We start from the raw sequence: 57,671 nt of genomic DNA on the forward strand, positions 1-57,671 counted from the left end.
GAAGAAAAACAGTTAACTAATCCTGCAATAATTATTATCGGAGAAGTTGTAAACCAACGTGTAGATCTTTCAGATATATATTCTAGAGCAGATTTAGCGCAACATAATGCAAGAAAAAGTGCTTAATTAAGCCATAAAGAATAAACAAATTCGAAAAGAATTAGTCGAAAAAAAAAAGATTATGATTAAAACAGATATACTAATAATAGGAGCAGGACCAACAGGTTTATTTACAGTATTTGAAGCCGGTTTGTTAAAATTAAAGTGCCATTTAATTGATGCATTACCACAACCTGGTGGTCAATGTTCTGAATTATATCCCAAAAAACCAATTTATGATATACCTGGATTTCCAGAGATATTGGCTGGTGATTTAACTTCAAATTTATTAGAGCAAGGAAAACAATTTCAACCAGGTTTTACCTTGGGAGAACGAGCAGAAACTATTGATAAGCAAGAGGATGGTAGTTTTATAGTAACAACGAATAAAGGTACACAACACCATGCGCCAATTATTGCTATTGCAGGTGGATTAGGTAGTTTTGAGCCGAGAAAACCTAAGTTAGAAGGCATTGAAAAATACGAAGATAAAGGTGTTGCTTATTTCATTAAAGATCCAGAAGTGTATCGTGATAAAAAAGTAGTCATTGCAGGTGGAGGTGATTCTGCTTTAGATTGGAGTATATTTTTAGCAGACGTTGCATCAGAAGTTACTTTAGTTCATAGACGAAATGAGTTTAGAGGTGCATTAGATTCTGTAGAAAAAGTACAAGAATTAAAATTGCTAAATAAAATAAATTTAATCACACCAGCAGAAATTACAGATTTACATGGAGAGGATTATTTAACTGGTGTCTCTGTAACTAAAGATGGCGAAACAGAATTTTTAGAAGCAGATGAATTTATTCCATTATTTGGGTTGTCTCCTAAATTAGGTCCAATAGGAGATTGGGGACTTGAGATAGAAAAAAATGCCATAAAAGTAGACACTTTAGATTACCAAACGAACATTCCTGGTATATATGCTATTGGTGATGTAAATACATATGAAGGAAAACTAAAGTTAATTCTATGTGGTTTTCATGAAGCAACTTTAATGTGCCAATCGGCTTATAAGCTGTTGAATCCTGGAAAGAAATTTGTCCTTAAATACACTACAGTAAGCGGAATAAATGGTTTTGATGGAACAAGAAAGGAATCGCCTAAAGCGGTTGTGAAAGCCATAGTGTAATGCAAGATGTAACGATTCATATTACAGATAGGAAAGGCGAAAAACATACCGTTTTAGCACCAACAGATATGGCCATGAATCTCATGGAAGTTGTTAGGTCTTATGAGTTAGCACCAGAAGGAACTATTGGTGTCTGTGGCGGAATGGCAATGTGCGCATCATGTCAGTGTTACGTCAATTCAGATAATGATATAAATGCTATGGAAGATGAAGAAGATGCCATGTTATCTGAGGCATTTAATGTAAAAGAAAACAGCAGACTAAGTTGTCAAATTCCTATTACCGAAGCTCTAAATGAGTTAGAAATAGAATTGGCTCCAGACGTTTAAGTTCATATAAATTAATTTAAATTTGCCAGTTGTCATATCTAAGTGAATAACTGGCTTTTTTAGTTTTACGGCATTACATTAATGATGAATCAGATAAAACTAAATTTTGTACAGTAATGTATGTTGCTAGATAGCGACAGAGTTAGCAAAACTTATTAAATTCAAGATTATAAAGTATGGATGTTTCTATGCATATACCAAATGGTTTTAAAGAACAGGTTGAGGAATTAGCTAAGGCATTATTCTATTGTGTTGTAGAAACTTCGGTTGATGAAGATGAACAATTAGAGTTATTAAAAGCTTCTTTTTTTGAAATTTCTAAGGGACTGCAATGTGGTGTTTGCGATACTAAATGGGCACAGTTTAAGGAAGGGCTAAAAACATTAAGACCAATTTTAAGGTTAGATGCGGAAGCTGCTTTTAATAATGATCCAGCAGCAAAAAGTTTAAGAGAAATTTACTTAGCATATCCTGGATTTTATGCCATCACAATGTATAGAATTAGCCATGTGTTATGGCATCTAAATATTCCTATTTTACCTAGAATGATTAGCGAGTATGCACATGGTGTTACAGGTACAGATATTCATCCAGGAGCTAAAATAGGGACATCCTTTTTTATTGATCATGCTACAGGTGTTGTTATTGGTGAGACTGCAATAATTCACAATAATGTTATTATTTATCAAGGTGTAACGTTAGGAGGAATTAAGGTTGAAAAAGAAATGAAAGGCGAAAAACGACATCCTACAATCATGGATAATGTTACCATTTATGCAAACGCAACAATTTTAGGTGGCGACGTGGTAATTGGGAAAAATAGTACGATAGGTGCCAACGTTTGGATTACGCAATCTATTCCGGAAGAATCATTAGTGACCTACAAATCAGATATACGAATTTCTAATAAATAAAAGTAATGAGCATTTTAAACCAAATAGGTAATACACCTTTAGTTGAGACTATTAATTTAGTGGCTAAACCCAATGTAAAATTACTTTTAAAGTTAGAAGGAAATAATCCTGGAGGAAGCGTAAAAGATAGACCAGCATATAATATGATATCTGAGGCCATAAAAAGAGGAGATATTAAAAAAGGTGATCGTTTAGTCGAGGCTACAAGCGGTAATACTGGGATTGCTTTAGCTTATGTTGCACAATCTTTTGGTTTAAAAATGTCATTGGTAATGCCAGAGAATTCAACAGAAGAGCGAGTAAAAACAATCCGAGCTTATGGCGCAGAAGTAATTTTAACGTCAGCAGATTTAGGTATTGAAGGCTCAAGAGATGTTGCATTTAATATGAGAGATAACGAAGGTTATACTTTGCTTAATCAATTTGAAAATAATGACAACTGGATGGCACATTATAAAACCACAGGACCAGAAATTTGGAGAGACACTGACGGTAAAATAACTCATTTTGTCTCTGCTATGGGAACGACAGGAACGATTATGGGAACCTCTACATTTTTAAAAGAACAGAACAAGGATATTCAGATTATTGGTGCTCAGCCAGAAGATGGATCTCGAATTCCTGGAATAAGAAAATGGTCTCCAGAATATGTGCCTAGTATTTTTAATAAATCTAAAGTAGATCGGGTTATAGAAGTTAGTGAACAAATTGCAAAAGCTACTACGAAAAGACTCGCCAAAGAAGAAGGCATTTTTGCAGGTATGAGTAGTGGAGGTTCTGTGGCAACAGCTTTAAAGTTGATAGAAACAATAGATGAAGGTATTGTTGTTGCTATTGTTTGTGATAGAGGTGATCGTTATTTGTCATCCACACTTTTTGATGACTAACTTTTAATAACAATTTGATTGATTTTACTTAACAATGAAGTCATTTTATAGTAAGTAATTTGCATCATAATTAAAACCCCAAAAAAATGAGATTGCTTAGAAAAAACAATAAAGAATTTAAATTTTTTGTTCAAATTTTAATGTTAGCAGTTGTATCTTTAATTGTAGCCTATTTTGTAAAATAGACTTCTTTTGTCTAAGTGCAATTAATTGTAATTATTGATTATTTTTACTCATCAATAATTACCAATGCAAAAACTAATTGTTTCATTTGTTATACTCTCATCTTTAGTGTTGAGTGCCCAACAAGAAGCAAACAACACATATATAGATTTCAATTATTTTGGAGGCAATATTGCCCTTCACAACAACGATATTCTACATTTAATAAAAGGCCATCCAGAAGGTTTTATCTTTAGTTGGAACAAGAAAACATTTGGTAACCAAGATTGGGAACAACGTTATGGCTATCCAGACTATGGTGTTTCTTTTTCATATCAAGATTTTAAAAATGAAGTTTTAGGCAACAATTACGCCTTATACGCTCATTATAATTTTTACTTTTTTAAACGTAATGTAATGTTACGGATAGCTCAAGGTTTAGCGTATAGCACTAATCCTTATGATAAGTATCAAAATCCAAAAAATATTGCATTTGGCTCAGATGTATTAAGTGCGACTTATTTAATGCTTAATTACAAAAAAGAGCGAATTTTTAATCGTTTTGGTTTACAGGTAGGCTTGTCCTTAACGCATTATTCTAATGCCAATACAAAAGCGCCAAATACTAGTGTTAACACTACTGTTTTTAATGCAGGTATAACCTATAATCTTGATACAGAAGAACCAGAATTTATAAAGGATTTGGATACTGATAAATTCAGTGAAAAAGTAAAATTTAATTTTGCATTTAGATCTGGCATAAATCAGAGTGATGTTATAGATACTAAACAATATCCGTTTTACATATTTTCTGGTTATGCAGATAAAAGATTAAGCCACATAAGTGCAATACAGTTTGGTACAGATGTCTTTTTCTCTAATTTTTTAAAAGAATTAATATATTATAAATCCATAGCGTTTCCAGAAGATAATATCTCTGGAGATGAAGATTATAAGCGTGTAGGTGTCTTTCTCGGTCATGAATTATTTATAAATAAGCTCTCTGTTATTTCCCAATTAGGCTACTATGTGTATTATCCTTACGATTTTGAAGGACGATCATATATCAGAGTAGGTTTAAAGCGCTATTTTGGTAAAAAATTATTTGGCGCTGTAACCTTAAAATCACATGGAGCTAAGGCTGAGGCTGTAGAATTAGGACTAGGCGTTAGACTTTAATTATGAAAAAAATAGTTTACATATTTCTTTTTACACTTTTTGCTTGTAATAGTGAAGATGGTAATGATTGTTTTCAAACGACTGGCACTATTGTTCAAGAAGAAATTTTAGTATCAAATTTTGAACGCATTTTAGTAAACAGAAATATTGAATTAGTTATTACTGAGGCTTCAGAATATAAAGTAATTATAGAAACTGGTGAGAATTTATTAAATGATATAAACGTTGAGGTTATAGCGAATCAATTAGTATTAAGCGATAATAACTCCTGTAATTTTGTGAGAGAATATGGTATCACAAAAATTTACGTAGATGCCCCTAATCTCAATGAAATAAGAACATCTTCACAATATGAAATCTCTTCTAACGGAGTCCTTAATTATAGTACGCTATCATTATTTTCTGAAGATTTTAATGAAGGTAGTGAGTTTACAGTAGGTGATTTTAGATTAAACGTCAACTCAAATAGTTTAAACATTGTATCTAATAATATTTCATTCTTTTATCTTGAAGGTGCAGTACAAAATTTATCTGTTGGTTTTTATTCTGGAGTAGGACGCGTTGAAGGGGAAAACCTAATTGCAGAAAATGTTTCAGTATATCATCGTGGTAGTAATGATATGGTTGTAAATCCGCAACAATCGTTGTCAGGTCAACTATTAGGAACAGGAGATTTAATTTCTGTAAACCAACCACCAAATATAGATGTAGAACAGATATACACGGGCGAGCTAATTTTTAATTGAATCATTTTCCCTTAAATTTGCTTAAAGAGGCACAAATTATTAATTTGCTTTTATTCAAACTTTATCAAAACGGAATAGTCTGAAATAGATTTATGAAGAAGAATTTAAAATATATTGACTTATTTTCTGGAGCAGGAGGATTCTCTCTAGGCTTTGATAATTTGGGTTTTCAGAATGTTTTTTCAGTTGATATAGAACCTAATTTTTGTAAAACCTACAAGCATAATTTTGCAGATCATCAACTCATAGAAAAAGATATTTGTGAAGTGTCTAATGCTGAAATAGAATACCTTAAAGAGGACAATGATATTGATGTCATTATAGGTGGACCACCTTGTCAAGGCTTTAGCATGGCAGGTAATATCGGTCGAAAGTTTATAGATGATCCTAGAAATAGATTATTCAAAGAGTTTGTTAGAGTTGTTAAAGTCGTAAAGCCAAAGTTCTTTGTGATGGAAAACGTCGCAAGATTATACACCTATAATAAAGGAACTATTAGAGAAGAGATTATCAATGATTTTGAAAAATTAGGTTACACTGTAGATTGTAAGATTCTTAATTCTGCAGATTATGGCGTGCCACAGGTTAGAAACCGAGTTATTTTTATTGGTTCAATAAAAAAGCAAGACATTCAATTTCCGCCTGCAGAAGTAGAAACATATATTTCGGTAAAAGAAGCACTATCCGTATATCCTAAATTGGCTTCTGGTGAGGAATCATCTAAAGTACCAAATCACATTGCGATGTCACATTCAGAACAAATGCTCACTAAAATGAGTTATGTTACTGATGGAGGTGATCGCAATGAAATACCAGAACATATTAGACCTAAGTCTGGTGATATTAGAAAATACATTAAATATGCTAGTGATAAACCTTCGGTTTGTGTCACTGGTGATATGCGTAAAATCTTTCATTACGATCAAAATAGAGCATTAACCGTTAGAGAGCTTGCTAAACTGCAGTCTTTCCCAGACGATTTTGTTTTTAAAGGCACAAGAATATCGCAACAACAACAAGTAGGAAATTCAGTGCCTCCAAAAATGGCGGAAGCCATTGCAAGAACCATTATTAAAATGAGCGATAAGGTTTAGTAAATGGATTAGAGTATTTTATACATTTTTTTAGCGTTCTATCTATGATAAAAATACAAGTAACAGAAAAGGACAAGGAATTTGCGAAACAGCAAATAGAAGCTTTTAAGAAAATAAAAGCAGGCAGTTGGCGCTATAAAAATGTTGAAGCTTGGCGAGGAATTGTTTGCGAAATGTTAGCAAGCAAATGGTTCGCAGAAAAATTTAGAATAGACAAGTTAGCAAAAGGACTTGATGATTCAGGTATTATTGATGATTGCGATATGATCATCAATTCTAAAAAGGTTGAAATAAAATCGGCAACTAAAAACTACTTTAAATACCTAATGCCAAAAATTCATGATGTTAGAGATCAGCCAAAAGACATTTATATTGGAGTAAAATACAATGAAACCGTTGAGCCTAATGAAATTCAAATTTTAGGTTCTATAAAACGATCAGAGATTTTAAATTTTCCTGTAAAACAAAACAAAGGAGCACCATATTATGAAGTGCCTTTAGCTAAATTATTACCAATAAGACCAAGCACATTTAATTAGCTAGTCATTTCTCTAAACAAGCTTTCTAAACTAGCGTTTTTCTGATTCAGTTGTAAAATCTTCAATTCGTTGTCATGTGCAAAATCAAAAACATGAGAACGCATATCTTCTTTAGTAGAGAAAGTAATTTCATATACAAAACTATGCGTGTTTTTTACAGTAACGACTTTTGGTAATTTTAAAAGAAAAGCATCTTCAACTCTGTAGTCAAACTCAACGATAACAATTTGTTCTTGTCCAGCTCTTAAATCTTTTAAATATTTATCGGCAACTACTTCTCCTTTGTTAATTATGATTACACGGTCGCACATAGCTTCAACCTCTTGCATAATGTGTGTAGATAGAAAAACCGTTTTTTCTTTACCAATAGTTTTAATAAGATTTCTAATATCAACTAATTGATTTGGGTCTAAACCTGTGGTTGGTTCATCTAATATTAAAACCTCAGGATTGTGCAACATAGCATTAGCTAAACCAACACGTTGTCTATACCCTTTAGAAAGTTGATTAATTTTTTTGTGAGCTTCAGGTGTTAAGCCTGTTAATTCTATTACTTCTTCAATACGAGATTTTGGCGTGCCATAAACATTAGCATTAAAATTTAAATACTCTTTTACATACAAATCTGTGTAAAGCGGATTGTGCTCTGGTAAATAACCAACACTACTTTGTACATTTTTTTTATCGGAAGCGACATCAAAACCATTGACTATAGCAGACCCTTCAGAGGCATCAACGTAAGTTGTTAAGATTTTCATCATCGTAGATTTTCCAGCACCATTTGGACCTAAAAAACCAACAATCTCAGCATCTTTTACTTTAAAGGACACGTCGTTAAGTGCCTTTTGATCTTTGTATATTTTTGTAATGTTTTGAACTTCAATAGCCATGTTAGAAGAGTTTTGTTCAAAAATAGGTAAATCAGAATATTGAACCACTTTTTTTGACAATTCTTTAAAATTTTAAAATATTCTTTAAAAAATCAATTCAACTATTTTGATTTGTAAAAATAATAATTACATTAGCGATATAATTACAATAATGAACATATCTAAAGCATATTATAACTGGTTTTATTTCTTTTTTAGCTAAAGGAACGAGACTGAATATGTATTATTTAAATATAAATTATAAAGTCTCGATTTAATCGAGACTTTTTTTTGTTTAACCATTAACAATGATTGTATTTTGAATTGATTCGAGATTTAAAAACAATTAAGATTATAAAATTTGAAAAAGCCAATTGCCATACAAGGAATAAAGGGATCATTTCATCATTTGGTGGTTCAGAATTATTTTAATGTAGATTCTGAAGTAGTAGAATGCATGTCTTTTGATAGTGTTGTAGACTCATTATTAGAAAAGAAAACTGATGAGGTTGTAATGGCATTAGAAAATTCTATTGCAGGTTCAATAATTCCTAATTATGCGCTTATTGATAGTCATAACTTAAGTATTGTTGGTGAATATTATTTGGGTATAGAACATTGTTTAATGGCTTTAAATGGTCAAACAATAGAAGATATAAAGGAAGTACATTCTCACCCAATGGCATTATTGCAATGCAAGGCATTTTTTAGAACGTATCCGCATATTAAATTGGTAGAAGCTAAAGATACAGCAGATGTTGCCAAGCAGATTTCGGAACAAAATATAAAAGGAATTGCAGCTATTGCGAGTAAAAACGCTGCTGAATTATATGGTATTAACTTATTAGCAGAAAGTATTCAAACTATAAAACATAACGAAACACGGTTTGTAATTGTTAGACGAGAGGATGAGCAAAAGGCTACAACTGTTATAAATAAAGCATCTTTAAAATTTGAATTAGATCACAAAAGAGGGAGTTTAGCTACAATATTAAATGTTCTAAGTGATTGCAAATTGAACCTTACAAAAATACAGTCGTTACCTAAAATTGAAACACCTTGGAAATATGCCTTTTTTGTAGACGTTACATTTGATGTGTATACAGACTATGAAAAAGCCGTTTCTATTTTAAAATTGATGGCAGAAAATTTTAAAACTTTAGGAGAATATAAAAACGCAAGACGATGATAGAAGTTGCAAAACGTTTACAAAATGTAGAAGAATACTACTTTTCTAAAAAGTTGAGGGAAGTTGCGCTTTTAAAAGCACAGGGAAAACCAATTATTAGTTTAGCAATTGGTAGTCCAGATTTAGAACCGCCATTTAAAGCATCTATGACGCTTCAAGATAGTTTAGCAGATGAAAAAGCGCATCAATATCAAAGCTATCAAGGTTTGCCAGAATTGCGTCAGGAAATTGCGAATTTTTATAAAAAACAATACAAGGTAGATTTAAGTGCACAAACCGAAGTTTTACCATTAATGGGAAGCAAGGAAGGTATTATGCATATCTCTATGGCTTTTTTAAACAAAGGAGATAAAGTTTTAGTGCCTAATCCAGGTTATCCAACCTATGCTGCAGTAACTAAATTATTAGAGGCAAAGCCCGTTTTTTATGACTTAACTGAAAAGAATAATTGGCAACCAGATTTTAGTGCGTTAGAGCGTTTAGATTTAAAACGTGTAAAAATAATGTGGATTAATTATCCTCATATGCCAACAGGTAGTAATGCAGATAATAAATTTTATGATAAGGTCATTGCCTTTGGTAAACGACACGATATTTTAATTGTAAACGACAATCCCTACAGTTTTATTTTAAATGAAAAACCAATTAGTATTTTAAGATACAAGGACGCCAAAAATGTTTGTTTAGAGTTAAATTCATTGAGTAAAACCTTTAATATGGCAGGTTGGCGTGTTGGTATGCTAGCTGGTAACTACGATTTTGTAAGCGCTGTGTTACGTGTAAAAAGCAATATGGACTCTGGTATGTTTTATGGCATTCAAAAAGGAGCTATTGAAGCGTTAAAGTGTTCAGATATGTGGTTTCAAAGTTTAAATAGTGTGTACCAAACACGACGAGATTTAATATGGGAATTAGCAGATAATCTTAATTGTACCTATGATAAAGATGCCACAGGCTTATTTGTTTGGGCAAAATTACCACCTCATTATAAGTCCGAAGAATTTACAGATATGGTATTAAAAGAGCATTCTATATTTATTACACCAGGAACAGTTTTTGGAAGTAATGGGGAAGGCTATGTGCGTTTTTCACTGTGTGCATCAGAAGAGATTATTAAAGAAGCAATAGCAAGAGTTTAGTTAAAATGAATAATATTTTTATCATAGGAGTCGGGTTAATTGGCGGAAGCTTTGCTTTGGATATCAAGAAATTGAATCCCGAAAGTACCATATACGGAATTGACAAAAGTGAAGCGCATTTAGAAGAAGCAATGGCACTTAAAGTAATTGATAAAACGGCTCAATTTGAAGATTTGCAGCATGCCGATTTGGTAATATTATCAATACCAGTTGATGCAGCTATTAATGTTTTACCAAAAGTGTTAGATCATGTCTCTGATAACGCTATTGTGTTTGATGTCGGATCTACCAAAGAAGATATTTGTGCTAAAGTAAAAAACCATCCGAAAAGAAGAAATTATCTAGCAGTGCATCCTATTGCTGGTACAGAGCATTCTGGTCCAAAAGCAGCACTGCATGGCTTGTATAAAAACAAAACGAATATTATTTGTGAGGTTGAAGACACCGCGTTTAAGCTTCAAGAAAAAGCATTAAAGTTGTTTTTAGATTTAGGTATGAGAATACGCTATATGAATCCTAAAGCACACGATAAACATATTGCTTACGTCTCTCATTTATCTCACATAAGTGCCTTTATGCTTGGTAAAACAGTTATTGATAAAGAGAAAAACGAACGCGATATTTTTGATATGGCTGGCAGTGGGTTTGAAAGCACAGTACGTTTGGCAAAAAGTTCGCCAGCCATGTGGACACCAATTTTTCAGCAGAATAAGGCTAATGTTATTGAAACATTAGAGGAGTTTATTTCAAATTTAAACCACTTTAAAAAATTGATGCAAGACGATGATTTTGAGTCAGTTTATAACGAAATGGAATCTACAAATTATATAAAAGACATATTAAACGGAATTAAATAATTAAAAAAACACTAATTGATTATTAGGCTAAAAAAGTAAAACCTGATAAAAAAAGCAATTAAAACTTAGTAAAAACTAATAGCAAAATGGAAAACAAGAAAGAAATGAGAACATGGTTGGATGATATGAAATTAGATCATCCACTAGTAATAGCAGGACCATGTAGTGCAGAGACAGAAGAGCAAGTATTAAAAATAGCACACCAGCTAAAAGATACAGACGTTAATTATTATAGAGCAGGTATTTGGAAACCAAGAACAAGACCAGGAAATTTTGAAGGTGTTGGTGTTTTAGGTTTAAAATGGTTACAAAAAGTAAAGGAAGAAACAGGAATGAAAACCTGTACGGAAGTTGCCAATGCTGCCCACGTAAAATTAGCTTTAGAGCACGACGTAGATTTATTATGGATTGGTGCACGTTCTACTGTAAGTCCATTTATAATGCAAGAAATTGCAGATGCTTTGCAAGGTACTGATAAAATTGTATTGGTTAAAAATCCGGTAAATCCAGATTTATCTTTATGGTTAGGTGGTATTGAGAGATTGTACACTGCTGGTATCAAAAACTTAGGAGCTATCCACAGAGGATTCTCAACGTACGAGAAAACGAAATATAGAAATATTCCAGAATGGCAATTAGCTATTGAGTTTCAAAACAAGTTTCCAGATCTACCATTAATCAACGATCCTTCTCATATTACAGGAAATAGAGATATGATTTTTGATGTATCTCAAACAGCATTAGATCTTAATTTTGATGGTTTAATGATTGAAACACATTTTGATCCAGAAAATGCTTGGAGTGATGCTGCGCAGCAAGTGACGCCAAGTAGCTTAGTGCAGATTATGAATGATTTAAAAATCAGAAAAGAAACAGATTCTGAAGCTGCTTATAATTCTGAATTAAATAATTTGAGAGCTCAGATTGATGTTGTAGATAACCAGGTTTTAGATCTATTAGGTAAGCGGATGAAAGTTGCTGAAGGTATAGGCGCTCTTAAAAAGCAAAAGAATGTTGCCGTGTTACAAAGTAAACGCTGGAACGAGATTTTAGGTAAAATGGTTTTAGAAGGTGAAGAAAGAGGTTTGAGCGAAGAATTTATTTTACGCATGTTTAAAGCTGTGCATCAAGAATCAATTAACCGTCAAGAAAAGATTATAAACGGCTAATTAAATTTAGTGATTATTTATAAAGGCTCGCCATTGGCGAGCCTTTTTTATGAGGAGCGTTTACTCACTGAAAAGGAGCATTCACGTATTGTTGGTTTTTAAAAATAGAGTTTCAAGCTAAGTTTGAGGTATGAACCAAAACCAATAACCATGAAAAAAATGACTTTATTTACCGTTGTGCTTTGTTTTAACTTAGTAGCCATGGCGCAAATTTCAATTACAGGAATTGTAACTAATGATTCTATTCCACTTGAATCCGCTAACATTTTTATTAAAAGTTCTCTCAAAGGCATTGCAACTGATAGTATTGGCGAATTTAAACTCCAAGCTAAAAAAGGAGATACCTTATCTATTTCATATTTAGGCTACAAAACCAAAGAGGTGGTTTTAGATAAAACTCATAACTTAGATATAAAACTTGAAGAGGATAGTTTTGATGAGGTTGTAGTGATAGCTTATGGAAATCAAACGTGTACAACATTATGCTGTGGAGGTATAAGAATATGTGAGACTCATATAGAAAGTAAATCAAATAATAAAAACAAATTCTTTCCAAATCCGTCATCTAACGGTATATTTCAATTGCAATTAAATGAAAATTATGATAACGTTGAGATTTCAATAGCAAATATGTCTGGAAGAATTATTCAAAATTCAATTCATCAAAAATTAGATAAAAATGTTGAGATAGACTTGTCACAATACCAATCAGGAATCTACATTATAAATATTATTGCAGATGGAAATCGTTTAGAACCGATTAAAGCGGTTAGAGGATAAAAAGTAGACCTAATTATTCGGCCTTTTTTGTTCCATTAAACAATAATGACCATCTTTGTAGTAATGACAGGAACAGTATATAAATCTACAGGAAGTTGGTACACCGTAAAAACCATGAATGGAAAATTCTATGAATGTAGAATAAAAGGCCGTTTTAGGTTAGAAGGAATTAAAAGTACAAATCCTATTGCTGTAGGCGATGTTGTAGAGTTTCAGCTCGAAACTAAAAACAATACTGAAACAGGTGTCATTAACCGCATTGAAGAACGTAAAAATTACATTGTACGTAAGTCTGTAAATTTATCTAAGCAAACCCATATTATTGCTTCTAATATTGACCAAGTGTTTTTGTTGGTCACTATAGATAATCCACCAACATTTACAACCTTTATAGACCGGTTTTTAGTTACAGCAGAGGCATACTCTATTAACACCGTTTTGTTATTTAATAAGGTAGATACTTATGATGAAGAAACAATGTTAGAGGTAAAGTATCTGGCAAGTATCTACAGAAAAATAGGCTATGAGTGTATTGGTATTTCAGCAGCCACAGGGAAAAATATAGATAAGGTAAAAACCATTATGGAAGGCAAAGTAAGCATGTTTGCAGGCCATTCTGGTGTGGGTAAATCTACTTTAGTCAATGCTATAGAACCATCTTTAGATTTAAAGACAAAAGCAATTTCTACGCAACATAGTCAAGGGCAACATACCACTACTTTTGCAGAAATGTTCGATTTAAGTTTCGATGCTAAAATTATAGATACACCTGGTATTAAGGGTTTTGGTGTTGTAGATATGGAAAAAGAAGAAGTTGGTGATTATTTCCCTGAATTTTTTGCTCTAAAACAAGATTGTAAGTTTAACAATTGTATTCACTTTAACGAGCCAAAATGCGCCGTAAAAGATGCTTTAGAAGCTAATGAAATTTCGTATTCGAGATACAAGAGTTATGTTCAGATTTTAGAAGGCGAAGATGAACATTACAGAACAGATAATTATGATAACGAATGAAATGTATTGTTACATTAGTTATAGGAATGTTTTTAATTTCATGTGGATTAGATGAGCCTTATTTCATGTCGGTAAAAATCACAAATTGTGACATAGTTGTAATAAATGAATCTTTTATGGAATTGTCTGCTCAAGCATTACAGTCTGAGATTTATAGGAAAACTAAGGGTTTGGATTCATTACAACTCTCTAAGTTTTTCGTAAAGTTAAGTATATCGCCTAATACACCAATGGAAAAAGTATCACTAGTTAAAAGTGAACTTCAAAAAGCGAATATTTTAAAAATTAGGTTCTACGAGATTGAAAATGTAATTTGTGGAGGATTATAGATAATATGAAAATAGTTATTCAAAGAGTATCAGAAGCTAGTGTTACTATTGAAGGTAATAAAGTCGCAGAAATAGGTAAAGGGCTTTTAGTTCTGCTTGGTATTGTAAATGAAGATACACAAGAAGATATCAGTTGGCTTTGTAATAAAATAATAAACCTGCGTATTTTTCCAGATGAAAATGGTGTGATGAATACATCACTTAAAGCGTCTCATGGCGATGTTATTTTGGTAAGCCAGTTTACACTGCATGCAAGTACAAAAAAAGGAAATCGTCCAAGTTATATTAAAGCGGCCAAACCAGATGTTGCCATTCCTCTCTACGAAAAATTTAAAGAGACGCTTCAACTTGCTTTAGAAAAACCAATACAAACTGGTGTGTTTGGTGCAGATATGAAAGTGAGGTTGCTCAATGATGGTCCCGTAACCATAATAATTGATTCTAAAAATAAAGAATAATGGCCTCAGTTTTTGGTCATGGTTTTCTAGCCTTTACAATTGCAAAAGTTTTAGATTCAAAATCTAATAAATTACTTTTATTTTTAGCAATAGGTTCTGCTGTGTTGCCAGATTTAGATGTTTTAACGTTCAGTTTTAATATTAGCTATGCAGATCCATTTGGCCATAGAGGTTTTACACATTCTGTCTTATTTGCTCTAATTTGGAGTCTAATTTTGGCGTTCATATTTGGGAAATCTAGAAAGCTGATATTTACAATAGTCTTATTTTTAGCTACTATTTCTCATGGTGTTTTAGATGCTATGACAACAGGAGGTAAAGGTGTTGGTTTTTTTATTCCTTTTGATAATACAAGATATTTCTTTCCATTTAGGCCTATAAAAGTTTCTCCTATTGGTGTAGAAAAGTTTTTATCTGAATGGGGAATTAATGTTATTTTAAGCGAGTTTAAATATATTGCGTTACCATGTTTGGTTGTCTTAATTGTAATTTCCGCGAGTAGAAAAATAAATTTTTAGTTTACGTTTCAAAATCAATTCTGTAGATCGTCGAAAAAAAAATATTTCGTAGGAATTTTATGATAAAAATTATTGCTAGAAATAAATTAACTTTCTATATTGTAGCACCTAACAAATTTATTATCAAGTATGCCGCAATTAAAATCTACGCTTTTATTCTCTTTTTTAATTCTTTCATTTTTTAGTTTTTCTCAATCAGCCGACGTTTATAATGCGCTTTTAGTTCCTACGGAGTTAAAAGAAAAGGCTAATGCTGTTGTAAGATTTGAGAAGAAAACAGTTGAAATCTTAAGTTTAGATAGAATAAAAGTGACTACCAAACGTATTACAACAGTTTACAATAAATACGGGAAAAAACACATAAATGCAGTAGAATATTATGATAGCCATAGAGATGTACAGGCAATGGAAGCACGTGTTTATGATGCTTTAGGAGAAGAAATAAAAAAAATAAAAAAGAGAGATTTTGTAGATGTTAGTGCAGTAAGTGATTTTTCTATTTATGAAGATGATCGCGTAAAATATCTAGAGTATATTCCTCTAAACTATCCATATACAGTAGAGTATACTTCGGAGGTGGTACATAAGAGTTCAGCCTTTTTTCCAGGCTGGTATCCTATAGATGGTTATTATGTAAGTGTTCAACATTCTGATTATGAAATTATTAATTCAGCAGGTATAGATTTGAAATCCAAACAAATAAAATTTGGTGATTATAAAATAAAAGAAATTTCAGAAAATCATTTTGTTGCTGAAGATATCAACGGCATTAAGTACGAAGCCTACACGCCAGATTTTCAAAATATGATTCCCCATTATAAAGTGGCTCTTAAAAATTTTGAGATGGTTGGTGTTGAAGGGTCCAATGAAAATTGGAGTGATTTTGGTAAATGGATGTATGATAAACTATTAACTGGTACAGATTACATTCCTGAAGAAACCAAAGCACATGCAAAAAAAATAACGGAAGGTGTAGACGATAAAATAGAGCGTGCAAAAATTATCTACAAGTACATGCAAGATAAAACACGTTACATTAGTATACAAGTTGGTATTGGTGGATGGAAACCAATGTTGGCAAATGATGTAGATAAGTTAGGTTATGCAGATTGTAAAGGTTTAACCAATTATACTAAAGCATTGTTAGAGGCTGTAGATGTTCCGTCTTATTACACGGTCGTTTATGGTGGGCGAAGCCTTAGAGATATTGATAGTAAATTTTCTTCAGTTGAAGGGAACCATGTTATTCTTTGTGTGCCTAATGAAGACGAAAACATTTTTTTAGAGTGCACCAGTCAAACTAATCCATTTGGCTTTACTGCAGGTTTTACAGATGATAGAGATGTTTTATTGGTTAAGCCAGAAGGTGGCGAAATTGTGCATACAAAAATATATAATGCAGATGATAGTGTGCAAAACACAACGGCTAACGTAATTATGGATGCTTCAGGCAGCTTCACTGCAGATGTAAATATTGTAACTACAGGTTTTCAGTATGACATTCATCAAGGTATAGAAAATAATACAGAACGTGATCAACATCTTCACTATAAAGATTATTGGGATAATATTAATAATTTAACTATTGATAATATTAATATTTCTAATGATAAGGATGCTATAGTTTATAAGGAAGCAGTAAAAATGTCTTCTAGTAATTATGCCTCAAAAAGTGGAACGCGACTTATTTTTCAGCCTAATTTGTTTAATAAAGTAACTGATATTCCACCTAGATATACTGAGCGAAAATTAGAGTTTAAAATTGATAGGGCTTTTAAGGATACAGATGAATTTATAATTCAATTACCAGAAGGGTTAAAGGTAGAAGCCATGACAGATGCTAAAGAGATAACAACCAAATTTGGAAGTTATAGTTTTAAAATCGAAGTCTTAGAAGGAAACAAATTGAAATATACTAGACAATATATGTTGTTAAAAGGAAACTATCCTAAAGAAGAATACAAAGCCTTTAGAAGCTTTAGAAAACAAATTGTGAAATACGACAAAAGTAAAGTAGTGCTAGTGCAATCATAAATATTCTTCAAAATACCCAATTACTAAATTAATCCAAACTTTAAAATCATTTTTAATGAAACAGCTATTAATTTTAACTGCAGTTATTTTAGGCTTTAGCCTCAACGCTCAAAATTTTGATTTTGGCAAAATTTCAAAAGCAGAATTACAAGAAAAATTTCATCCTAAAGATTCGGCGGCATCTGCAGCAATCTTATATCGAAGTGAAAAAATAGATTTTTATTTTGTACAAGGGCAAGGTTTTATGCAGAGTCGTAAAGTACACGAACGCATTAAAATTTATAATAAGGACGGTTTTGACTTCGCAACGGAAAAAGTGTACTTGTATAGTGGCACAAGTCAAAAAGAGAAGTTAACAGGTCTAAAGGGTGTGTCTTATAACCTTGTAAATGGAAAAATTGAAAAGGATAAATTAAAAAGTGATGGTCAATTTTCAGAAGAATATACCGAATATACAGATATAAACTCTTTCACTTTACCAAATGTTAAAGAAGGTACGGTTATAGAATATAAGTATACTATTACATCACCTAGGTTTAGTATTGATGATGTTATATTTCAATATAATATTCCGGTAAATAGATTAGAGGTTAGAATAGCAACACCAGAATACTACATTTATAACAAACAATTAAATTTTCAGGCGGCTTACTTGCCTAAGGTGGTAGAAACAAGTAAAAATACAACAGTCCCATTTAGTTATAAAATTGATATTTCTACAATTAATGAATTTGATATTCCGGCATTACGAAAGGAGGCTTATTCTGGTAATATGAACAATTACCGAAGCAAAATGGCAATTGAACTTACAGCGTATTTAAATGCCGATAAAATAATAGAAAAAACACTTTCTACCTCATGGGAGAAGGTATCAGAAATTATATACGATAGTGAAAACTTTGGAGGTCAATTAGGTAAGTTTAATATTTATAAGGATGATCTTGAAGCTGTTTTAACAGGCGTGGATGATGATTTTGAAAAAGCCTTTTTAGTTGAAAAATTAGTGAAATCTAAAGTAAAGTGGAATGGACGCTATGGTAAATATGCCCAAAATGGAGTTAGAACAGCTTACAAAAATGGAGAAGGGAATGATGCTGATATTAATTTAATGATCGTTTCAATGCTTCGCTCAAAAGGAGTGAATGCAAACCCGGTTGTCTTAAGTACTAGAAATAATGGTGTTCCGCTATTTCCATCTCGAGAAGGTTTTAATTATGTCATCTGCAGTGTAATAAAAGGTGATCAACTTATGCTAATAGATGCAACAGAACAATATAGTACTAATAATATCTTACCACAACGTGTTTTAAATTGGCAAGGAAGATTAATTAAGGATAAAAATAATTCTCAATGGATTGACCTAAAACCGCGTAAAGTATCTGTAGAATCAACAATGTTGAATGCTACTATAGATGAAGATTTCACTGTTACTGGTAAAGTGTCTAAACAATTAACAAATTATAATGCCTTCTATTATAGAAATAAGTATGCAACTATGACCACTGAAGATCACATAAAATCTTTAGAAAATAATAAAGGCGCCATTGAAATAAGTGAATTAAATGTAGAGAACATAAAAAATGCAAGCCAACCCGTTAAATTAAAATACGTTTATGAAATTTCAGATGGAATAGATGAAGTAGGCGATAAGGTTTATTTTTCTCCATTATTATTTTTAGCCATAAAAGAAAACCCTTTTAAATTAGAGGAACGTCAGTATCCTATTGATTTTGTAATTCCACATGAAGATAAATATCTAGTTAATATAAAATTGCCAGATGGCTATGTTATTGAGTCATTGCCAAAATCTGAAGGACTAGCGTTTAAGGATGCTAACGTAAAATTTACTTACCTTTTAAAACAAAATGGAAATTATTTGCAATTAAAAGCAGAATTAAACATTATTAATCCCTTAATTTTGGCAGAAGACTATAAGGATTTTAAAGCCTTTTATAGTAAAATAGTGGAAAAACATGTTGAGCAAGTAGTACTAACTAAAGGATAGATATGGATATTAAAAATGCACAGAAAGAAGTAGATAACTGGATAAAGGATCATGGTGTACGCTATTTTAACGAACTTACCAATATGGCTCAGTTAACCGAAGAGGTTGGCGAAGTAGCCCGTATTATCGCGAGGCGCTATGGAGAACAAAGTGAAAAGGAAAGCGACAAAAACAAAGATTTAGGCGAAGAACTCTCTGATGTGATGTTTGTGGTATTATGCTTAGCGAACCAAACAGGTATAGATCTACAAGATGCATTTGATAAAAAGATGGATAAAAAGACTAAGCGAGATCATGATCGTCACCATAATAATGAGAAACTAAAATAAACCTAAAATACCATGCTCATCTATGCTGTAGTATTAATCATCGTAGTGGCTATAATTAATGGTTATGTTTATGTCCGAAAAAACAAATTAAAGGATAAAACGAATCTAGAAAATCATAGGCAAAAATTTTTAAGATCAGATTCATTAAATGACATTAATGGAATAGATTTTTATGGTAATAAATTAATTTATAATAAATATCTTAGGATAGAACAATTAGATGTCATCTCTAAAGTAGCTAATTCTAAAGTGAACAACTATCCAAAGTTGAATAAATTAAAAGAAGCAGCATTTAATAAGCAATTATATTATAAGCGTCAATTAGCTTAAACAGTACTTTGTCTATGTACAGAGAAGGTCGCAGAATACTAGGAGTAATTAATTTTTATAATTTACATTAGAGGTTCTTCATTTACTAATTGTAATTCTTTACACTTTTATTATCTTGGCGCTTTATTAGGGAAATCGATAGATTTTCTCTGTACCATTTTATAAGCAAACATCTTTTTATGGACATTAGTATCCAATTATCAAAGTTAGAAAATCATAAAAGCGTTCAAATAACAGGATCAAAAAGCGAATCAAATCGTTTATTGTTGTTACAAGCATTGTATCCACAAATTGAAATTAAAAATGTTTCAAATTCGGATGATTCTGTACTCATGCAAAAGGCTTTAGGATCAAAAGAAAGTTTAATTGATATTCATCATGCTGGCACAGCAATGCGATTTCTAACGGCTTATTTTTCTATTCAAAATGATAGAGAAGTTACAATTACTGGGTCTAAACGAATGAAAGAACGACCAATAGGTATTTTGGTTGACGCCTTAAAAACTTTAGGAGCAGATATTTCTTATTTAGAAAACGATGGTTATCCTCCTTTAAAAATTACAGGAAAAAAGTTAACGGTAAACAAAGTTACTTTAGAAGCAAATGTAAGTAGTCAATATATTTCAGCACTGCTTCTAATAGCTTCAAAATTAGACAATGGATTAGAATTAACATTGAAAGGAGAAATTACATCAGTTCCTTATATAAAAATGACTTTAGCGTTGTTGGCATCTATAGGTATTGATACAACTTTTAATGGTAATGTCATAACTGTAAAAACAGCAACCAAAAAGATTGAAAAGCAAACATTAGTTGTAGAATCAGATTGGTCTTCGGCATCTTATTTCTATAGTTTAATTGCATTAAGTGATGTTGGTACTGAAATTTCAATTGCATCTTATAAAAAGGAAAGTTTACAAGGAGACTCTGTTTTGGCATCTATTTATAAGAGTTTTGGTGTTGTTACGACTTACAAAGAGCATAAAATAACATTAGAAAAAACGGATGTAATAGATCAAAAAGCATTAACCGAACTAGATTTAAGAAATGCGCCAGATATTGCACAAACAATAGCAGCTACAGCATTTGGTTTAGGCTTAGAATGCTATATGGTTGGTTTGCATACTCTAAAAATTAAGGAAACAGATCGTTTAGTAGCCTTAAAAACAGAAATTGAAAAATTAGGAGGCGAAGTAATGATCACAGATGCTTCTTTGCATTTAAAACCTTCAAATACTATCCTTTCTAATGTTACTATATCAACGTATAACGACCATAGAATGGCAATGGCATTTGCACCATTAGGTTTAAAAACAGATATAAATATTGAAAATGCAGATGTAGTTAGTAAGTCTTATCCTCAATTTTGGGAAGATTTTAAAGCGATTGGTTTTCAATTAAAATAGTTAATTAATAGTTTTAATTACAGGTTTATCCTTTATTCGTTTATATAAATAAATTCAATTAGGCTTTATAATTTAAAATAAACAGTCATTTACTTGACAAGGCCTATGTTGAGATTGTATATTTGCAATTCGTAAAAAAAATAAAATACATGAAATTATCACACTTTAGTTTTGACCTTCCAGACGAATTACTTGCCGAGCATCCTGCAGAACACAGAGATGAGTCGCGATTAATGGTACTTAACAGAGAAAAACAAACTATAGAACACAAGCTTTTTAAAGATATTATAGATTATTTTGATGAAGGTGATGTGATGATTATGAATGACACTAAAGTTTTTCCTGCACGACTATATGGAAATAAAGAAAAAACAGGAGCACGTATAGAAGTGTTTTTATTACGTGAGTTAAATCAAGAACAACGCCTTTGGGATGTATTAGTAGATCCTGCTCGTAAAATTAGAATAGGAAATAAATTATATTTTGGTGACGATGAAACCTTAGTTGCTGAGGTAATTGATAATACAACGTCTAGAGGTAGAACGTTACGTTTTCTTTATGACGGTTCTTATATTGATTTTAGAGCAAAATTAACGCAGTTAGGTGAAACACCTTTACCAAAGTATATTAATAGAGAGGTTGAGCCAGAAGATGAAGAGCGATACCAAACTATCTATGCTAAAAACGAAGGTGCAGTAGCAGCACCAACAGCTGGTTTACACTTTTCTAAACATTTATTAAAACGATTAGAAATTAAAGGTGTAGAAACTGCTGAGGTAACTTTACATGTTGGTTTAGGTACTTTTAACCCTGTTGAAGTAGAAGATTTATCTAAGCATAAAATGGATAGTGAAGAAATTATCATAACTAAACAAGCTGCAGATATTGTAAATAAAGGTATAGAGAATAAAAGACGTGTTTGTGCAGTTGGTACAACATCTATGCGTACAGTAGAGAGTTCAGTGTCTTCTAACGGAAGATTAAATGAATTTGAAGGATGGACAAATAAATTTATTTTTCCTCCTTATGATTTTAGTATAGCTAATTGCATGATTACTAATTTTCATACGCCTAAGTCAACATTATTAATGATGACTTCTGCTTTTGCTGGTCATGATTTTATGAAAAAAGCTTATGAAGAAGCCGTTAAAGAAAAATATAAATTCTATTCTTATGGTGATGCAATGTTAATCATCTAAGTAAAATTAATATTAATAAAAAAAGCCTCTTAATTGAGGCTTTTTTTATTTAAACCAGAAACCAAATTCATTTAAGTACTTTTGCATTTCATGGACGTAAAAAAGAAAGACATACGAGCATTAACAAAAGAGCAACTCAGAGACTTTTTTGTAAAACAAGGCGATAAAGCATTTCGAGGGAACCAGGTATATGAATGGTTATGGCAAAAGTCTGCCTATAGCTTTGAGGATATGACTAATGTATCTTTAGAAACAAGGCAAATGTTAGAGGACAATTTTGTAATAAACCATATTAAGGTAGATCAAATGCAAAGAAGTTCAGATGGTACAATAAAAAATGCTGTTCGCTTGCACGATGATTTAATTGTAGAGTCTGTTCTAATACCTACGGCTACTAGAACAACAGCGTGCGTATCTTCTCAAGTCGGTTGTAGTTTAGACTGTAGATTTTGCGCAACCGCAAGGTTAAAGCGCATGCGTAATCTTAATCCTGATGAAATTTATGATCAAGTCGTGGCTATAGATAATGAAAGCAGATTATATCATAATAGGCCTTTGAGCAATATTGTTTTTATGGGAATGGGTGAACCTCTTATGAATTATAACAATGTTTTAAAAGCTATTGAAAAAATAACATCTCCAGAAGGTTTAGGTATGTCGCCAAAACGGATTGTAGTCTCAACATCTGGAGTGCCAAAAATGATTAAAAAAATGGCAGACGATAAGGTTAAATTTAAGTTGGCCGTTTCGCTACATTCTGCTATTGATGAAATTCGTACATCAATAATGCCCTTTAATGCTACATTTCCTTTAAACGACTTAAGAGAGGCATTACAATATTGGTATGCGGCCACAAAAAATAGAATTACCTATGAATATGTTGTTTGGGACGGTATAAACGACAAACGTAAGGATGCCCAAGCATTAGTAGATTTCTGTAAGTTTGCGCCAAGCAAGGTCAATCTTATTGAATATAACCCTATTGATGATGGCGAGTTTCAACAAGCCAACTCAAATGCCATTGATATGTATGTTAGTGTTCTCGAAGCTAATAATATCACAGTAACCGTAAGAAGAAGTAGAGGTAAAGATATTGATGCAGCATGCGGACAACTTGCAAACAAAAGTTAAACCATAACATCTTCAGTAAAGCTGCTTTTAATGATAAGCATAAAAAAAGGGTAACAATCAATGTTACCCTTTTTTTCTATACTAAGTTTATACTTATAATTTGAATATTGCTTGTAAGTGATATTGATAATGATTGTTATCAAATCCACTGTCTTTGTGGTTAAAAGCGAACTTACCGATGGTTTGAGCTCTCAATCCAAAAGTTCTATTTTTGTTTAACCAAAATAAAACACCTCCACCAAGGTTTGCAGAAATATTTGTTTCATCAATGTGAAAAAATCCTATACCTGCATTAGCGTAAAAATCTATCCAATCTGCATCTCTAAAGATGTGGCGACCAAAATAATATTTTAAATGTGTATCTAATGAAACGTAGTTATAGTCTTTAGGTAAAGGACCAAAAGGGACTACATCAATTTTACTGCTTTCAGCAAAACCATTGAAAGTAATTGATTGTTCAATAGCAAAATCTTCTGACCAATTGAATTCAACTGCTGCTGAAATTGGGAACTCAAACGTCCAATCACCTGGTTGATAAATAGGGTTTCGAGATCCTAAACTATTGATTGCATTTACACCAATACTTAAATACCAATCATTATCGCTTCTTTGAGCGAAAGATGATAAACTAAAAGATGCAATTAATACAATTAAAAATATTTTTTTCATGCTAAAATAATTTTGACCAAAGGTAAACTTTATGGATTATAAAACAAATATTGAAGTAAATTATTACAATAAATGTAGAAATAAGTTAAAAATAGTTCAAATTTGAAATAAAAAGTAGAGAAATATTAAGGAAAATCTTAAAATTTTCATTTTGAAAACTCGTTATTAGAGTTTTATGGTTAAAATGGTTTGCTAATTACGTGTGATTTTTAATTGATTTTCTTGGAAAAAATCATATTCCATAAATGTTTAGAATAGTATTTGTTAGTGAAAATTAGATTTAATCGTGTTCTAATATAGTTATAAGTAGATTTAGTGATATTTTGAATGACTCTAATTGGCTTATATTTCATGTTTACCTTATGTAAAGATTGAATATATTTCATATATCGATTAGCCTTTATATATGAAAATTCGTTAAAGTAGATTTGAGCAATAGCGATAAACGATTGTCCGTATTTTAATTTGAAAAGGGTTGAAATAAGATCCTTGTTTTTATGAGAGTCAGTTACAATGACATCATATAATACTTTAAAGCTTGGAAAGTTATAAAAATGTCCTTTATCATTGAGTTGCCAGCCTAAAATTTGATGTAGACTTAAATCCTGAAAAGAAGGAATTGAAATATGATTAACTTCTATTTTTGAATTTAAAACAGATTGAATATCTATTAAATGTCGATCGTTTTTATTTAATAAATTGGAATGAATTTCAATCGCAGCCAATTCGTTTTCAGATATTAAACGATCTAAATGTCGAAAGTCTTTTTTCTCGTAAGCATAACCAAATGTTTTTGAGTAACCTTTAGATTTTAAAAGATTAAAAGCCTGCTCAGTCTGTGAATTATCCACTAATATGTCTATGTCACCAATCATGCGTTCTGCTATATCTTCATATTTTCCACTAACGAGTAATGCAGTGCCTTTTAAAAACACATGATCAATATTGTGTTCTTTTAAAACTTTAGAGATAAAGTGTACTTGCTTTAAAATAGAAGCGTTTCTATTTCTATTTATCGATGAAATCTCTTGTAAATAGTTAACTAAATCTTCTGGCAGAAGATGTAATAGCTCACGTGATTTTAATCTACAATAAATCGTAGTGAGTACTAAGTATTTACTGCCTTCGATAACTATAGAATCCCAATTAAATTTTGGATGACTGATAGTTTCTTCTATGGTTGTATTCGGAGTTTTATAACTCAGAATTGCAGCAATATATTGAAATGTTTTCGCGTAGTTGTCCATAAATGATTAATACACTTCTAAGATAGAATATAATAATTATTTATACTGTGATTTAAACAAATTTGAAATTTCTTGAACTGCGGAATCTATATCACTATATGTTAATTCAAGAATTTCAATGTTTTCTAACCAGTTCAAAAATGCTTTTGCATAATCAGGGTTTGGAGAAATCCATGAATCCGGAATTAAGGTTTCTAACATCTCTTTTACTGTAACCTTTCTAACCGCTGTTGTAGTGTTCGCCTTATAATTGACTAAAATGGTTGCGAAACAAGGATAATGCAATTTATTTGGATGCTCACATGGTAGATATTTTAAATAACCTTTTGCTTTATTAAATTTTACAATTGGTAAGTTATCAAAACCTTGGATGTCTTTTTCAAGTATTTTAAAAGCACCTTCCTTAATAGAAATTGCTGCTGGATTAAAGTAGAAATCCTGGTTTTTATATAGCATTGGCGAAACATCATCTGCTAATAAATGAAATCCTTTTGTTGTCAACAAAGCGCACAATGTGCTCTTGCCTTTCCCTGAGTTTCCTGCAAAAAGAATAGAAGAGTTGCCATCTGTTAAGGTTGATCCATGGAATGTACTAATCCAATCATCTTCTACTTTGTCATGAATAGCACATAGTAAAAGCATTGTGAATTTACCTTGAATTTTATGATACTCGCGCTTAGGTGCACTGGTAATTAATTGTTGATCTTCAAATAGAAATAAGTAATCGTCCTCTAAATAAATATCATAAATAATATCAGTTAGTTGAGTTTCTTTTATAGAATAGTGCGCAATTGCTGGGTGAATGGTTTTTTGTACAAGTTCAGAGTCATAATTAATCTGAACTATTTTATTGTTAATTCTATAGAGAATTGTAATAGTTTGCTTTTTACCATTGAAGGTCGATGTACGTATTACATCTTTAACCTTAGGTATGTTGCAATTGTTTAGATATTGCTCAATGGTATTCGTAATTTGATCTATATCTACGTTGGGTTCTTCTTTAGATAAAATAGAATTAAATTCTATTTTAGAACATGCTTTTAAATATGAATCTATTAGAAATTTAAAATCAGTATCAACGATACTATAACTGTTGGATACTGAATACCACAATACCCACATCCTACCAATCAGTTTCTGATAAGTTGGCGCTAAGCTATTGTTCAAAATATAAAGTGAATATTAATCGAAAGGGTTTCCTCCTGGATCTGCAGGTACTGAACCTACTTGTGCTTTAAGAGGATTTAATATCACGAAAGTTCCGACCGCTGTTAATGCAGCATACTTTCCCATTTTTGAAATGGCTTCCTTACGTGTAATTTTATCTGTGTTGTTCTTTTTCTTCATGGCTTTTGCCCTAAATTTGAGTTCAAAAATAGTAAATTATTTTATTTATTAAAGTAAAATACGAAAAGGTTTACAAAATTTTTCTTTATTCCTTTTAAAATCAAGTAACAGCTACTAAATATGCAATATATAGGCTTGTTTTTAGCAGTATACTTAAATAAAACATTCTAAGTTACTTACGATTTTATGGATTGTATGGTTTTCTTAAGGTAATCTTTACGGTTTTACAAACAAATCCACCACTCTATACTCACTATTATAGGCATATTAAGAATAGAGTAGTAGTTTGATAAAAGTTTAGTTACTGATAATAACTTTTTGGGTTTTGTTTTGAATACTATTACTTAGTTTAACTACATAAATTCCTGTAGATAAATTGCTAACATCAATTTTTTGTGATTGATTTTGTAATGATAGTATTGAAGTTTTTACAACACGCCCTTGAATATCAATTATACTTACAGTAGTGTTTTCAAATAAAACTCCAGATACTATTAAAGTTTTATCAGACCTGTCATTAAAAAGAGTAATCTTATTACCATCATTCTCAGTTATTGATAATGTACTATCTGTTGTTCTTAAATAAAAACGGCCTACACCATTTAAGTCTTCTGTAGGTGTTATTGTATAATCTCCAGATGTTAATAATGTACTAGTACTTTCTAATGTATCATCTAAATAAATTTCTGTAGTACTAGGTAAGGTGTTTGCTGAAATTGAAAATGTAATTTGTTCTGCCTGTGCTGCATTAACACCTAATGGTATAGTAACATCGCCATAGTCGGTTTCGCCTAAGGCTTGTATAGACATTGGTACACCTGTATTATCCATTAATAATTCTGAATATATTGAAAAGTCTGGTGCAGTTCCACCAAATAAACTACTATCAAATCCAGGATCTAAACCTTGTGTAGAATATTCTGTAAAATAAATATCTGTTACAAAATCTGTAGTGGAATTACTTAAAGTTAATTCTAGGTTAGTTACTGCTGTTGTACTTCTACCAGCAATAAAGTCATCACTATTACCTATTGTTCTAAGTGAAGGATCAAAAGTAACAGTTCCTCCTCCAGATTTTGAAGCCACAAAGAAACCTTGACCAGGTGCAATAACCTCACCGTCATTTGCAGGATCAAAAGCATACGCAAGATTCCAAGTAGTCCATCCATCAGATGCCGTACCATCGTAACCATAAACACCAGCACTTCCTGAGTTAAATTCTCCGTTATTTGCTAATAAAAATTCTTTCAATTTAATGTATGAAGGATATGGATTTCCTATTAAGTTCCATACACTAGAATTAGGTCCAACTGGCGCTATTATACCTTTTGTGACAATGCCAGATTCAGCATTTCCTGTGAAGGTATAGGTTCCTCCGCCATTTGATCCGGTTCTGTAGCCATTACCAGCCGCTAATATTTCGGAATCATCTGCTGAACTATACAATGTATATTCATTAGTATTTGGGTCAAAAGGGCCAAATAAATAGAATGTTGTTGTCCCACCTCCAATTGTTCCAGATAAAATATCGGTATCTACATCGTTTCTTAAAATACCAAATGTGCTTCCAGATAATGGAGAACTTACTAAGTCATTTGCACCAGTTGTTGTACCTGTACCTGCAGCACCATTTACATAACGTTTGTAATTTACTGTTCCGGTAATTGTACCATCAGATATTAAACTAGAGTATAAGTTAGATGTTGAATTTAAAGTAAGATCATCTGTTAATGTTAAATTAGCACCAGAGTTTACTTGAATATTACCACCAGCTTCAACTGTGATCGATTTTACAGCACATGTGCCATCGATTTCTATAGTAGCGCCAGCTTTTACAGTAACGTCCGAGTTGGTTAGGTTGCCGCTTAAAATTAATAAACCATCATTTATAGTTGTTGTACCAGAATGTGTGTTATCTCCAGATAAAACGAGTGTGTTAGGACCAACTTTAGTAACATTTCCTGTACCTTCCATTGCGCCTCCAACAGTTATAATTCCTGTACCTGTATTGCCAAATTCAACAGTATTACTATTGATGAAAATGGTTTCATTTAGAGTCAATCCACCAGTGTCGTTGGCGTGTATTTGAACATTTACCCCATCAATACCTATTGGTGTATTAAAAGTGTGAGTTGCACTAGATGCATTATAAATTCCTCCAGATGCAGATAATCCACCACCTGAATTGTTTATAGTTCTATCTGCGGTAATACTTGCTTGAAAATCCAATGAAGCCACTAAATAATATCTACCATTTGTAGTCATCGTTGTGTTATTGTCGTGACCAATCTTCACAAAATTCCTAGTCGTGTTTCCGCTATCTGGATCACCTTGACTATTGTTGTCAGTAGCGTAATACCAAGGAAGTTCGCCATCACCAAAATTTCCTGTGGACACCTCGCTTCGGCTAAAAACATCTTGTTGCGAGAATGCTGATGGCATAAAAAATACACATACGAGCATTAGAATAAAATAAGAGTAATTTTTTGTCATTATTATATAGTTATTAAGTTTAGTCTGATTTTTAGATAGTTGCAAATATAATAACTTTAAACTAATTATTGACCAGTATGCATCATTACGAAAATATTTTAAGGCACAAAAAAACGCACTAAAACAATTTTAGTGCGTTTTTAATTCTATTAGTTGTTATAAAAATTATTGCAAAATAACTTTTTGAGTTTTGTTTTGTGTACCACTAACAAGCTCTACAACATATACTCCAATACTTAAAGTACTAACATCAATAGCTTGAGATCGGTTAGAGCTCTGTAATAATGTAGAACTTACTTTACGTCCTTGTATGTCATAAATAGTAGCAGTTGTTGTTTCAGTTAACTGACCTGTAACTACAATAGTTTTGTCACTTGCGTTACTGTAGATGTTTATATTATCTAAAGTAGTTTCCGTAGTAGATAACGCTGTATTGGTAAATCTTAAATAGAAACGACCAATACCATCTAAGTTAGCGTTTGGTGTAATTGTATAATCACCATCAGTTAATAATGTAAATGTATTGGTTACATTATCTTCTAAGTAAACCTCTACAGTACTTGGTAAAGTAGACTGATCTATACTAAAGGTAATTTGCTCTAATTGATTAGCATTTACACCTAAAGGTACAATAACATCTGTAAGGTCTATTTCATTTAATGATTGTATGGTCATTTTTCTTCCGTTGTTGTTTTCAACTAAATGCGAATACATATAAAAATCTGATAATTGACCGTTAAATAGAGCAGCATCATAACCTGGATCTAAAGATCTTGTTGAGTTATTATTAAAATAAAAATCGGTTTTGTATTGATCATCTCCGTTTTCTATTTTTAAGCTTAAGTGACTATTAGAGTCTGCAGTTCTACCAACAATAAAATCATCGCCTCCAGATACCGTTCTCATAATAGGTGTGAAATTAAGAGTTGCACTTGCAGCTTCAGCTGCTACCATAAACCCTTGACCTGGAGCTATGTCAGTTGTTGTGTTTAAATTGTTAAAGTTAATCACTGTCCAACCATTTGCTGCATCGCCATCATAGCCATATATACCAATAGCATCTTGATCTAAATTGGCTGCATTTAATATTAAAAAATCGCCACTATTAATATATGAAGGGTAAGGGTTACCTATTAAGTTCCATTCGTTATCAGTTCCTTGTGAGATGGCAACAGGTACAGTACCTGTTAAAACATCTCCTGTAAAAGTAAATGTAGACGTATCGGTAGATGCTGTTCTATAACCAGTACCCGCAGTGATTGCTGTTGCATCATCTGCGTCAGAATACAAAGTATAGGGATTAGAAGCTGCATGGTTGTCATATGGCCCAAATAAGTAAAATGTAGTTGGTCCACCACCAACTGTACCAGAAGGTATATTAGTATTAGTAGCTCTAAATGCACCAAAAGTTTGCGATGCATTTGTTACAGGTGCAGAAATAAGATCGTTTTGTCCATTAGTACTTCCTGTAGTTGAATTAAACGTATTCACATGGCGCTTATAAATAACAGTACCAGTAATAGTACCATCAGAAATTAAACTTGCATAACTTGCAGACGTTGACTCTAAAGTTAAATCTGTAGTCAGTGTTAAAGTTACACCAGCATCTATAGTTAAACTAGCACCAGGATTTATCACTACAGTGTTGATGTCTGTATTTGTAGTAAGCGATGGATTACCAGCTTCAATAACAATGGCTTCATTAGATAATGAAACACCATCTGGATCACTTGGTGACCAAGCTGTACCATCGTAAATGTATGTGATAAAATCAGGTAGGCCAGTTAAAGAAAAATCTTCTAAACCTATTTCTTCATCACCAGAGTTTATAGCTAACGTTATTCTCAAATCCAAAGTTGATCCTGTTCCTGCAATTGCCTTACTGAATTGGGTAAAATTACCACTAAGGTTAGAACCATCTCCATTACCATTAAAATCGGTATCTTCTAAAAAAGATTCATTAAATGTTGATCCGTCATTTTCAAAAGCTAATAAATTTGTCCAACTTCCACTATCTATACTATACTCTATTAAGATGTAGTCAGAGTCGTCAATTCCTCCTCCAATAGAAGCAAAAGAGCCACTAAAGTTTAAAGTGTTATAATTAGAAATATCAATACCTGTCCAAGTTAATTGACTAGGTGATTCACTTCCTACCCAACCACTATCATCAATATCTTGGCCAGCAAAAAAGTTTCCGTTATTGCCTGTATAGTTCTTGTCTATATCTGAGCCATCAGTAATTTGCAGATAATCTTCTATTCCATCATAACCTTCAGCTCCTAAAGTAACAGTATATAGGGAATTATCTGTAAATGGTTCTACCCATAAGGTTTCTGGTCCTGCAGGAACGTCGATTACATCGAACAAATCTGAATTAAAAGTGCCTGGAACTAAACCGCTGTCATCACTTGCTGTTAATGTAATTCCCGTACCTAAAGTGTCAAAAAATAAATTATCAAAAACCGCAATACCATTTAATGCTTCCACTGTTATTGTTGCTGAAGCATCAAAACTGCCACCTGTCGTTAATGAAATGTCAGCACCTGTTCCTGTGTAAAACGTATCTACATTTCCATTAGCATCTGCATATACTATTTCTACACTGGGAGCCATTACAGTACTAATTATAACTTCTGTGGGTTGAACAGTATATGCTAATGTGGTTGCATCTACGTCTATGGTAAAATCATTACCAATAACATCACCAAATAAGTAAGGGTCAGCGAAATCAGAGCCTGCTGCATCAGCATCAAAACTACCTGATTCATCTATTTGAAATTGAATCACACTACCATCAACGATGTTTGTTGTATTAAGGTAAATACCCAATGAGAATTCTAAAGCTGTATTTTCTGCTACAGAAATAGGTGTGCCAAATATCAATTCAATTTCAGTATCTGTTATTGTTACCGTTGGAGTATGTGTAACAAAGTTACCATCTAATAATGTAACACCTTGTATAAAATCTGTCCAATCGGCAGTGTTGTTTGCGCCAGGTACAAAACGCATTGTTGTAATGTTTGTAGACAATCCGTCAGCTGTTCCTTGGTCTTCTACCTCAAAGCCAAGAACGTCAAAGGCGTTACCAACGGTAGTTGTGTTTGCTGCAGTAATCGTAGCTCCAGATATTTGGGGAGTAGATTCAAAAACCTCTGTGTCTGTATCGTTTGTAGATGCTGTCCCAGATGCAGTTAATTCTAAATCTCTCATTCTTATACCTCTTCCAGAAGTTCCGTTGTTTGAGATCCTTAAAACAACTTGATTAGATACGGAGTTTAAAATAACAGTTCCAATACTTGCATAAGAACTTGATGTGGTGGGTATTGTAATTTCTGTTTGCGTATATGATGTACCGCCATCATAGGATATTTCTATTTTTGCTTCTCGATGAGTTCCACTACCAAATGAAGCTATAGTCATAGTAAATTCAGCATCAGTGTAAGTTGATAAATCATAAGCGGAAGTGGTAATAACGTCACTCGGATTACCTGCATCAGCTAACCAATAACTACCGCGATCAATATCAAAACTAGTTACATTATTTTCAAAAGTCCAACCTGTTGGTGCCGAACCGCCTCCATCTTCAAAAAAAACTGTTGTCTGCGAAAACCCGAAATTTCCAATTAAAATAAGCAGTAAAAACGCGTAAAAATTTCTCATTGTAATATTTAATTATTGTTAAAACGCGAGTTTTAAGGAAAAAGAAGAATAACCTTTTATGGAAATATCTTACAGTATTTTACTCAAAACCGTTGCATAGTGTTTGTTAATCGTTTATTGATTAAAAATGTGGTTAAGTCTGTAAGGATGAGGGATGACAAATATAGTAAAACTGATGTTTTATGATATATTTAAATATTAACAAACGGTTAATATCAATAGTTAGACACCTATTGTTTAGTAAGGTCACTTATGAAGTATGTAGTAATCACCTTATTGTAACAAGGAGAAATAAGAATTATAAGAATTTTACTTCTTTCTGTTGCGAATTTCCTAAATATTCTTATTTGGAATTATTTTTATAAAAATGTGCAAAAAAAAGCGCATCTAAAATAGATGCGCTTCAATAATAAGTGTTTTATTAAGGTTATTTAATAATAACTTTTTGAGTTCTGTTACCAATGTTGCTTTGTAATTGAACAACATAGATACCAGCAGAAAGATTAGATACATCTACATTATTTTCTGTGTTACGAGAATTTAGTGCTGTTGTATTTACAATTCTTCCTTGTATATCAAATACATTTAAAGTAGTATCTTCTTCTAGTTGACCTTTTACAACAATCGTTTTAGAGATTGCGTAAATTTCTAAACCATTTAAGATATTATCCGTTATACCAAGTGCATTAGTCGCATTGAAATGAATATAAAAACGACCCGTTTCTGTTAACGTTGTACTCGGTGTAAATGTATAATCACCTTCTAATAAATTAGTAAACGTGTTAGTTACGTTATCTTCTAATGTTACTTCAACATTTTCAGGGATAAAGCTTTCACTAATACTTACAGTAGCTTGCTCACCTTGAATAATATTAATTCCTAAAGGAATAGTAACATTATCTAAATCTGAATAGCTCACCGATTGTGCAGCCATATCTTTACCTAAGTTATCTTGCACTAAGTGTGAGTAGATAGAGAATTCTGGTGATGTAGATTCAAACATCTCAGAATCATAGCCAGGATCCATGCTTAATGATGCATTATCATTAAAATATAAATCTGTACCATAAATAGCACCTTCTTTTTCAACTTGTAACCTTACGTTAGCTAAGTTTTGAGTTTCAGATCTTCCAACAATAAAGTCATCAGTTGTACCAATGGTTCTCATCACTGGAGTAAAGTTAATTGTTGCACCTCCTGTTTTTGAAGCTACAAAGAAACCTTGTCCTGGAGCAATTTTTGCAGTAGGATTAGCATCGGAGTATGCTTGGTTCCATACAATAAATCCATCAATTACATCGCCTCTATAACCATATACACCATAATTGGTTGGATTAAATGCTAAGGCATTTTCTGATAAAAATTCAGATAATAAAATATAAGAAGGGTAAGGGTTACCAATTAAATTTTGACTGCTAATTGCACCGATGTTAATGGCAACACTTTTAGATCCTGTTTCAACGTTACCAACAAATTCAAAAGTAGAACCTGTTGCAGCTGTAGACGCTGTTCTGTATCCAATACCAGACTCAATTAACGATGGATCGTCTGAAGCTGTATAATTAATATATTCATAAGCGTCATTATCAAAAGGACCAAATAAATAAGAAGGCACACCTCCAATTGTTCCTGATGGAATTTGTGTGTTAGCTGTTCTTAATGCTAAGAACGTTTGGCTACTATTTGTTACAGGAGCTGAAACCAAATCATTCTTTCCAGTTGTAGAGCCTGAGTCAGCAAACTGATTTACATGACGAAAATAAGTAACCTCACCTTGAATATTATCTGTAATTAAACTAGAATAAGACGTCGATGAAGAATTCAGTTCTAACGCACCATTATTTATAATACCAGAATTTGTTGTTATTGATTGACCTGCAGCAATACTTGCTGTTGCGCCATCATTAACATAGAAATTATTAATTTGAATATTAGAACCTGCAGTATAAGTACCGTCTAATATATAAGCGTCATCAGCACCTGTTGAACTAGATGGTGCATTTGGTGACCATCCATTATCTGTATATAATAAACCGTCAAAAACACTTGTTAATTTAAAGTTGTCAAAACCAGAATATCCAGTTACACCGTTGTTTCTTACACGAACTTGCAGTGCAATAGTATTCACTGAGTTTGGTATACTAACTTTAAGTGTTCCTTCATCGGATACAGGTACACCATTACCATCAAATAAAAAGACTAATGGCTCATTAGCTCCATCGTATATTAAACGGTATTGAACATCATCAGCGTTAGCTTCGTATCCATCAACGTCCCAATCAAAACTTAAAGAAACATTATTATATGCGCTAATATCAATAGTATCGAAGGTTATTGTGACATAGCCAGATGTACCTCCAGAGGTGTTGTTCAAATCGTTTTCTCCAAATATATTGTTTGAAAAAGAAGCATTATCTAAAGGTGATGCAACAGCGCTATCTATAACACCAAAATAACTTGTGCCCCAACCATTATCAAAACTAGGGATACTAGTAGAATATGTCCATTCTGGTGTGCTACCATCGAAATCTTGTTGTGCAATAGAAATTAAAGGCCCATTAACATCAAATGCGTTACTAGTTGCGAAACCAACGCCACCAATTAATGCAGCAATTGTGGTAACTGTTTCTTTTTCTGTAAATGTAACGGTGTTTAAAGTTGCTAAACCATTAATCACAGAGTAACTAATTGATGAAGGGTTCATAGATCCTGCAGCTAAAATAGTTACAGTGCCATTATAATCTTCGTCTAAATTACCATTACTATCAACAGTTAAAACTGTTGGAAACGGTGTCATAATTTCAAATTGATTTGTGTTCGTTGGTTGTTGACCAAAAACAACAGCATTTGCAATTACTTCTATTCTATTGTCATCACCTGCAATCGGTGTTTGCGCACCACCTGCATTGAAATCTTCGAAACTAGATCCAACAGCTACATTAGCAGATGCAGAGTTTACAGTTAATTGAAATTGAGTATTATCTGATACAGCTGTGTTAAAGGTAGCATAAACATCAAATGTTTTAGAACTGTTATCTAATGCACTTAGCCCTGTAACTCCTGTGAAAGTTGCAGTTTCATCTACCACAGAAACTTCAGCAACATTTAACGTTCCGTCAAATAAAGCTAAAGTAGAAATAACATCGCTGTTAGAGATTCCAAATTCTAAATCAGTTAAAACTGTTGCTAACAAATCAGTATCTACAAGTGAAGCACCTCCATCTCTAATAGAAAATTCTCCAACTTTAATAGAGTTTGATATGGTTAATCCTGAAGAAGCACTATAAGATGCATAATCTATATTATCCGTTGGATTATAGCTTGTTGCAATAATATCAGAGTTTGTACTGTTAAGGGTTGTAGAATTGATATTACCTTGTAATCTAAAACCAGGTGAAGCAATTCCGTATTGCGACCATGCGCCTCTTCCGCCAATTCTAATCCAGCCACCAGTTGTTGGTGCATTCCATGCATATAATCTGAAGGTAATAGTACCACCTGCTCCTGTTGGAACACTTAAACTTCCTAAGTTAAAGTTGGTAAACGTAGATGATGTAGTTTGAACCGTTGTTAATGCTATACCTGCAGTTGCAAAATTATCTAAACTGTAGAATATTTGCCAGTTGGCTGGGCCATTAGCATTTTTTCGTAATCTTAAATCAATTTCTGTTAATTCAATTTCATTGTCAGCACTTGCAATTGCGGACCATTCAATAAAATCATTATTTATTTCAGCTTGTGCTTGTGTTGTCGCATCCCACTGGCTTGTCGTGAAATTTGTGCTAGTAGAGGCCAAGTTAACTCCAGAGCCTCTTGTAAATCCTGTTGAAGAAATCGAAGGATCATTTCCAGTGTCTGTAGGGCCTACAATGTTTGCACGATCTACAGTAACAATGGTTTGACTAAATCCAAGTGAAAATATGGATAAAGCCAATAAAAAAAAGTAAGTTTTTTTCATAATTTATTTTAATTAAATCATTAAAACACTTGGGTATCCTCTTGATAGGTAAGTGTTTTTGGGGATTTTAGATGGCGCAAATATAACAAATTTTGCGAATTAAAAAATTTTAGAGCGCGATTTCTTAGGTGAAAGGTATTGTTTACGTAGGTCTTTTCGTATAAAATGTTAATTTTTTTAGAATAGTGATGATGTTCTTGTGATTATATTACAAATCTTGTAATTATTGAGTGAATTTTATTGATTTAATAATGATTCAATCTTAAAATTTAAAATAAAGTATTTATTGCTATAATTATAACGAACTATGATAAAGTCAAAATCTTATTATTTATATTTGCCAAAATAAACCGACATATAAGCTGTTTATGTTTAATGAAGTAAAATCTTAGTTAATGCTAGATTCAATGTGCACACTACTAAAATGTTAAGTAATTGAGTAATAATTTTAACAGAACGTTCAGCTTGTATTCTTCTCAAATAGTTTGTTGTTTCTTGTTGTTTAAAGTTTTTAAATTTTGAGATTTAGTAAAAGGCATTTAGCTAAGACGATCACTTGGCGTCTAATCGGTACTTTAGATACACTTCTGCTATCATGGTTTATTTCTAGCGATTTAAGTGTAGGGGTTTTAATGGGAGCTTGTGAACTCTTGACTAAAATGGTATTGTATTACATCCACGAAAGGGTTTGGTTTAAGTCTACTATAAAATCATCGAACAAGAGACATATATTAAAAACGTTTTCATGGCGAGGTGTTGGTACAATTGATACTATTATATTAGGGTGGGTGATTACTGGTAACCCTCTAACAGGATTAAAAATCGGAGGCGCAGAGGTAATTACTAAAATGCTGTTGTATTTTGGTCACGAAAAATTATGGTATCGTATTAATTTTGGGTTGGACAAACGAAATAAAAGAAAGCAGTTAGAAAAACTAAATAATCAATAAGTAATAATGAGTTCTAATACTGTAAAACATAACTTCACGGTTTCAAAAGCTGATCGCGTAAAATTGAACAATCATAACTCAATGTTATTGTGGTTCACTGGTTTATCGGGTTCAGGAAAGTCTACTTTGGCAAATTTGGTAGAATTACAACTTCACAAAAAAGGGATATCAACTTTTACATTGGATGGCGATAATATAAGACAAGGTATAAATAAAGACCTTACATTTGCGCCAGAGGATAGAACAGAGAATATAAGACGAATAGCTGAAGTTGGGAATCTTATGGTTGAAGCAGGCGTAGTAACTTTAGCCGCTTTTGTGTCGCCATATATTCAAGATAGAGAGAATATAAAAACGATTGTAGGCGTAGAAAATTTCATTGAAATATATGTCAATACTTCTCTAGAAGAATGTGAACGTAGAGATGTTAAAGGCTTGTATAAAAAAGCGAGAGCAGGCGAAATTAAAAACATGACAGGTATTTCGGCACCATACGAAGCACCATTGCATCCAGATTTAGAAATAGTAACAGATAATCAGTCAATTGAAGAATCGGTTGAAATTATCTTAGACTTTATAATACAAAAATTAAAATAAGGAATATGAGTAATTACGTAATTAATCATTTAAAAGAGTTAGAGTCAGAGGCCATTTTTGTTATTAGAGAAATTGCGGCTCAATTTGAGAATCCGGTTTTACTCTTTTCAGGAGGTAAAGATTCTATTTTGCTAACACATTTAGCAAAGAAGGCATTTTACCCAGCAAAAATTCCATTTCCATTAATTCATATTGATACAGGTCATAATTTTCCAGAGACTATTGCATTTAGAGATGCTTTAGTAGAAAAGTTAGGTGTTAAACTTATTGTTGGTTCAGTACAAGAAGCTATTGATAAAGGTAGAGCGAAAGAAGAGACAGGTGCAGATGCGTCGCGTAATTCACTTCAAATTGTTTCCTTGTTGGATACTTTAGAAGAATATAAGGTAGATGCAGCAATGGGTGGCGCAAGACGTGATGAAGAAAAAGCCAGAGCAAAAGAGCGTTTCTTTTCGCATAGAGATGAGTTTGGGCAATGGGACCCAAAAAATCAAAGACCAGAACTTTGGAATCTCTTTAATGGCCGAAAAAATTACGGCGAACATTTTAGAGTGTTTCCAATTTCTAATTGGACAGAAATGGATGTTTGGGAATATATTAAATTAGAAAATATTGATTTGCCATCACTTTATTTTTCTCATCAGCGCGATTGTGTTGTAAGAGATGGTGTGATTTTGGCAAATTCAGAATTTATAAAGCTGAAGGAAAATGAAGAGGTTGTGAATATGACAATTCGTTACCGAACGTGTGGAGATATGCCAATTACAGGTGCTGTTGAATCTGAAGCAGATGATTTAGAGAAAATTATCGAGGAGATTGCTACGACTAGAACAACAGAACGAGGTGGTAGAGCTGATGATAAACGTGCAGAAACGGCAATGGAAGATCGTAAAAAACAAGGTTATTTTTAAAATACGATTTTCAAGAATAAAAGAGATATTAGAATATAGTAAATGCGCTAAAGCGAGATAGCAAATAGCAAAAAAATAAATAAATGGATTATCAAGATATAGAATTATTGCGTTTCACAACGGCAGGAAGTGTAGATGATGGAAAAAGTACTTTAATAGGACGCTTGTTATACGATAGTAAATCAATTTTTCAAGATCAATTAGAAGCTGTAGAAGAGTCTAGTAAATCTAAAGGATTTGATTATGTAGATTTATCATTGCTTACCGATGGTTTAAAATCTGAACGTGAACAAGGTATTACTATTGATGTGGCTTACCGTTATTTTGCTACTCCAAAACGTAAATTTATTATTGCAGATACACCAGGACATATTCAGTATACAAGAAACATGGTTACTGGAGCATCTACGGCAAATTTAGCCATTATACTTATTGATGCTAGAAAAGGAATGTTAGAGCAAACACATCGTCACGCATTTATTGCATCTCTTTTGCGAATTCCTCATGCCATAGTATGTGTAAATAAAATGGATTTAGTAGATTATAGTGAAGACGTTTACAATGGTATTGTGTCTGACTTTAATGCGTTTTCTTCAAAATTAGGAATTAATGATATTCAGTTTATTCCTATTTCTGCATTAAATGGCGACAACGTTGTTAATCGTTCTGAAAACATGGATTGGTATCAAGGTAGTACATTAATGTACCATTTAGAAACTGTTCATATCTCAAGTGATCATAACTTAGTAGATTGTCGTTTTCCTATTCAATCCGTAATTCGTCCTCATACATTAGAAAATCAAGACTATAGAGGTTTTGCTGGTCGTATAGATGGTGGTGTTTTTAAACCAGGAGATAAAGTGAAGTCTTTACCATCAGGTTTTGTGTCTACTATAAAAACAATAGAACTTAATGGCGAGCAAATATCAGAAGCATTTGCGCCAATGTCAGTAACCATGACATTAGAAGATGAGATTGATAACAGTCGTGGTGATATGATTGTTAGAGAAAATAATGTTCCTGAAATCGGACAAGATTTAGAAGTTTTAGTAACTTGGATGAGTTCTAAACCAATTCAAGCACGTACTAAAGTAGTTATAAAGCATACGACCAATGAATCTATTGGTATGGTAAAAGAATTAAAGTATAAAATAGATATCAACACCTTACATCGCATAGAAGATATTACTAGTGTTGAAATGAATGATATCGCTCGTTTATCTATAAGAACAGCTAAACCTATGTTCTATGATGCTTATAAAAGAAACAGACAAACTGGAAGTATTATTATAATTGACGAACAAACCAATGAGACCATTGGAGCAGGAATGATTATATAATTATTTTAAATGGACAACAATTTAAAGATTGCAATTGAAGCAGCCCTCGAAGCTGGTAAAGAAATTTTAGAAATTTATCATTCTAATGATTTTGAAGTAGAAATGAAAGGCGATAATTCGCCATTAACCAAAGCAGATTTAGCGTCACATAAAGTTATAATGTCTCATTTGAGAACTACTGATATTCCAGTATTATCTGAAGAAGGAAAATCAATACCATATGAGGACCGAAAAGATTGGAGTCAATTATGGATCGTAGATCCTATTGATGGAACTAAGGAGTTTATAAAACGGAATGGCGAGTTTACTGTTAATATAGCTTTAATTGAAAATCAGAAAACGGTAATAGGTGTTATTTATGTACCTGTTTTAGGGGATTTGTATTTTTCTACCAGAGACATGGGTGCTTTTAAAGTTAAAGTTAATCTCGATGATTACAATGTAGACGTTTTAATGAACGAAGGAGAAAAATTACCTTTAGAAAGCGACGATAAAACGTTTACAGTTGTTGCTAGTAGGTCTCATATGTCGCCAGAGACAGAAGCGTATGTTAATGATATGCGTAACGCGCATGGCGAAGTAAATTTAATATCAAAAGGAAGTTCTCTTAAATTGTGTATGGTAGCTGAAGGAAAAGCAGACTGTTATCCAAGATTTGCGCCTACAATGGAATGGGATACAGCTGCAGGACAAGCTATTTGTGAGCATGCAGGTTTTCAAGTAATAGATTGGAGCACTAAGGAGGATATGTTATACAATAGGAAGGAATTGTTGAATTCTTGGTTTTTAGTTAAGTAAATTAAAGAATATATTATTTGGTTGAAGTTTTTTTGAATACATTATAATTTTAAAAATTGTGTAGATTATTTAAGTCTTCTTATTTTTTTAAATTTGTATTACAATTAGCTTGAGCATTTAAACATTTATATACAAAGTTATTAATGAGTAAAGTTGCATTTATTACAGGAGTTACAGGGCAAGATGGTGCCTATTTAAGTGAGTTTTTATTAAAGAAAGGGTATGAAGTCCACGGACTTAAACGTCGTTCTTCATTGTTTAATACAGACAGAATAGATCATTTATATCAAGATCCACATGTAGATCATCAAAATTTCTACTTGCATTATGGTGATATGACGGATAGTACTAACCTTATCCGGTTGATAAAAGAAATTCAACCTGATGAAATTTACAACCTAGCGGCTATGAGTCATGTTGCAGTTTCTTTTGAAATTCCTGAGTATACTGGTAATGCAGATGGTTTAGGTACCTTAAGAATTTTGGATGCTGTACGATTATTAGGTTTAGAAAATAAAACCAGAATTTATCAGGCTTCAACGTCAGAATTGTATGGTAAGGTTCAAGAAGTACCTCAATCTGAAACAACACCTTTTTACCCAAGATCGCCTTATGCTGTTGCTAAGATGTATGCGTATTGGATAACTGTGAATTATCGTGAAGCCTATAATATGTATGCTTGTAATGGTATTTTATTTAATCACGAATCGCCAATACGAGGAGAAACGTTTGTAACACGTAAAATTACTAGAGCAGTCTCTAGAATAGCCTTAGGGTTACAAGATAAATTCCATTTAGGAAATTTAGATGCACAAAGAGATTGGGGACATGCTAAGGATTATGTTCGTATGATGTGGATGATTCTTCAGGCGGATGAAGCAGAAGACTGGGTAATCGCTACTGGGAAAACTACAAGAATTAGGGATTTCGTTCATATGAGTTTTGCTGAAGTTGGTATTGAACTAGAGTTTAAAGGTAGTGGCGAAGATGAAAAAGCGTACGTGACTAAATGTAATAATCCTAAATATCAAGTTGAAATAGGAAAAGAGGTTTTAGCGGTAGATCCACGTTACTTCAGACCTACTGAAGTAGAATTGCTAATTGGAGATGCGTCTAAGGCCAAAGAAAAATTAGGTTGGGAATGTCAGTATGACTTAGCTGATTTAGTTAAAGATATGATGCAAGGTGACATTAAGGTTATGCAAGAACAGCAATACCTTGAGAAGGGAGGTTTTAAAACCATGAATTATTTTGAGTAATATGGGGAAAGATTCAAAAATATACATAGCAGGTCATCGCGGTATGGTCGGCTCTGCGGTTTGGCGAGCTTTAGAAGCCAAAGGCTACACTAGTATTGTAGGTAAAACAAGTAAAGAATTAGATTTACGAAACCAACAAGCCGTAATTGATTTTATTGATAATTATAGGCCAGACATTATTATTGATGCGGCAGCAAGAGTTGGTGGTATATTAGCGAATAATGAGAATCCGTATCCATTTTTAATGGAAAATCTTCAGATTCAGAATAACTTAATAGATGCCGCTCACAATGCAGATGTATCTAAATTTATATTCTTAGGGAGTTCTTGTATTTATCCAAAATTTGCGCCTCAACCTCTAAAAGAAGAATATCTGCTTACAGATAGTTTAGAGCCAACAAATGAATGGTATGCCATTGCAAAGATAGCGGGTGTTAAAGCTTGTGAGGCAATAAGGAAACAGTATGGTAAGGATTTTGTAAGCCTAATGCCTACAAATTTATATGGGCCAAATGATAATTTTGATTTAAAAAGTTCTCATGTATTACCTGCTATGATGCGTAAATTTCATGAGGCAAAACCAACTGATGCTTCTGTAGAGTTATGGGGAAGCGGTACGCCAATGAGAGAGTTTTTACACGTCGATGATTTAGCACAAGCCGTAATATTTGCAGTAGAAAACAAATTGCCAGAACATCTTTATAATGTTGGTACAGGTACAGATGTTACAATTAAAGAATTGGCCGAAACCATTAAGGATATCGTAGGACATAATGGTGTTATCAATTGGGATAGTTCTAAGCCAGATGGCACACCACGTAAATTGATGGACAGTTCTAAATTACAATCTTTAGGTTGGTTGCCAAAATACAGTTTAGATAAAGGTATTCGTGATACTTATGCTTGGTTTAAAGCAAATCAATCTGCTTACAAAAGTGTAAAAATATAAGCATCAGTTATTGTCTTTTCTTGGGAAATTATAGCTATAAACTTAAAGTAAAATTAATATAGAATGAAGAATATTTTAGTAACTGGAGGTGCTGGATTTATCGGTTGTCATGTTGTTAAGTTATTTGTAGAAAAGTATTCAGACTACAATATTATAAATTTAGATGCGCTTACTTACGCAGGAAATCTTGAGAACTTAAGAGATATTGAGGACAAAGCGAACTACAAATTTATCAAAGGAGATATTTGCGATCAAAATTTAGTAAAGGAAATATTTGAAAAGTATGATATAGACTCTGTATTACATTTAGCTGCAGAATCACATGTAGATCGATCTATCACAAATCCATTTGAGTTCGCACACACAAATATAATGGGCACGTTAACCTTACTGAATCAAGCAAAGGAAAGTTGGAAAGGTGATTATTCTAATAAATTGTTTTATCATATTTCAACAGATGAGGTATTTGGTTCACTAGGACAGGAAGGCTATTTTTTAGAAGAAACATCGTATGATCCAAAATCGCCATATTCTGCCTCAAAAGCGAGTTCAGATCACTTTGTAAGAGCATATCAAAACACCTATGGTTTACCTGTAGTGATAACAAATTGCTCTAATAATTACGGGCCAAATCAATTTCCAGAAAAATTAATACCGCTATTTATAAATAATATTAGAAATAATAAGCCACTACCAGTTTATGGAGAAGGTCTTAATATTAGAGACTGGTTATACGTTAAGGATCATGCAAGAGCTATTGATGTTGTGTTTCATAACGGAACTATCGGTGATACTTATAATATTGGCGGATTTAATGAATGGAAAAATATTGACCTTATAAAAGTAATTTGTAAGGTGATGGATAAAAAGCTAGGCAGAGAAGAAAAAACGTCTGAAAAGTTAATTACTTATGTAAAAGACAGGGCAGGTCATGACATGCGCTACGCTATAGACTCTACAAAATTGAAAGAAGAACTAGGTTGGGAGCCATCATTACAATTTGAAGAAGGTATAGAGAAAACTATAGATTGGTATCTAGATAATGAAGTTTGGCTAAATAATATAGTTTCAGGAGATTATAAGGATTATTACAATAAGCAGTATTCAACGCATTAAATTTTAGTGTTTTTTGGTTGAAGTAAGAGATAAATTTTTAAGTTTAGATTAAGGTTTATTATAAAATAAGGTAGATGAAAGGAATTGTATTAGCAGGTGGGTCAGGCACAAGGTTACACCCATTAACCATTAGTGTGAGTAAACAGTTATTGCCAATTTACGATAAACCAATGATTTACTATCCAATATCAGTTCTGATGCTCGCTGGTATAAGAGATATTTTAATAATTTCTACACCAGTCGATCTTCCAAATTTTAAAAAACTGTTGGGATCAGGAGAAAAATTTGGTGTTAATTTTGAATATGCAGAGCAACCATCTCCAGATGGCTTAGCCCAAGCATTTATTATAGGAGAAGAATTTATTGGTAATGATGATGTGTGTTTGGTCTTAGGTGATAATATTTTTTATGGTGCTGGTCTTCAAAATATATTAAAAGAGTCTGTGAAAACCGTAGAAGAGTCTGGTAAAGCCATTGTTTTTGGGAATTACGTTAGTGATCCAGAGCGTTACGGAGTAGCAGAATTTGATACTGATAAGAATGTAATTAGTATTGAGGAAAAACCCAAAGTGCCAAAATCAAATTATGCAGTTGTTGGGTTATATTTTTATCCGAACTCTGTAATTGAAGTGGCTAAAAATGTAACACCATCAAGTCGTGGAGAATTAGAAATTACATCAGTAAATCAAAGCTATCTAGAAGAAGAGAACTTAAAACTGCAAATACTAAGTCGAGGTTTTGCTTGGTTAGATACTGGCACGCACGAAGCACTTACAGAAGCTACAGAATTCGTGAAAGCGGTAGAAAAACGCACAGGACTTAAAATTGCTTGTTTAGAAGAGATCGCAATGAATTATGATTGGGTTACAAAGGAGTCAATTATAGAATCAACTGCGAGCCTAAAAGGTGATTATTATGATTATTTGAAAAAGATTACGGCAAGGGGATAGTAATATAAAGTTTATTACTTGATAATAGATTATATAAAAGCTCTCGAGAGATTAACTTTGAAGCATTGTTTTAGGCTAGTTCTACTTGAAATAATGGTGTTGATTTAAAAATTACAACAAAAAAAAGTTGTTATTGAACTTTAATTAAAATCAAGTGGCAGACAATCTTAAAAACAAAGTAGTAAGTGGTATTTCTTGGAGTTTATTAGGGCAGGTAACTAATCAACTACTCACATTTATAATTTCAATAGTTTTAGCTAGACTTTTAGGGCCAGAAGCATTTGGTCTCATAGGCTTGGTTATGGGAATTACTACTGTACTTAATGTTATTCAAGATTTTGGATTAGGTAGTGCGATAATTCAAAAAAGTGGTGTAAATAAAAAAGATTTTTCTAGTATATTTTTGTTTAACCTTGGGATTGGAATAATACTCTTCATTTTTCTCTTTTTTACGTCTGGATTATTTGCCGATTTTTTTAAAGATAATCAACTTGAGTTTTTATTTCAATTATCTGCAGTAGGTCTAATCTTTGGCTCAATGAGCAGTAGCCTAGGAAGCTTAATTAGAAAAGACTTAGATTTTAAGAAATTAACTATGATTGGCGTCTTTGTCAATGTTGTTTCTGGAGGCTTAGGATTGTATTTGGCATACGATGGTTTTGGTGTTTTGAGTTTGGTAATAAGGAATTTAGTAAGCGCAGGATTGACCACTATAATTTATTGGGTAGTCTCACCATTAAAACCGAGTTTATATTTTAGTTTAAATAAGGTAAAAGGGTATCTAAAGTTCGGAGCGAATATGTTAGGCATTAATTTTGTTGCGCGTATTTTTGAACAAATTGATGTTTTAATAATCGGTAGATTTTACAACCCTGCAAGCGTTGGGTTTTATAATAGAGCGAAATCAATGAAGGTGTTGCCTTTGCTTACTATCACGTCAGTCCTTAATAAAGTGCTTTTTCCTGTATATTCAAAAATTAAACATGACGAGAATAGACTAAAAAAGTACTTTTCATTTTCAATAGGTCTGCTTAGCATTGTCTACGTTCCTATAATGTTATTACTAGCTTTTTATTCTAAAGAAGTTATCTTATTGCTATTAACAGACGAGTGGGCAGAAACAATTCCTTACTTACAAATACTGTGCATTACAGGTTTTTTTATGCCAATTAGTAGCGTGAGTAATAATATTTTAATATCTAGGGGAAAATCTCGATTTAGTTTAAGGTATATATTGATAAAACGTACAATCTATACTATTACACTTTTAATAGCTGCTCCGTTTGGTATTTTTAGTTTTGTATTGGTAAGTGGTGCTTACGCTGGTGTAACAGGTATAACTGATTTGTTTTTTGCATCAAAAGAAATCAACTTGAAAATTAGTATCCCATTAAAGAAAATATTCTTACAAGTGGCTTATACTGTCGTTGCATTAGGATTGGTATATGTGCTAGTTTATTTTCTTAAAGATTATTATTTACTCAATCTAATATTTGGAAGTATCGTGTTTGGCATATTATTTATATATTTTAATTATAAATCTAAAAATGAGGATTGGATTGAAACTATGGTTTTTTTGAATCCGTATATTCGCAACATTAAGAAAAAAATTAAAGTTATTTTTGTAAAATAATGAAAAGACCTATTATAATACTTTGTTATGCGCGTTCAGGTGGTACAATACTTAATAAGTGTTTGTCAAGTTTAACTGACACCGTAGTGATGTCTGAAGTGAATTCTTCAGGTGGAGGATCAGGCGTAGATATGTTAAATCCTTTATATGATATTAAGAGCCAGGCGCATACTTGGTACGATATAGATCTAAAATCTGATTCTTTTTCTGAATTAGCTACAGAATTAAATGCGCATTGTATTAATAACAATAAGCAATTAATCATTCGAGATTGGTCTATTGTTGATTTTGAACCGCTCAGAGAAAATAATAATAATCCAAGTAATACATTTAGCATACTTGAAGATTTAAAACACCTCGACCCAATTGTAATAGGATTCGTTAGAAATGCTATAGATGTATGGATTTCTAGAGGTCAACCAGACCACATCAGCTTTTTTAAATATTATGAAAATTATATTACTGCTTTAAAGCAACTTAATATTCCTATCTTTAAATATGAAGATTTTACTGAATCGCCAGAATTAGTATTTAATAAGATGTGTGACGAAATGGGGATAGAATATGAGAACGTTATAAGCAATGCTACGTCATATAATAAAGTTAATGGAGATATTCAAAAAGGACAAAATAGTAGAGGCCAAAAGATTAGTAAAATCCGTCCAATGAATCGACAGATTATACCATATAAGAGAGTAAAGAATTTAAATGCTAATGCTTTAATGAAAAAAGTGAATAGCGAAATGGGATATGGTATTAATTATTTTGATAATGTTACATTTTTAACATACATAGGTAAGAGAATCGGGCAATTTTATTTTAGACAAAAAAGAAAATTAAAATAAATGGTAGTCATTAATTTAAAAGGTGGTTTAGGTAATCAATTATTTGAATATGCTGCTAGCTTAGCAATTGCGAAACAAAGGAATCAAGAATTAAAAATAGATATCAAGTCTTTTGAGAGCGATCCTTATGGAAGAAAGTTTGGATTATGTTCATTTAAAATTGACAATAAAATCTATTCTAAAAAAGAAGTAGATGCGTTTTTAAATCTTTCTATATTTGAAAGAATAACTAACGCTTTAAAACCAAGAAACTCTAAGCGTTATTATAGTTTAGGAGATCGAGAATTAGATTTATCTATTTTAGAAGCAACGCCAAAAGATCAATATCTTAATGGTTATTTTGCTAATTCTGGATATTTTAAAAATATAAGGACTGAACTTTTACAAAATATTGAATTAAAAGAAGATTTAAAAACAGATCTATTCAAGAAAAAAATCGAATGGATAAAACAAAATAAGTTTATTTCAATTCATATTCGTCGTGCAGATTATATATCTGATAAAGGAGCGAATCAATTATTTGAAACTTTAGATCGTAATTATTATGATAGATGTATTGACTATTTTAAATCTAACAAAGAGACCTCAAATAAATTTCTTTTTTTTTCTGATGATATAGAATGGGTTAAGAATGAATTCAAGACTTTAGAAAACACTTATTTTATAGAAGAAAAAGAGCTTTATAAAGATTATTTTGATTTAATGTTTATGGCAGCATGTGAGCATAATATCATTGCTAACTCAACCTTCAGTTGGTGGTCTGCTTGGCTAAATAAAAACCCAAATAAAACTGTATTAGCGCCAAAGGCTTGGTATCGAAATCAAGATTATCAGGCGTTCTTTGAAAAAACAAAATTTATACCTGAAACTTGGATATTAATATGATACCTGTAACCAAACCATTTTTACCGCCAAAACAAGAGTTGTACGCCTTATTAGATGAAGTGTACGAGAGAAATTGGCTTACCAATAGTGGACCTTTAGTTAACTTATTAGAATCTGAAATCCCAAAGTTTTTAAACTATAAAGGTCATTTTAGTTATGTAAATAACGGGACAATTGCTATACAGATTGCTATTAAAGCATTAGAACTCACAGGAGAAATTATAACAACGCCGTTTTCTTATGTAGCCACAACAAGTAGTATTGTATGGGAAGGGTGTAAGCCTGTTTTTGTAGATATAGAAAAAGGATCTTGTAATATTAATCCTAAAAAAATTGAAGCTGCCATAACACCGCAAACTACAGGTGTTCTTGCAACGCATGTTTATGGTAACCCTTGTGATGTAGAAGCCATTGAAGTTATTGCTAAAAAACATAATTTAAAGGTCATTTATGATGCAGCCCATTGTTTCGGAACTACATATAAAGGGAAATCAATTTTTGAGTATGGAGATATTAGCACTACTAGTTTTCATGCTACCAAATTATTTCATACCGTAGAAGGAGGTGCGTTATTCACTAACAATAAAGATGTCGCTCATAAAATAAACTATATGCGCAACTTTGGCCATAATGGGCAAGAGGATTTTTGGGGCATAGGAATAAATGGTAAAAATTCAGAGTTCCATGCCGCTATGGGAATAGCAAATTTAAAGCATATGTCTTCTGTTCTAGAAAAGCGCAAGGAGCAATGGTTAATGTATAGAGAGCATCTTAGTCAAGACTTTAAAGTATTAGAACTTATTGATGAGCCTGGTTTTAATTTCGCCTACTTTCCAATATATTTTAAAACGGAAGAAGACTTGTTAGAAAAGAAAAAATTACTGGATGATAATCATATTTATTGTAGACGTTATTTTTTTCCAAGTTTGAACACTTTAAATTACACAGAAAGCGAAAATGTTTTTGAAGTGTCTGAACAGCAATCTAAGCTTGTGTTAACGCTTCCTTTATTTGATAAATTGAGTAAGGAAAATCAATTATTAATTATCAAAAATTTATTAAGTTGAAAACAACAAATATTGTCATATGCTGTGCAGGACCTCAAACAAGGGTAATAATAGATATTCTTAGAGATCGACCAGAATATTCGATTGTTGGGATAATTGACTCAGTTATTAATATAGGAGATAGTTTTTATGGCTATAAAGTTATTGGTAGACAAAATGAGATTCAAAAATTATCTAAACAATATAATTTTAATGCAGGACTTGTTGGTTTAGGTGATAATTATTTGCGAGAAAAAGTGGTTTCAGAAATTTTGGAACAAAGTGAAGATTTTAAATTCATAAACGCTATATCTAAATTCGCCTACATAAGTCCAACCGCAAAAATGGGTGTTGGAAATGTTATCATGCCAGGTGTTGTTATTAATTCTGAAGCCAACATGTCAAACCATTGCGTCATAAATACAAACAGTTCCTTAGAGCACAATTGTACAATGGCAGATTTTTCATCATTATCAGCTGGTGTTACAACTGGTGGATATTTTAATTTGGGTAGATATTCTGCGATAGCATTAGGTGTGACTATTTTAGATAGAACTTCTATTGGAGAAAATGTTGTAGTAGGCAGTGGTTCTTTAGTCGTTAAGGATTTAGAGAGTCATGGCCTTTATTACGGATCACCAGCAAAACGTATTAGAGAAAGAAAACCATTTGAAAGATTTTTAAAATAATGGCAGATAAAAATCTCAATCCTATTGTGTCTGTATGCGTTATCACCTATAATCAGGAGGCTTACATAAAAAAAAGTTTGGAAAGTATTATTGGGCAAAACACCAATTTCGATTTTGAAATTGTTATTGGTGAAGATTGCTCCACTGATAGTACTGCTTTAATTATTAAAGAATTAGCAGCATCGAATAATAAAATTACACTTTTAGACAATAGTGTTAATTTAGGTGTTTTACCAAATTTTTTAAGAACTTTAAAAGCGTGTAAGGGTAAATATATTGCATTTTGTGAAGGTGATGATTACTGGATTGATGAAAACAAACTTCAAAAACAAGTCGATTTTTTAGAACAACAACCAAGTTATGGAGGTGTGTCTACAAACAACCGTTGGTTCTTTGAAAATGAAAATACATATAATGACAGTATCTTAGAGGAAGGAGAGATTTCTTTTGAATCATTAGCGCAGTCAAATAAAATAAATTCTCAAACGATTCTTTTTAAAAAAGAACTTATATCTAATTTAGATTGGATGACTAATCTAAAAATTGGAGATTGGCCTTTAAATTTATTAATAACGAGTCAACAGCCTTATTATAGACTTCCGGATGTAACAACAATTTATCGTGTTCATGAAGGTGGTGTTCATTCATTATTAAAGAAGGAGGCTAAATTACGAAATGTAGTAGAGGTTTTAATAAGTGTATTAGTCCATGTAGACTTATCTCATGAACGACAAGGATTGTTGAAAAAATCTATTATAAATACGCTAATAAAGCTTATAGCCTATAGGCCAAATGATATTAAAAAGTTGAGGAAAAAATACTTCGAATATGGAGGTTCTTTTTTCAATAAAACAGTACTTAAAAGTTATATTAAATGACATATTCTGAAATTTTTATAGGGCAAACAGCCGAAGTAGTACATACTATTACCGCAAAAGATATAGATAAATTTGCAGAATTAACAGGTGATGATAATCGTCTACATGTTGATGCGACCTATGCAAAAAAAACAGCTTTTAAAAAACAAGTAGCACATGGTATGTTGGGTGCATCATTTATTTCTACTGTAATTGGAACGAAATTACCTGGAGATGGAGCGCTTTGGTTTTCTCAAAGTTTAGAGTTTTTATTACCGGTTAGAATCGGAGATACCATAACTGTAATTGCAGAAGTACTTAAAAAGAATGATAGAGAAGAGAGTATAGAGTTATCTACTGTAATTTTTAATCAGAACAAACAGAAAGTAACTACAGGTAACGCTAAAGTTAAAATCATTCCGTTTGAAAAAGTAGAAGAACAATCTATAGAACAATTAAAAGATACACCCAAAATAGCTTTGATTGTTGGAGCATCTGGTGGAATAGGCCTAGAAGTTACAAGGCAATTACTTGATGCCGGATTTCATGTTATTGGACATTACAATAGTAATAAAACTGGTTTACTAAATCTAAGAAATACGCTTAAAGAACCAGAGCGTTTAAGAATTATACAAAGTGATTTAACGTCAAAGGATGGAGTAGAACATATTTTAGATGCTGTCAATAGATACACAGATGTTTTAGATGCTTTAGTGTATACATCAAGCCCTTCAATCCCTAATATAGATTTTCAATTATTAGATTGGAGTGATTTTGCAATACAAATAAAATTGCACGTAGAAATACCGTTCTTATTAACTCAAAAGTTAGAAAATCATCTTGCTAAAAGGCAAGCAGGTGTTGTGTTTATTACGACTCAGTCAATAGAACAACCCTTTGCTAAATTAGCACATTATACAACAGCAAAAGGAGCTTTGTTGGGTTTAACTAAGTCTTTGGCTACAGATTTAGCTAGCAAAAAAATTAGAGTAAATGCAGTTTCTCCAAGTATCGCTGATACAGATTTAAATGCTGATTTGCCTAAAAAAATAAAATTGTTAACGGCTGCAAAAACACCACTTAAACGCTTGGCTGCACCAGATGATATTGCTCAAGCAATCGTGTTTTTAGCAGATTCGTCTAAAAGTGGTTTTATAACAGGAGAAACCATTCGTATCAATGGTGGTCAAGTGATGTGGTAAACACATTAAGGAAAATCATATAATATACCTTTATTATGAACAGTTATTTAGAGCTCTTAAAAGCTAAAGCTAATTTAGAACAGAAAAGTTACTCACATAATATTGAGCTTGTAGTGCTTAATAATATTACTACAAACCCAATAAAAGATTACCTAGAATATAATTGTGCAGTAAACAATATTAATATTGATATTACTTTTGGAGACTATGATAATATCTCTCAAAATGCGCAAGAATTTGATTTAAACAATAAAATTGTTCTTATATTTTGGGAGCTTGCCAATTGTTTACACGGCTTGGAATATAAAATTGATAGTTTTGATACTGAGCATATTTATGCATTAGAACAAAAAATACAAGCCGAGTTGCAACTTACTTTTGCAGCGTTAGCTAATGCATCTTTAGTCATAATGAATCGTTTTACAGCATTACCATTTAGTTATTTACAAACCCAAACGGGAGAACTTGAAGAATTAGCAATAAGGCTAAATAGATTTTGTGAAGAGCATGCACCTAAATCAATTAAATGGGTTAATACGGATAAATGTCTAGTACAATCAGGCATAGAAAACACCATTGACTTTAAAGGGTATCTAAAGAATAAATTGTTATATAAACACGGGTTTTATATGAGTTATATGAAACTTATTCAGCCTTATTTTAACGCAGTAACAGGACAAGTTAAAAAATTGCTAGCATTAGATTGTGATAATACGTTGTGGAAAGGTATTTTAGGAGAAGATGGCTTTGATCATATAGCCATGGATGAAAACACATACAAAGGTCAGGCGTTTGCGGCAGCACAATATAGAGCAATGTCTTTAGGTAAAAAGGGTGTTCTTTTGGCTCTAGCAAGTAAGAACAATGAAGAAGATGTCGATAAAGTATTAGAGAACCACGCAGATTTAACAATAAAGCAAGACGTATTAGTTGCTAAAAAAGTGAATTGGGAAGCAAAAAGTGAAAACCTTAAGCAATTGGCTTCAGAACTAAATATAGGTGTAGACTCTTTTGTTTTTGTTGATGATAGTGACTTTGAAGTTCAATTAATGCGAGATCAAGTCCCTTCTGTAGAGACGATACAAGTTCCAAAAAATGCGGTGCAGTACTATGTGGATCAGCAGCAATGGACAAACTATTTTTTACAACTCAATGAAAGCCAAGAAGACGGTAAAAAACTAGATCAATATAAGCAGAACGTAGCGCGTTCTAAGGCTGAAGGAAAATCACAAAGTTTTGAGGATTTTTTGAAGGCATTAAATTTAGAGTTGACTATTTATAAGAATGACGAGCAACTCATTTCTCGAATGGCTCAAATGACACAAAAAACCAATCAGTTTAATTTAACTACACCAAGATATACTGAGGCTCAAATAACACAATTTGTAAATGACGAAGCTTATGATTGTTTTGCGTTTGGTGTAAAAGACAAATTTGGAGATAGTGGTATTACTGGTCTATGTATAGTAAACTATGTAGATGAAAACACTGCACATATAGATGCGCTTTTAATGAGTTGCAGAATACTGGGAAGAACAGTAGAATATAGATTTTTAGAAGAAGTATTAACTCAAGTGTTCGCTAAAACACAACACCTAGAAGGGTCTTATATTGTAACTAAAAAGAATGCACAAGTTGCTGATTTTTATCCTAAAATTGGTTTTCAGCTCAAAGAACAATCTGAAACAATGACCGTATATTCAATGAAAAAGGCTACTTTTGCAGCCGCTAACGCGTATAATTATATAACATTACATTATGCCTAATATTGAAGAAAAACTTAAAGAAATTATGGCTCTCGTGTTTGATGTATCAACAGAAGAGATTAACGAAGACACAAGCCCAGATGATTTAGACAATTGGGATTCTATAGGATCCATTAATCTTGTAACTGCATTAGAAGACGAGTTTGATATTGAATTCGAAGAAGAAGATATTATTGAAATGCTTAATTTTCAATTAATAAAAATAAAGATTGAAGAGAAAATAGAAGCTTAATAAGTAACTAAATTTCTTCAGTTTTAAATAGGAACGAGCTGTTCAGTGCTTTATAATCTATTTATTATTATAACTACGATAATTATTAATAACCATGACTGTTAGAGAGGCGACTCAGTTAGATTTTGAAGCCGTTTATAAGCTTCTCGCTAGACTTAATAATACAAGTTTGAGCAAAACAGATTGGAAAAAGATTACCGAAGTGAATTTTAATGCAGCTCATAATCACTATGGATATGTGTTAGAAGTCGATAATAAGCTATTAGGATTTATAGGAACAATTTTTTCTGAGCGATTAGTAAATGGAGAAGTTAAAAAATTTTGTAATACGCACAGCTGGATTGTAGATCCTTCTGTAAAAATGGGAGGTATGGCATTATTGCTTAAAGTTCTAAGATTGAAAGACCATGTAATTACAAATTTTACGGCATCTGAAGGGCCTTTCAAGATATTTAAGAGTTTGAAATTTAATGAAGTGGCTTATAAAAATTATAAAATACTTCCAGTGCAAGGTGCAAAAGGGCTAGTAAAATTTGAAATTGAAAAAGTCACAGATAAGAATGCGGTAAAGCTGCTTAGTCCGCAAGATTTGAAGTTGTATAATGATCATAGAGATTTTAAAAACGCTCAGTTTTTATATCTAAAAGCTGACAATTTAGATTGTTTTATAATTAGTAAAAAAAGGAGCTATGTACCTAACGTTTTTAATAAGGTATCAGTTTTAAAAAAGAGTATTCAGAATAGATTAACATTAGCTGAAATTCATTACATAAGCAATCCAGATGTGTTTTTTAAGAGCTACTCTAATACAAGTAATGCCTTAAAAATATGCAGAAAATTGGGTTGGTCTATCGGTATTTTAATAGCAGATAGGTTTATTCCGGAAGATAGTACGGTCAAAAAAAAGTATTACCCTAGAAAAAGACCGTATGTTTATAGACATGCGGAAAATGATGAATTAATTGATACATTATATTCAGAATTTTTTATCTTAAATTTTTAATATGGATACTACCAAAGGAAAGATTTTTATTAAAAATGCACTTTCTCCCTTTTTTCGTGGATTATATCAAGGATTGGGTCAAATTGTTGTACTTCATCGTGTAATTCCTAAGTCAAGTAACGAGCGGCTTCGTAATACTGGTATTGAAATTACTGAAGAGCATTTAGAAGAATTAATTATTTATTTTAAGAAAAGAAATTATGATTTTATTTCTTTAGATGACTTACCAGATTATCTTCAAGGAAAAATGAAAAGGAAATTTGTAATTTTTACATTAGACGATGGTTATGTAGATAATTTAACTCATGCATACCCTATCTTTAAAAAGCATAACGTGCCGTTTACAATTTATGTAACAACAAATTTTCCAGATAAAAAAGCAGTCTTATGGTGGTATTTGTTAGAAGATTTATTACTTAAGGAACAGAGATTGACTTTTAATTTTAAAGAAGAAAATTTTAATTTCAATCTTCAAAGTTATACTGACAAAGAAGAAACTTTTAATTATTTACGCCACTTTATTATAAGTTATGAAGGCGCAGAACAGTTGAACCTCATTGATACAATATTTTCAAAGTATAGCATGCCTCTTTACGAAAAAGTGGAGGATTTGGCATTAAATTGGAATCAAATTATTCAACTAAATTCAGATCCATTAGTAACAATAGCAGCTCATACTGTAAATCACCCTTCTTTTAAGGCTATTAGTGATAGCCAATTATTACAAGAAGTTAATCAATCTGTAAAAATTTTAGAATCAAGATTAAATACTCCAATAGAGCATTTCGCATATCCATTTGGTTCTCCAGTAGAGGTTGGGGGTAGAGAAGTTGAATTAATGTATAAAACTAAAATTAAAACCTCAACAACAGGCAGAAAGGGTAATATTATGGCAGAACATCAAAATCATATGCATGCCTTACCGCGTCTATATGTTGGTCCGCAAACAACAGAACGTTATTTAAATGATTTTATCAGTGGTAAAATATCTTTTGTGTCAGGTTCTAAACAACGCATTGTTACGGTATGAAAACAGGAGATACTTTAGTGCTTTTTACATTGCATTATCCTTACGGAAAGAAATCTGAGACTTTCATTGAAAATGAAATTGAGCATTTGGCGGATGCATTTAAACGAGTTATCATAATTCCTAGGGAGAAAACACATTCAGGACAACGTGCGTTACCTCAAAATGTTGAAGTCAACGATTTTTTAGTAAATAGTGGAAAGGTTGATAATCATTTTAAATATATTTTAAGTTCTTTTAATCGTTTAAGAGCAGTTCTTAAAATTTATACGTATACGATTTTAAACGATAAAAAAAGAGTAGATTATCTTACGGGAGGTTATTTTATTTATTATTTAGCCAATGCTTTGAAAGAAGCAAAACTAATTGAATCATTTATAGAAAAATCGAATTTGAATAATC

General features: G+C 32.1%; 54 protein-coding genes (2 of these 54 running past the window's edge). 46 read left to right on the forward strand and 8 right to left on the reverse strand.

Annotated features, from left to right (window positions below; all coding sequences use genetic code 11):
• The 9 genes from cobA to ACJBCC_RS00510 all read left to right on the forward strand — a co-directional run.
• Window positions 1-126, forward strand: partial view of a uroporphyrinogen-III C-methyltransferase gene (gene cobA, locus ACJBCC_RS00470; protein WP_407556110.1) — the 3' end only. Its footprint begins 651 nt before the window's first position; the window shows 126 of its 777 coding nt (coding positions 652-777); its start codon lies beyond the left edge, outside the window; the stop codon is at window positions 124-126.
• Window positions 127-181: 55 nt separating this feature from the next.
• Window positions 182-1,231 carry an NAD(P)/FAD-dependent oxidoreductase gene (locus tag ACJBCC_RS00475; RefSeq protein WP_407556111.1) on the forward strand — a complete coding sequence of 350 codons (1,050 nt, stop codon included), beginning with the start codon at window positions 182-184 and terminating at the stop codon, window positions 1,229-1,231.
• Window positions 1,231-1,560, forward strand: coding sequence for a ferredoxin (locus tag ACJBCC_RS00480; protein ID WP_407556112.1), 330 nt, complete (start codon window positions 1,231-1,233; stop codon window positions 1,558-1,560). The genes ACJBCC_RS00475 and ACJBCC_RS00480 overlap by 1 nt, the downstream gene beginning before the upstream one ends.
• 176 nt (window positions 1,561-1,736) lie before the next feature.
• Entirely contained in the window at window positions 1,737-2,474 is a 738-nt protein-coding gene (gene epsC / locus ACJBCC_RS00485) for a serine O-acetyltransferase EpsC (RefSeq protein WP_299098924.1), read from the forward strand.
• 5 nt (window positions 2,475-2,479) lie between these two features.
• The gene (cysM, locus tag ACJBCC_RS00490; RefSeq protein WP_407556113.1) at window positions 2,480-3,361 is read left to right on the forward strand and encodes a cysteine synthase CysM; all 882 of its coding nucleotides are present in this window, start codon (window positions 2,480-2,482) and stop codon (window positions 3,359-3,361) included.
• A gap of 249 nt (window positions 3,362-3,610) precedes the next feature.
• The gene (locus ACJBCC_RS00495; RefSeq protein WP_299098928.1) at window positions 3,611-4,702 is read left to right on the forward strand and encodes an acyloxyacyl hydrolase; all 1,092 of its coding nucleotides are present in this window, start codon (window positions 3,611-3,613) and stop codon (window positions 4,700-4,702) included.
• A gap of 2 nt (window positions 4,703-4,704) precedes the next feature.
• Window positions 4,705-5,448, forward strand: a complete 744-nt coding sequence (locus ACJBCC_RS00500; RefSeq protein WP_299098930.1) for a head GIN domain-containing protein — start codon at window positions 4,705-4,707, stop codon at window positions 5,446-5,448.
• A gap of 92 nt (window positions 5,449-5,540) precedes the next feature.
• Window positions 5,541-6,542, forward strand: a complete 1,002-nt coding sequence (locus ACJBCC_RS00505) for a DNA cytosine methyltransferase (protein WP_299098932.1) — start codon at window positions 5,541-5,543, stop codon at window positions 6,540-6,542.
• Window positions 6,543-6,586: 44 nt separating this feature from the next.
• Window positions 6,587-7,081: a hypothetical protein gene (locus ACJBCC_RS00510; RefSeq protein ID WP_299098934.1), complete on the forward strand. Its 495-nt coding sequence runs from the start codon at window positions 6,587-6,589 to the stop codon at window positions 7,079-7,081.
• On the opposite strand, the gene gldA is transcribed toward ACJBCC_RS00510, so the two are convergent.
• Window positions 7,078-7,971, reverse strand: coding sequence for a gliding motility-associated ABC transporter ATP-binding subunit GldA (gene gldA, locus ACJBCC_RS00515; RefSeq protein ID WP_299099676.1), 894 nt, complete (start codon window positions 7,969-7,971; stop codon window positions 7,078-7,080). The genes ACJBCC_RS00510 and gldA overlap by 4 nt on opposite strands.
• Window positions 7,972-8,311: 340 nt before the next feature.
• Here gldA and ACJBCC_RS00520 point away from each other — a divergent pair, with 340 nt between their 5' ends.
• The 16 genes from ACJBCC_RS00520 to rlmN all read left to right on the forward strand — a co-directional run bounded on the left by ACJBCC_RS00520 (window position 8,312) and on the right by rlmN (window position 23,837).
• Complete coding sequence (locus ACJBCC_RS00520; protein ID WP_299098936.1) at window positions 8,312-9,139, forward strand: prephenate dehydratase; 828 nt, start codon at window positions 8,312-8,314, stop codon at window positions 9,137-9,139.
• Window positions 9,136-10,278 carry a pyridoxal phosphate-dependent aminotransferase gene (locus tag ACJBCC_RS00525; RefSeq protein ID WP_299098937.1) on the forward strand — a complete coding sequence of 381 codons (1,143 nt, stop codon included), beginning with the start codon at window positions 9,136-9,138 and terminating at the stop codon, window positions 10,276-10,278. Before ACJBCC_RS00520 ends, ACJBCC_RS00525 begins: the two co-directional genes overlap by 4 nt.
• A gap of 5 nt (window positions 10,279-10,283) precedes the next feature.
• Window positions 10,284-11,135, forward strand: a complete 852-nt coding sequence (locus ACJBCC_RS00530; protein WP_299098939.1) for a prephenate dehydrogenase — start codon at window positions 10,284-10,286, stop codon at window positions 11,133-11,135.
• A gap of 86 nt (window positions 11,136-11,221) precedes the next feature.
• On the forward strand, window positions 11,222-12,304 hold the full coding sequence (locus tag ACJBCC_RS00535) for a chorismate mutase (protein WP_407556114.1): 1,083 nt from the start codon (window positions 11,222-11,224) through the stop codon (window positions 12,302-12,304).
• A 150-nt stretch (window positions 12,305-12,454) separates the two neighbouring features.
• The gene (locus tag ACJBCC_RS00540; RefSeq protein WP_299098943.1) at window positions 12,455-13,084 is read left to right on the forward strand and encodes a carboxypeptidase-like regulatory domain-containing protein; all 630 of its coding nucleotides are present in this window, start codon (window positions 12,455-12,457) and stop codon (window positions 13,082-13,084) included.
• 63 nt (window positions 13,085-13,147) lie between these two features.
• On the forward strand, window positions 13,148-14,098 hold the full coding sequence (gene rsgA, locus ACJBCC_RS00545) for a ribosome small subunit-dependent GTPase A (protein ID WP_299099678.1): 951 nt from the start codon (window positions 13,148-13,150) through the stop codon (window positions 14,096-14,098).
• A complete protein-coding gene (locus ACJBCC_RS00550) occupies window positions 14,095-14,427 on the forward strand; it encodes a hypothetical protein (protein ID WP_299098945.1) in 333 nt (110 codons plus the stop codon). The genes rsgA and ACJBCC_RS00550 overlap by 4 nt, the downstream gene beginning before the upstream one ends.
• A gap of 5 nt (window positions 14,428-14,432) precedes the next feature.
• Window positions 14,433-14,885 carry a D-aminoacyl-tRNA deacylase gene (gene dtd / locus ACJBCC_RS00555; RefSeq protein ID WP_299098947.1) on the forward strand — a complete coding sequence of 151 codons (453 nt, stop codon included), beginning with the start codon at window positions 14,433-14,435 and terminating at the stop codon, window positions 14,883-14,885.
• Window positions 14,885-15,403, forward strand: a complete 519-nt coding sequence (locus ACJBCC_RS00560) for a metal-dependent hydrolase (RefSeq protein ID WP_299098949.1) — start codon at window positions 14,885-14,887, stop codon at window positions 15,401-15,403. The genes dtd and ACJBCC_RS00560 overlap by 1 nt, the downstream gene beginning before the upstream one ends.
• 129 nt (window positions 15,404-15,532) lie before the next feature.
• The gene (locus ACJBCC_RS00565; protein WP_407556115.1) at window positions 15,533-17,437 is read left to right on the forward strand and encodes a DUF3857 domain-containing protein; all 1,905 of its coding nucleotides are present in this window, start codon (window positions 15,533-15,535) and stop codon (window positions 17,435-17,437) included.
• Between the two features lie 55 nt (window positions 17,438-17,492).
• Window positions 17,493-19,442, forward strand: coding sequence for a DUF3857 domain-containing protein (locus ACJBCC_RS00570; RefSeq protein ID WP_299098954.1), 1,950 nt, complete (start codon window positions 17,493-17,495; stop codon window positions 19,440-19,442).
• A 2-nt stretch (window positions 19,443-19,444) separates the two neighbouring features.
• A complete protein-coding gene (locus ACJBCC_RS00575; protein ID WP_299098956.1) occupies window positions 19,445-19,771 on the forward strand; it encodes a nucleotide pyrophosphohydrolase in 327 nt (108 codons plus the stop codon).
• Between the two features lie 12 nt (window positions 19,772-19,783).
• Window positions 19,784-20,101, forward strand: a complete 318-nt coding sequence (locus tag ACJBCC_RS00580; RefSeq protein ID WP_407556116.1) for a hypothetical protein — start codon at window positions 19,784-19,786, stop codon at window positions 20,099-20,101.
• Between the two features lie 179 nt (window positions 20,102-20,280).
• Window positions 20,281-21,507 carry a 3-phosphoshikimate 1-carboxyvinyltransferase gene (locus ACJBCC_RS00585; protein ID WP_407556117.1) on the forward strand — a complete coding sequence of 409 codons (1,227 nt, stop codon included), beginning with the start codon at window positions 20,281-20,283 and terminating at the stop codon, window positions 21,505-21,507.
• A 149-nt stretch (window positions 21,508-21,656) separates the two neighbouring features.
• A complete protein-coding gene (queA, locus tag ACJBCC_RS00590; protein WP_299098963.1) occupies window positions 21,657-22,706 on the forward strand; it encodes a tRNA preQ1(34) S-adenosylmethionine ribosyltransferase-isomerase QueA in 1,050 nt (349 codons plus the stop codon).
• Window positions 22,707-22,796: 90 nt separating this feature from the next.
• Window positions 22,797-23,837 carry a 23S rRNA (adenine(2503)-C(2))-methyltransferase RlmN gene (gene rlmN / locus ACJBCC_RS00595; RefSeq protein ID WP_407556118.1) on the forward strand — a complete coding sequence of 347 codons (1,041 nt, stop codon included), beginning with the start codon at window positions 22,797-22,799 and terminating at the stop codon, window positions 23,835-23,837.
• 93 nt (window positions 23,838-23,930) lie between these two features.
• On the opposite strand, the gene ACJBCC_RS00600 is transcribed toward rlmN, so the two are convergent.
• The 7 genes from ACJBCC_RS00600 to ACJBCC_RS00630 all read right to left on the reverse strand — a co-directional run bounded on the left by ACJBCC_RS00600 (window position 23,931) and on the right by ACJBCC_RS00630 (window position 37,214).
• Window positions 23,931-24,506, reverse strand: coding sequence for an outer membrane beta-barrel protein (locus ACJBCC_RS00600; RefSeq protein ID WP_299098967.1), 576 nt, complete (start codon window positions 24,504-24,506; stop codon window positions 23,931-23,933).
• 209 nt (window positions 24,507-24,715) lie between these two features.
• Window positions 24,716-25,753: a nucleotidyltransferase family protein gene (locus tag ACJBCC_RS00605; RefSeq protein ID WP_299098969.1), complete on the reverse strand. Its 1,038-nt coding sequence runs from the start codon at window positions 25,751-25,753 to the stop codon at window positions 24,716-24,718.
• A gap of 36 nt (window positions 25,754-25,789) precedes the next feature.
• Window positions 25,790-26,920, reverse strand: coding sequence for a hypothetical protein (locus tag ACJBCC_RS00610; RefSeq protein ID WP_407556119.1), 1,131 nt, complete (start codon window positions 26,918-26,920; stop codon window positions 25,790-25,792).
• 15 nt (window positions 26,921-26,935) lie between these two features.
• Window positions 26,936-27,100, reverse strand: coding sequence for a hypothetical protein (locus ACJBCC_RS00615; protein WP_299098973.1), 165 nt, complete (start codon window positions 27,098-27,100; stop codon window positions 26,936-26,938).
• Window positions 27,101-27,397: 297 nt separating this feature from the next.
• On the reverse strand, window positions 27,398-29,593 hold the full coding sequence (locus ACJBCC_RS00620) for a T9SS type A sorting domain-containing protein (RefSeq protein WP_407556120.1): 2,196 nt from the start codon (window positions 29,591-29,593) through the stop codon (window positions 27,398-27,400).
• 165 nt (window positions 29,594-29,758) lie between these two features.
• Entirely contained in the window at window positions 29,759-33,256 is a 3,498-nt protein-coding gene (locus ACJBCC_RS00625) for a T9SS type A sorting domain-containing protein (protein WP_407556121.1), read from the reverse strand.
• Between the two features lie 427 nt (window positions 33,257-33,683).
• Window positions 33,684-37,214, reverse strand: a complete 3,531-nt coding sequence (locus tag ACJBCC_RS00630; RefSeq protein WP_407556122.1) for a T9SS type A sorting domain-containing protein — start codon at window positions 37,212-37,214, stop codon at window positions 33,684-33,686.
• A gap of 518 nt (window positions 37,215-37,732) precedes the next feature.
• Here ACJBCC_RS00630 and ACJBCC_RS00635 point away from each other — a divergent pair.
• The 21 genes from ACJBCC_RS00635 to ACJBCC_RS00735 all read left to right on the forward strand — a co-directional run.
• Entirely contained in the window at window positions 37,733-38,164 is a 432-nt protein-coding gene (locus tag ACJBCC_RS00635; RefSeq protein ID WP_299098980.1) for a DUF2061 domain-containing protein, read from the forward strand.
• Window positions 38,165-38,170: 6 nt separating this feature from the next.
• Window positions 38,171-38,761 (forward strand): adenylyl-sulfate kinase, encoded by a 591-nt coding sequence (gene cysC / locus ACJBCC_RS00640; RefSeq protein WP_299098983.1) that lies wholly within the window; start codon window positions 38,171-38,173, stop codon window positions 38,759-38,761.
• Between the two features lie 5 nt (window positions 38,762-38,766).
• Window positions 38,767-39,672 (forward strand): sulfate adenylyltransferase subunit CysD, encoded by a 906-nt coding sequence (gene cysD / locus ACJBCC_RS00645; RefSeq protein ID WP_299098985.1) that lies wholly within the window; start codon window positions 38,767-38,769, stop codon window positions 39,670-39,672.
• Between the two features lie 83 nt (window positions 39,673-39,755).
• Window positions 39,756-41,012, forward strand: coding sequence for a sulfate adenylyltransferase subunit 1 (locus ACJBCC_RS00650; protein WP_299098987.1), 1,257 nt, complete (start codon window positions 39,756-39,758; stop codon window positions 41,010-41,012).
• 9 nt (window positions 41,013-41,021) lie between these two features.
• Entirely contained in the window at window positions 41,022-41,810 is a 789-nt protein-coding gene (gene cysQ / locus ACJBCC_RS00655; protein ID WP_407556123.1) for a 3'(2'),5'-bisphosphate nucleotidase CysQ, read from the forward strand.
• Between the two features lie 143 nt (window positions 41,811-41,953).
• Window positions 41,954-43,069, forward strand: a complete 1,116-nt coding sequence (gene gmd, locus ACJBCC_RS00660) for a GDP-mannose 4,6-dehydratase (protein WP_299098991.1) — start codon at window positions 41,954-41,956, stop codon at window positions 43,067-43,069.
• Window position 43,070: 1 nt separating this feature from the next.
• Window positions 43,071-44,018: a GDP-L-fucose synthase family protein gene (locus ACJBCC_RS00665; RefSeq protein ID WP_407556124.1), complete on the forward strand. Its 948-nt coding sequence runs from the start codon at window positions 43,071-43,073 to the stop codon at window positions 44,016-44,018.
• Window positions 44,019-44,081: 63 nt separating this feature from the next.
• Window positions 44,082-45,134, forward strand: coding sequence for a dTDP-glucose 4,6-dehydratase (gene rfbB, locus ACJBCC_RS00670; RefSeq protein ID WP_299098995.1), 1,053 nt, complete (start codon window positions 44,082-44,084; stop codon window positions 45,132-45,134).
• A gap of 74 nt (window positions 45,135-45,208) precedes the next feature.
• Window positions 45,209-46,084, forward strand: coding sequence for a glucose-1-phosphate thymidylyltransferase RfbA (rfbA, locus tag ACJBCC_RS00675; protein WP_407556125.1), 876 nt, complete (start codon window positions 45,209-45,211; stop codon window positions 46,082-46,084).
• Window positions 46,085-46,238: 154 nt separating this feature from the next.
• A complete protein-coding gene (locus tag ACJBCC_RS00680) occupies window positions 46,239-47,717 on the forward strand; it encodes a lipopolysaccharide biosynthesis protein (RefSeq protein WP_407556126.1) in 1,479 nt (492 codons plus the stop codon).
• Window positions 47,717-48,562, forward strand: a complete 846-nt coding sequence (locus ACJBCC_RS00685; protein WP_299099001.1) for a hypothetical protein — start codon at window positions 47,717-47,719, stop codon at window positions 48,560-48,562. The genes ACJBCC_RS00680 and ACJBCC_RS00685 overlap by 1 nt, the downstream gene beginning before the upstream one ends.
• On the forward strand, window positions 48,563-49,447 hold the full coding sequence (locus tag ACJBCC_RS00690; protein WP_299099003.1) for an alpha-1,2-fucosyltransferase: 885 nt from the start codon (window positions 48,563-48,565) through the stop codon (window positions 49,445-49,447). It abuts the gene before it with no gap.
• Window positions 49,444-50,514: a DegT/DnrJ/EryC1/StrS aminotransferase family protein gene (locus tag ACJBCC_RS00695; RefSeq protein ID WP_299099679.1), complete on the forward strand. Its 1,071-nt coding sequence runs from the start codon at window positions 49,444-49,446 to the stop codon at window positions 50,512-50,514. Before ACJBCC_RS00690 ends, ACJBCC_RS00695 begins: the two co-directional genes overlap by 4 nt.
• Window positions 50,511-51,182, forward strand: coding sequence for a NeuD/PglB/VioB family sugar acetyltransferase (locus ACJBCC_RS00700; RefSeq protein ID WP_299099005.1), 672 nt, complete (start codon window positions 50,511-50,513; stop codon window positions 51,180-51,182). The genes ACJBCC_RS00695 and ACJBCC_RS00700 overlap by 4 nt, the downstream gene beginning before the upstream one ends.
• Window positions 51,182-52,060 carry a glycosyltransferase gene (locus ACJBCC_RS00705; RefSeq protein ID WP_299099007.1) on the forward strand — a complete coding sequence of 293 codons (879 nt, stop codon included), beginning with the start codon at window positions 51,182-51,184 and terminating at the stop codon, window positions 52,058-52,060. The genes ACJBCC_RS00700 and ACJBCC_RS00705 overlap by 1 nt, the downstream gene beginning before the upstream one ends.
• Window positions 52,057-53,241 carry an SDR family oxidoreductase gene (locus tag ACJBCC_RS00710; protein ID WP_407556127.1) on the forward strand — a complete coding sequence of 395 codons (1,185 nt, stop codon included), beginning with the start codon at window positions 52,057-52,059 and terminating at the stop codon, window positions 53,239-53,241. The genes ACJBCC_RS00705 and ACJBCC_RS00710 overlap by 4 nt, the downstream gene beginning before the upstream one ends.
• Before the next feature lie 35 nt (window positions 53,242-53,276).
• Window positions 53,277-55,007 (forward strand): HAD family hydrolase, encoded by a 1,731-nt coding sequence (locus tag ACJBCC_RS00715; protein WP_299099011.1) that lies wholly within the window; start codon window positions 53,277-53,279, stop codon window positions 55,005-55,007.
• Entirely contained in the window at window positions 55,000-55,239 is a 240-nt protein-coding gene (locus ACJBCC_RS00720) for an acyl carrier protein (protein ID WP_299099013.1), read from the forward strand. Before ACJBCC_RS00715 ends, ACJBCC_RS00720 begins: the two co-directional genes overlap by 8 nt.
• Before the next feature lie 94 nt (window positions 55,240-55,333).
• On the forward strand, window positions 55,334-56,242 hold the full coding sequence (locus ACJBCC_RS00725) for a hypothetical protein (RefSeq protein ID WP_299099015.1): 909 nt from the start codon (window positions 55,334-55,336) through the stop codon (window positions 56,240-56,242).
• Between the two features lies 1 nt (window position 56,243).
• Window positions 56,244-57,272 carry a polysaccharide deacetylase family protein gene (locus ACJBCC_RS00730; RefSeq protein WP_407556128.1) on the forward strand — a complete coding sequence of 343 codons (1,029 nt, stop codon included), beginning with the start codon at window positions 56,244-56,246 and terminating at the stop codon, window positions 57,270-57,272.
• Window positions 57,269-57,671 carry the start of a glycosyltransferase gene (locus tag ACJBCC_RS00735; protein ID WP_407556129.1) on the forward strand. It continues 857 nt past the right edge of the window, so the window shows 403 of its 1,260 coding nt (coding positions 1-403); its start codon is at window positions 57,269-57,271; the stop codon falls past the right edge of the window. The genes ACJBCC_RS00730 and ACJBCC_RS00735 overlap by 4 nt, the downstream gene beginning before the upstream one ends.

This window comes from Winogradskyella sp. 4-2091, from assembly GCF_045765065.1.
Lineage (GTDB): Bacteria > Bacteroidota > Bacteroidia > Flavobacteriales > Flavobacteriaceae > Winogradskyella.

Bases quoted from the DNA above. Each gene is read 5' to 3' on its own strand.
- ACJBCC_RS00550 (WP_299098945.1), top strand. From the start codon at position 14,095: ATGAAATGTATTGTTACATTAGTTATAGGAATGTTTTTAATTTCATGT.
- dtd (WP_299098947.1), top strand. From the start codon at position 14,433: ATGAAAATAGTTATTCAAAGAGTATCAGAAGCTAGTGTTACTATTGAA.
- ACJBCC_RS00695 (WP_299099679.1), top strand. From the start codon at position 49,444: ATGATACCTGTAACCAAACCATTTTTACCGCCAAAACAAGAGTTGTAC.
- ACJBCC_RS00720 (WP_299099013.1), top strand. From the start codon at position 55,000: ATGCCTAATATTGAAGAAAAACTTAAAGAAATTATGGCTCTCGTGTTT.
- rfbB (WP_299098995.1), top strand. From the start codon at position 44,082: ATGAAGAATATTTTAGTAACTGGAGGTGCTGGATTTATCGGTTGTCAT.
- ACJBCC_RS00710 (WP_407556127.1), top strand. From the start codon at position 52,057: ATGACATATTCTGAAATTTTTATAGGGCAAACAGCCGAAGTAGTACAT.
- ACJBCC_RS00650 (WP_299098987.1), top strand. From the start codon at position 39,756: ATGGATTATCAAGATATAGAATTATTGCGTTTCACAACGGCAGGAAGT.
- ACJBCC_RS00605 (WP_299098969.1), bottom strand. From the start codon at position 25,753: ATGGACAACTACGCGAAAACATTTCAATATATTGCTGCAATTCTGAGT.
- ACJBCC_RS00540 (WP_299098943.1), top strand. From the start codon at position 12,455: ATGAAAAAAATGACTTTATTTACCGTTGTGCTTTGTTTTAACTTAGTA.
- ACJBCC_RS00480 (WP_407556112.1), top strand. From the start codon at position 1,231: ATGCAAGATGTAACGATTCATATTACAGATAGGAAAGGCGAAAAACAT.
- ACJBCC_RS00560 (WP_299098949.1), top strand. From the start codon at position 14,885: ATGGCCTCAGTTTTTGGTCATGGTTTTCTAGCCTTTACAATTGCAAAA.
- ACJBCC_RS00530 (WP_299098939.1), top strand. From the start codon at position 10,284: ATGAATAATATTTTTATCATAGGAGTCGGGTTAATTGGCGGAAGCTTT.
- ACJBCC_RS00505 (WP_299098932.1), top strand. From the start codon at position 5,541: ATGAAGAAGAATTTAAAATATATTGACTTATTTTCTGGAGCAGGAGGA.
- epsC (WP_299098924.1), top strand. From the start codon at position 1,737: ATGGATGTTTCTATGCATATACCAAATGGTTTTAAAGAACAGGTTGAG.
- ACJBCC_RS00580 (WP_407556116.1), top strand. From the start codon at position 19,784: ATGCTCATCTATGCTGTAGTATTAATCATCGTAGTGGCTATAATTAAT.
- cysD (WP_299098985.1), top strand. From the start codon at position 38,767: ATGAGTAATTACGTAATTAATCATTTAAAAGAGTTAGAGTCAGAGGCC.
- ACJBCC_RS00625 (WP_407556121.1), bottom strand. From the start codon at position 33,256: ATGAGAAATTTTTACGCGTTTTTACTGCTTATTTTAATTGGAAATTTC.
- ACJBCC_RS00615 (WP_299098973.1), bottom strand. From the start codon at position 27,100: ATGAAGAAAAAGAACAACACAGATAAAATTACACGTAAGGAAGCCATT.
- ACJBCC_RS00665 (WP_407556124.1), top strand. From the start codon at position 43,071: ATGGGGAAAGATTCAAAAATATACATAGCAGGTCATCGCGGTATGGTC.
- ACJBCC_RS00535 (WP_407556114.1), top strand. From the start codon at position 11,222: ATGGAAAACAAGAAAGAAATGAGAACATGGTTGGATGATATGAAATTA.
- gldA (WP_299099676.1), bottom strand. From the start codon at position 7,971: ATGGCTATTGAAGTTCAAAACATTACAAAAATATACAAAGATCAAAAG.
- cysM (WP_407556113.1), top strand. From the start codon at position 2,480: ATGAGCATTTTAAACCAAATAGGTAATACACCTTTAGTTGAGACTATT.
- ACJBCC_RS00525 (WP_299098937.1), top strand. From the start codon at position 9,136: ATGATAGAAGTTGCAAAACGTTTACAAAATGTAGAAGAATACTACTTT.
- ACJBCC_RS00620 (WP_407556120.1), bottom strand. From the start codon at position 29,593: ATGACAAAAAATTACTCTTATTTTATTCTAATGCTCGTATGTGTATTT.
- queA (WP_299098963.1), top strand. From the start codon at position 21,657: ATGAAATTATCACACTTTAGTTTTGACCTTCCAGACGAATTACTTGCC.
- ACJBCC_RS00570 (WP_299098954.1), top strand. From the start codon at position 17,493: ATGAAACAGCTATTAATTTTAACTGCAGTTATTTTAGGCTTTAGCCTC.
- rsgA (WP_299099678.1), top strand. From the start codon at position 13,148: ATGACAGGAACAGTATATAAATCTACAGGAAGTTGGTACACCGTAAAA.
- cysC (WP_299098983.1), top strand. From the start codon at position 38,171: ATGAGTTCTAATACTGTAAAACATAACTTCACGGTTTCAAAAGCTGAT.
- ACJBCC_RS00725 (WP_299099015.1), top strand. From the start codon at position 55,334: ATGACTGTTAGAGAGGCGACTCAGTTAGATTTTGAAGCCGTTTATAAG.
- rfbA (WP_407556125.1), top strand. From the start codon at position 45,209: ATGAAAGGAATTGTATTAGCAGGTGGGTCAGGCACAAGGTTACACCCA.
- ACJBCC_RS00705 (WP_299099007.1), top strand. From the start codon at position 51,182: ATGGCAGATAAAAATCTCAATCCTATTGTGTCTGTATGCGTTATCACC.
- ACJBCC_RS00565 (WP_407556115.1), top strand. From the start codon at position 15,533: ATGCCGCAATTAAAATCTACGCTTTTATTCTCTTTTTTAATTCTTTCA.
- ACJBCC_RS00575 (WP_299098956.1), top strand. From the start codon at position 19,445: ATGGATATTAAAAATGCACAGAAAGAAGTAGATAACTGGATAAAGGAT.
- gmd (WP_299098991.1), top strand. From the start codon at position 41,954: ATGAGTAAAGTTGCATTTATTACAGGAGTTACAGGGCAAGATGGTGCC.
- rlmN (WP_407556118.1), top strand. From the start codon at position 22,797: ATGGACGTAAAAAAGAAAGACATACGAGCATTAACAAAAGAGCAACTC.
- ACJBCC_RS00600 (WP_299098967.1), bottom strand. From the start codon at position 24,506: ATGAAAAAAATATTTTTAATTGTATTAATTGCATCTTTTAGTTTATCA.
- cysQ (WP_407556123.1), top strand. From the start codon at position 41,022: ATGGACAACAATTTAAAGATTGCAATTGAAGCAGCCCTCGAAGCTGGT.
- ACJBCC_RS00690 (WP_299099003.1), top strand. From the start codon at position 48,563: ATGGTAGTCATTAATTTAAAAGGTGGTTTAGGTAATCAATTATTTGAA.
- ACJBCC_RS00730 (WP_407556128.1), top strand. From the start codon at position 56,244: ATGGATACTACCAAAGGAAAGATTTTTATTAAAAATGCACTTTCTCCC.
- ACJBCC_RS00500 (WP_299098930.1), top strand. From the start codon at position 4,705: ATGAAAAAAATAGTTTACATATTTCTTTTTACACTTTTTGCTTGTAAT.
- ACJBCC_RS00495 (WP_299098928.1), top strand. From the start codon at position 3,611: ATGCAAAAACTAATTGTTTCATTTGTTATACTCTCATCTTTAGTGTTG.
- ACJBCC_RS00630 (WP_407556122.1), bottom strand. From the start codon at position 37,214: ATGAAAAAAACTTACTTTTTTTTATTGGCTTTATCCATATTTTCACTT.
- ACJBCC_RS00685 (WP_299099001.1), top strand. From the start codon at position 47,717: ATGAAAAGACCTATTATAATACTTTGTTATGCGCGTTCAGGTGGTACA.
- ACJBCC_RS00585 (WP_407556117.1), top strand. From the start codon at position 20,281: ATGGACATTAGTATCCAATTATCAAAGTTAGAAAATCATAAAAGCGTT.
- ACJBCC_RS00475 (WP_407556111.1), top strand. From the start codon at position 182: ATGATTAAAACAGATATACTAATAATAGGAGCAGGACCAACAGGTTTA.
- ACJBCC_RS00510 (WP_299098934.1), top strand. From the start codon at position 6,587: ATGATAAAAATACAAGTAACAGAAAAGGACAAGGAATTTGCGAAACAG.
- ACJBCC_RS00715 (WP_299099011.1), top strand. From the start codon at position 53,277: ATGAACAGTTATTTAGAGCTCTTAAAAGCTAAAGCTAATTTAGAACAG.